This window comes from Ferruginibacter sp. SUN106 (genome assembly GCF_050611765.1).
Lineage (GTDB): Bacteria > Bacteroidota > Bacteroidia > Chitinophagales > Chitinophagaceae > Ferruginibacter.
This window is the reverse complement of the sequence record NZ_JBODJC010000004.1, coordinates 230,343-288,013: the sequence shown is the minus strand read 5'-3', so window position 1 is coordinate 288,013 and position 57,671 is coordinate 230,343. Positions and strand designations below refer to the sequence as shown.

Here is a 57,671-nt window from a genome sequence, read left to right as displayed (position 1 = left end):
ATGATTTTGGCGGAACATCAGCAGACTATGATGCTATCACTAATCCGTCAGGCATTGCCAATGGACTTTACCGTATAAAACAATACGGTAAAAATTCTCAACTATTTATTGAAGACGCAGGTTATCTCCGGTTCAGAGAAATAGCTTTGTATTATACGCTTAAAAATACAGCGCATCATTTTGCTGATGCAATAAAAATCGGGGCATCATTAAATAATTTTTTTACTATCACAAAGTATAAAAGCTATGATCCTGAAGTATCCAATTTCGGGACAGGTTTTTCTACCGGGGTAGACCTGGCTCCATACCCAGCCGAAAAGCGGGCATTCGTTCATGTTACAGTAGAATTTTAATTAACACCGGATAAAAATTTTTACTATGCGTATACTATTCCTGCTGCTGGTAACAATATTTTGTTTCAGCAATTGCAAAAAAGATTTCGGCAGCTTAAATAATCCAACTGAAAATGATTTTTTAAAAAATGCATCTAAAGAACAATTAAACAATCTTGTGGCAGGAACTGAAAGCGGAATGCGGATAAAGATAGCGCTATACTTAGATGACGTAAGTGTAATCGGAAGGGAGGTCTATCGGTTCTCTCCTTCCGAACCTGCTTACACCACAAATTTGTTAGGAATGGGCAGTTCAACTTTAAGCAATGCAGGATTTTATATTACTGCAATATGGGCAGCCAATTACAGGGTCGTTAAGAATTGTAATTTGCTGGAACAGGCCTGTGCCAATACTTCATTGATATCTGATGCTGAAAAAGCAGGTTACAGCGGATTTGCAAAAACAATAAAAGCTTATTCACTTTTACTCAATCTTAATTTAACTTATTCAAATGGCATTAGAGTGGATGTTGCTGACCCGGGCAAGTTGGGACCGATAGTTGGCTATGATACTGCATTAAACGAAATCACAAAACTACTGGATGCAGCCCGGAGCGACCTGGCTCGTGCGGCAATAATATTTCCTTTATCCAATGGGTATACAAAATTCAATGACGCCGGCGGACTGATAAAATTCAACCGTGCCATTGCAGCAAGGGTTGCTCTTTATTCAAAAAAATGGACCATTGCACTGGAAGATCTGCATGATTCTTTTTTAGACCTCGCCGGAAGTTTCAGTACAGGTATATATTCTTCATTTGGATCAGGTTCAGGCGATATATTAAATCCGGTTTTTACACCGCAGGATCAAAATGGAGAGATACGTGTAGCACATCCTTCCTATGCTGCTGGTATTGAAGCCGGCGATGACAGGATTTCCAAAGCTACTTTACGAAGTACTGCTGCTTCGCTTAACGGGCTTTCCGGCAACAGGGATGTATGGGTTTATACTTCTTCTGTTGCTTCAATACCAATCATCAGAAATGAAGAATTAATATTGATCTATGCTGAAGCAAGTATACAAAACAATGATCTGCTTAATGGTTTAAAAGCATTGAATATTATCCGCTACGGACATGGCCTTCCCGGTTATGCCGGGGCATTTACCCAACCTGCACTGATAACCGAAATGCTTAAGCAGCGTAACTATTCTTTATACTTTGAAGGGCATCGCTGGATAGATATGCGCCGATACAATCTTTTATCCCTGCTGCCAATAGACAGAATTGATGATGATGCCTGGTTAAAATTTCCTTTGCCTTTAAGCGAATTTTAATTTACCAGTTCATTTTTATTTAAATTTTTTAGCAGCATGTATGTACTGAAAAAGCATGCTGCTTTTTTATACCTGTACTTTACCTGCAAATAATAATATCAATCACAGTAATTCATATAAACCTGTTAGCAGGATTACACAAAAGTGTTTTTTGGGATACACGAAAGGGTAAGTAAAAGAATTCGGAAGACAAGTATCTTTGAGTAGAAGTTGGAAATAAAATACAATTGGCCCTGTTTTAAATTCAATATCCATCTTATCCCTAAAAACTGAATTCTATGAAAAAGCATTGTTTTTATTCCCAACTTCCTTTACTCACAAAATATAAAAAGCACTTCCGGTAAATGTAAAAGCTTATATTCTGCCGGACCTATGAAAATCCAGTTTTACATTTTTCATTTTCTTCTGCCGGCACTTTGTGCCGGTTTTATATTGGCTCAATAACTAATAAAGTAGTTTAAGCAGCCGGATTATTTAAAACCAACCGGCTGAACGGTTCTTGAAAAGAAGCGTCTTTTGACAGGAAGAAATTTTTACCGGATTTCATAGTATAAATTTCGTAATTTAGCTACCTGTTTTAATATGAGTACAGCGAAGTTTTACTTCGCTTTTTTTGTATGCTGAAATTTGATTTCGGCCTTTACTAAAATGAAATTTCGCTGTACAATACTTTTATCTATATTGTAAAAAATTAACCGATGGCGAATAATATAAAATGTCCGAATTGCGGGCATGACTTTGACGTAGAAAATGTAATTGCTGCTGACCTGGAACAAAAATATAAACAGCAATACCAAAAAGAATTACAGAAATCTTTAAGCAGCATAGAAGAAGACAAGAAAAAATTGCTGGAAAACCAGCAGCGTTTTGAAGAAACCAAAAAAAGGGAGAATGAAATATTTGCCCAGAAGATGCAGCAGGAAAGGTTGAAAATAGAAAATGACCTTAAAGAACAGATCACAAAAAGTACCGCTGCTGATTTCGAGAATCAGCTCAGGATGCTGGAGAATAATAATAAAGACAATGAAGTAAAATTAAAAGAGGCCAGGAAAAAAGAGCTGGAATTTTTACAAAAAGAACAAGAGCTGAAAAACAAAGAAGCTGAAATGGAAATTACGCTGCAAAAAAAATTACAGCAGGAAAGAGAAAGTTTATCAGAACAAATACGCACACAGGAAGTTGAAAAAAATGCGCTAAAGGAAACTGAATTGCAAATGAAGCTGAAATCCTTAGAAATTCAACTGGAAGAACAAAAGAAATTAGCTGATGAAATGAAACGTAGAGCCGAACAAGGCAGTATGCAGCGACAAGGAGAAGTACAGGAATTATTGCTGGAAGATATTTTAAAAGAAAACTTTCCTTTTGATGTAATTGAAGAAGTAGGCAAAGGGGTGGAAGGGGCTGATTGCATTCAACTGGTTCGTAATAATAGCGGTGTGGTTTGCGGCAGGATCATTTACGAGAGCAAACGCACCAAGGCCTGGAGCAATGGATGGATAGACAAATTAAAAGCAGATAAACGTACCAGCGGCAGTGATGTGGCGATTTTAGTATCGCAGGTCTTTCCGAAGGATATGGAAAAATTTGGTGAAAAAGATGGTATATGGATATGCAATTTTAGTGAGGTAAGCAGCGTGGCGTATTTACTAAGAGAAGGCATCATTAAAGTGTTTAATGCTAATAAAGCGCAGGAAAACAAAGGTGATAAAATGCAGATGTTGTATGATTATTTAACCGGCAACGAATTCCGTGGGCAAATGGAAGCGATTGTAGAAGGTTTTGTATCTATGAAAAATTCTATTACAAAAGAGCGGATACAAATGGAAAAGATGTGGAAAGAAAGAGAAAAACAATTGGAAAAAGTTTTACTCAGCACCAGTGGTTTGTACGGCAGTGTAAAAGGAATTGCAGGGGCATCGGTAAATGATATTCCTTTATTGGAAGGTGGTGACAATATTACTGAAGATTAATATGAGCGACAGGTTAAAATTTATAATTCCGTTGGTTTTATTTGCCATCACCATTGCTTTTGCATTTGACAACAGGATGGATGAAGTAGTATGGCCATTTTTTTCCATGATCGCTTTTATTTTGTATTTTATTGTTTTTAAAAAAGGCAGCGAAGATGAAGAAGATAGCGGCAATAATTTACCTGCACAATCTACGATTGCTAAAATACCTTATTCCACTTATTATGGAGAGGAATTAAATTTTTCTGATGAAGAGCTGGCAGCAATTCTCACTAAACGATTTTCTTATTATACCAATCTTTCCCCTGCACTGCAAACCCGGTTTATTGAAAGGTTGCAAAATTTTATTGCCGCTAAAATCTTTAAGATACATGATAGCAATTGCTTTAAGGAAATGCCGGTACTCATCAGCGCTGCAGCCATCCAGCTTACTTTTGGCCTGGAAAAATACCTGCTGCCTAATTTTGATTTCATTCATGTATATCCGGAGGAGTTTATGAGGGTGCAGGATAGCATTTGTTTTTTAGAAGGCAATGTATCCGGCCATGCTGTAAATCTATCGTGGAAACATTTTTTACAAGGCTATGCAGATGCTGCAGATGGACAAAATGTTGGCCTGCACGAACTGGCGCATGCCCTATATTACCAAACCTTTATCGTAGGAGAAAATATTGACCATACTTTCAGGGATAGTTTCGATCACTTCAATAGTTATGGCAATAAAGTTTTTGAGCAGGAATTAAAACCGGGTAATGACCTGTATTCTGATTATGCTTTAAAAAACTTCCAGGAGTTTTGGGCAGAGAGTGCTGAAATATTTTTTGAAAAACCGGCAGCTATGAAAGAAAGCTATCCTCAATTGTATGATACCATAAAGACTTTGCTCAACCAGGATCCATACAATAAAACTTCTTTTTAAACTACTGCGTAGTTTTTGGTTTGCCACAGATTACACAAATTTTCACAGATAAAAAACGTTCTTAGTTATTATTGATGCAAGCCGTATCACATCTCTTTGCAAAGTAAAGGCCGGTTTTCGGTTCTGCTATTCTGTGTAATCTGTGCAATCTGTGGCTACTACATTCACGAAGTGAATAAAAAACATTTAGTGGTCGCTTAGCACCCAGGTTAAAAAATTGCCGTTAAAAAAAAGGTAGTGTACCCGCAACGGGATTTCATTTTGAAATAAACAATACACTATACCTGCTTCTAAATTGCCGGTATACTTTTCAATGCGGATATCTTCTCTGAAATCAGTGCCGCCGGTACCCTGCCATTTATAAATACTTTCTTTTACACTCCAGAATAAAGTAGCTGTTTTTTGTATCGCACCCCGGGGCATTAAAAAGCATTCTTCATCTGTTAAAAACTTATGAAGAATGCGCTCTATCTTATCATTCACCAATTCTATATCTACTCCTACCCTTTTTTCTTTGCTGATTAACACGGCAGCATAATCCCTGCAATGCGATATGGAAAAATGATAGGCTTCATTTTCTAAAAACGGTTTACGGGTATCGGCAATTTTAATCAACTCCAAAGGAAAATCAGTATACAATTCCTTCAGCAAAAACCTTCCGGCAAGATGCTGCAGCCGCTTATGCGGATGCGTAATAGTTTTTTGCAAAGGGATGTCAGCAAAAAATAGTTCTGCTTCTGTAATATGCCACACCCCTATTTTGGTTACAGCGTTAATATTTTGTTGATAAACCAAGGGCATAATGCAGTTTTAGATGTTAGATTGCAGATTTTAGATTGAATATTTGCGGAAGGAATAATTCCTCCACAAATTAATCAATAAACCAATTAACTAATTAACATGATTCTGAGCGACACAAGAATTTTAGAGGAAATTGAAAAAGGCACTATTAAAATTGTTCCTTACGACAGAGATCAGCTGGGCAGCAACAGTTATGATGTGCATTTAGGGAAAGACCTGGCCCGTTATACCGACAGAGAATTAGATGCAAAAAAACACAATACCATCGAGCATTTTGAAATACCGGATGAAGGTTTTGTTTTGCAACCGCATGAATTTTACTTAGGCGTTACAGAAGAATACACTGAAACACATGCTCATGTCCCTTTCCTGGAAGGTAAATCATCTACCGGCCGCCTGGGTATCGACATACATGCCACCGCCGGCAAAGGCGATGTTGGCTTTTGCGGCAACTGGACCTTGGAAATTTCTGTAAAACAACCTGTACGTGTGTATAAAGGAATGCCCATCGGACAACTGATCTATTTTCCCGTAGATGGTGAAATTGAAGTAAAATACAATCAGAAGAAAAATGCTAAATACAGCGGACAAATAAATAAACCTGTAGAAAGTATGATGTGGAAGAATAAATTTTAATTGATGTCAATCAAAAAAATTATACCTGCATGCATCCTCTTAGTTGTATTGTTTTCCTGTAAACATGCCGACCTTAAGTATGTACAATCTAATTTATGGCAATGGGATTCTGGCTATAAAATTGGTGATGGTGATTTTGTTGAATTTGATACCAGCAATTATTACAGGTTATCACATGATACGATTTTCAGAGAGGGGATTCCAAAATGTACAGTTATCTGGACTGATGCAAAAGATTATGAGATGAAAGTGAAATCCTTTAGCGGGCAAACGGGGCTTTACATCAATACTGAAGCGTTTACAAAGTGATTTCCCGCTTTTATTTAATTCAGCTTCCAGATAGCATAATTTAATACCGATGCAAAACTTACCCAACAGATATAAGGTACCATCAACCATGCTGCTGTGGAAGATATTTTTCCAAACCAAAGTATCGTTGCTACTATCATCACCCACATCGCAATAATTTCTGCAAAAGCCCAACCAGGCTGTTGCAGTTTAAAAAATATCAGCGACCAGAAAAAATTAAGTGCTAATTGTACAGCAAATAAAATAATTGCCATTTGTTTTACTGCTCTGATCGTTTCGGTTTTCCAAACCAGGTATAAAGCAATACCCATCAAAATGTAAAGTACCGTCCAAACCGGCGCAAAAATCCAGTTAGGTGGATTAAACCAGGGTTTATTAGCAGCAGCATACCAACCTTCTACACCCGAAGCAGTAAAATAACCCGATATACCTCCCACCAAAAGTGGAATCAGAATTGAAATAATTAATTTCATATAATTGTAACATCTCAACTAAAAAAAAGTTTAACGCCTCAGGCATTCACCACTCACCACTCACGCCTATATCTTTCCGAATTTTTTATAATACGCAATTAAAAAACTGGTTACTTCATCATAGCTCAATACCCCCTGGGGTTGTTGATTGCTTTCCAAATATTTTCCGTACATCCACCTGATCACCGGCTCAACAGGATTTTTGTGCATGCGGTTAAAAGTCCGCCATTCCAAAAGGTCGTTTTTTATTTCAGGTAATAATTGCTGTGAATAATTTTTAGCACTGGCAGTATCACTGTTTCTTAAGTTGCGGTTACTGTAAATAAACAAATCGAGATAAACGGAATACTGAAACAAAGTATCTTTTGATGCACTTGCAGCAAGGTAGCCCACAAAATTAGCTTCCATTTCTTTGGCATAACCTAACTGGTGCGCCACTTCGTGGCAGGCGGTAAAGGGCTGTAAAAATTTTGGCACGGTAGTATTTACCTGTGCCTCTCCTGTAAAAGGATTATAGTATCCCGTAAAACCAACATAATTCCCCAACCATCCCCACATTGATGATTTCAGTGACTGGTGATCGTACTTTAAAAAAGGATACAGGCTGTCAATGCTCTCGTAATTCTGCTGCACTTTAGCAAATAATTGTTGAGAAGAAGGATAAACGGCTTTGCTGTTGACCAGGCTCTGCCTGGCAGCATTTACCTTGTTTATCAACAGTGCATTCATATTTTTCAGGTCCTCTAAACTATATTTCTCCATCTTCAACCCTAATTGATAGGCAATGCCTTTTCGGTTGTAATTAATGCCCCAAAAACCATTAAAAACTATATATAGTAACAAAAAAATAGTGAAGGTCTTTAAAATTCCGCCGATAAAACCATCCCGGGTGGCCCGTCTTTTCACCAAGGTCCTGGTCAGTTTTATTAATTTCCAGGTGATCCAGATCACTGCAGCCCCGTACAATAAATCGCCAATACTGAAAGGCAGCCATCCAAATAAAAAACGAAGCACCCCTACAATAACTGTATAAAAACCAACGGAATAGCCGTTTTCTACCCTTACAGCATTAGCCGAATACAGCTTTATTACTATAACCCAAACCATTAAAAATGCTATAATTGCCAGTCTCTTTTTATATTTCATACCAGCCTTAAAATTACTAAAATCATGGCTAAAAGACTATCCACAATAAATCTGCAATCCACAATCAAAAATCCAAAATTTTCCCCTACCTTTGCCGTCCTTTAAACTATCCGTAATGGCTAATAAACGGGGATTTGAGATAGCTTTTGTGGGATTGAAGCCCGGCGTTCATGAGTTTACTTACGAGGTAGATGATAAGTTCTTTGTTGAAAAAGGTGCTACAGATTTTACCAACTGCAACGCCAGTATCAAACTTAGTTTAGACAAGAAGAGTAGCTTTATGTTGCTGAAGTTTGAGATTGGTGGTAAGGCAGATGTTACCTGCGACCGTTGCGGAAATCCATTACCAATGGATATCTGGGATGAGTTTAACATGCTGGTAAAACTGGTGGAAAACCCCGATGAGATGAATGACCAGGAAGAAGATCCTGATGTGTTTTACATCTCCCGTACGGAAAGCCACATCAATGTAACCAACTGGATCTATGAATTTGTACTGCTTAGTTTTCCAATACAAAAAACCTGCAGCGATGATGAAATGGGTGGCCCGCTTTGCAATAAAGAAGTGTTAGAAAAACTGAGGATGATGGAAGTAAAAGCGCAGGAAGCCAACAGCAACCAGATATGGAAAGGGTTGGAACAGTTTAAGGTAAAAAAGAAAAGTAAGAAGTAGAAAACGTATATAAAGTAGATAATAATTTATAATTAATAATTTAATAATTACCAATCATGCCAAATCCAAAAAGGCGCCATAGTCAGCAACGCAGTGCAAAAAGAAGAACGCATTACAAAGCGGTAGAAACTACTTTAAGTGTTGATAAAACAACCGGCGAAACACATGTACGCCACCGTGCACATGTAAGTGAAGGAAAATTGTTCTACAAAGGAAAGTTAGTAGCAGAAAAAGCGCCGCTTAAAGCCTAATTATATTTTCAACTTTGCATTCTAAACTCTAAATTCGTTTACGGATCTGGAGTTTAGAATTTTTATTTATAGGACTGTAGTATCGTCCTGAGCTTGCTGAATGAAGCTGGCTTAACATAAAAGCAATTGAAATGAATATAGGACTTGATATGATGGGTGGTGACTTTGCCCCCCTGGAAGCAGTAAAAGGTGCTGCTGAATTTTTAGCCACCGGCAACGCCAATATTCACCTCACCTTAATTGGCGACGAAGCACAAATTAAAAACCATATTGCAGACCATCCTCTTGCTGCTGCACAATACTCTATCGTTGCTACCACGCAGGTGATAGAAATGAACGAACACCCCACCAAAGCTTTAAAAGAAAAAAAGGATTCTTCTATTGCCGTAGGCTTTTATTTGCTGGCAACCGGAAAAATAGATGCTTTTATCAGCGCAGGTAATACCGGCGCTATGATGGTAGGTTCCTTATTCAGCATTAAAGCTATTGAAGGTGTACTACGCCCAACTATTGGTGCATACATGCCGAGAGAAGACGGTACTTTAGGTTTATTGGTAGATGTAGGCCTTAATGCCGATTGCAAACCGGAAAACCTGAATCAGTTTGCTGTATTGGGTTCTTTATACGCCCAGTACATTTTAAATTTCGAAAACCCTAAAGTAGGCCTTGTAAATCTAGGTGAAGAAGAAGGTAAAGGCAATTTGCTGGCGCAAGCTGCTTATCCCTTATTAAAAGAAAATAAACAACTCAATTTTATAGGTAATATTGAAGGCCGTGATATTTTAATGACCAAAGCCGATGTGTTGGTTTGCGAAGGTTTTACAGGTAACGTGGTATTAAAATTAGCCGAAAGCATTTACGATATTGTAAAGCGCCGCAATATTCACGACGAACATTTTGAGCGTTTTAATTTTGAGCAATATGGCGGCGTTCCCGTTTTAGGTGTAGCCAAGCCCGTTATCATTGGCCATGGCATCTCTCACGCTACAGCTTTTAAAAATATGATCCGCATTGCACAACGTATGATTGAAACAGACTTACTGGAAAAAATGAAAGGAAGTTTTGTTACTGATGCATAATATTTTTTTCTTTGCTTTTTGCACTATTAAATCCTGTAACAACCAGTTTTAAATTCTCTTCATGCAATCTACAATTACTACTGCAAGGCTTACGTTAAATCTGCTTACGGTGGATGACTATGAATTTATTGAAGCCATTGTAAATACCAAAGGCTGGATTGAATTTATAGGCGATAGAAACGTACATTCAAAAGAAGATGCTATTGCCTACATACAAAAAGTAAATGCCACAAAAAACTTAACCTATTGGGTGGCAAAAGTTACGGCTACCAACACTCCTATTGGTATCATATCATTTATCAAACGTACTTATCTGGAACATTTTGATATTGGGTTTGCTTTTTTACCGGAATTTAATGGCCAGGGTTATGCCTACGAAGCAGCAAAAGAAGTATTATCAATTGCAGAAAAAAATCCGGCTTATTATCCTGTACTGGCAACAACAATACCGCACAATGTAAGATCTATCCAATTGCTTACTAAATTGGGTTTGCATTTTGAAAAAGAAATACAAGTGGAACAAGATAAACTTCTGGTGTACAGCAATGCCATTGCGCCGGTTTAAACCAGCAAAAAATACCCCTGATTTATTAAACCTACTATAAGTCATAATCATGAATACAGTGCTCAGCAGGATCATACTTTTTGCCAGTGATGTTGAACAACTGAAACTATTTTATCAACAACACTTTGCATTTACCATAGTAGAAGAAATACCCAATGAATGGGTAGTTTTAAATGCAGGGCAAATTGAAATTGCATTCCACAGGATAGGAGAAGCTTATCGTAACAATAGTGATCAAGCTTTCAAAATAGAAAGCAATACCAAATTGGTATTTAAAATAGTTGATGATATTGAACAACTTCGTTCTGCACTTATAGAAAGTGGCGTGCCTATGACTACAATTAAATCTTATCCTGGTTTTGATCACCTGCTTTGCGATGGCGAAGATCCCGAAGGCAACGTATTTCAATTGATGGCAGCTAAAAGGTAATGCTATCCCTCCTGCAAAACTTATTCTAAGTGTAAATAGAATTATTTTTCCCGTTTCATAAAATTCGCCAGTTCTCAAGCCTGCTGTTCTTTCCGTTTTTAAAACTTTCGTTCCGTTTTTTGGAAAAAACCCGAGTCTCAAAAAACAACAGATATTCATTATCAACCGGTTATTCCTTTGGCATAATAATCGTAAATAGTGAAGCTCAAGCATAAGAATACAAATAGAAATCCAATTCCTATTGAAAGACTATTAATTATGATTACCAAAAAAAAATCAATATCCGGCATCACTCCAGCCCTTTTAGCTCACAAGAGAAATTGTGGAAGAAGCCAGGGCAATGTGTTTATAAATGTTAAACTTTCATCCGTTATAAAATTAACCAGTATTAAAAAAATTATATTTAATTCAATACCTGTATTTGAAACAAAAAATATTTTTACAAGAGGGGGATTACTGCTGCTGAAAAGTGGCAGTTTTTTATTTCTATTATTCTGCTTTCTGTTTTTAACTGATGGAGATTTTATTTGCCGGTCATTATTGTATAAAATATTGGCCCCAATAATTAAACAATACAATTTTCAATTTTTTTTGCCCTGTTTTTTGTTCTATCTTGCAGGCATCGTTTTTCTGAAACAACCGCCTAACCCTTTCACAACATTTAATGAAATTAAAATACCTGTTTTAAAAGCAGGCAGATAAAATTATATTATTCAATCAGGGCAATGCCTTGTAAAACCAGTTTATACCATTCCTAAAATCTAACAAACCAAAAAATGTCCAGAAAGAAAATTGTCTTGTTCAGTATCGTGAGTTTATTTTCATCGTTAATTTCATTTAGCCAATGTGGTACAGATCCTGTAAGCGGAACAGTTACCATCGCTGCAGCCAACCAGATTGTCAATAGTTATTTTGCCGGCACCGGCAACCCTGCGCAGGGATCTATCACAATGACTGTAGGTGCAATTGATGCCAGAGGCAATGCCACAACTATTGGCGCCGGCGATCTGGTATTGATCATACAAATGCAGGGCGCAGACATTGATGCTACTAATACCGATGCTTATGGCAACGGTGTAAGTGGCGGTTCGGCCAGTGGCTATTTGGCCAGTAACTTATATGCCGGCAGGTACGAATACAATACGGTAGTTTCTTTTGCGGCTAACGTTATCACTTTCTCTTACGGATTAGCAAATAATTATTACACTCAAAACTTTACTGCAGGTAATGCTATCCGAAGGTACCAGGTTATCAGAGTACCCAGGTATTTTAATTTCACCATTAATGCGGCTTCATCGGTTACAGCACCAGCATGGGATGGAAGTACCGGTGGCGTTGTGGCAATAGATGCAGCCAATACGTTTACCAATAACGGGTCAGTTATCGCTACAGCTCTTGGTTTCAGAGGTGGTGGTGGAAAACAACTGACTGGCGCAACAGCAGGCAATACCAATGGTGCCACTGCCCTCACAAGCACTGATTACCGGTGGAATTCTCCTGTAACAACTGCAGCAAACGGAACGGGTGGTGCAAAAGGAGAAGGCATTGCAGGAACAGCAGGGTACGTACTACCTCAAAATGCTACAACTACTGTAAGTAATGCTGTAGAAGGATATATTAATGGCTCATTTGGAAGAAGTGCCGGCGGAAACGGTGGCGGTGGCGGTAATGATGGGGATGTTGCAGGTAACAGCAACAACGCCGGAGGTGCTGGCGGAGGCAATGGTGGTTCAGGTGGAAGAGGTGGTAATTCATGGTCTACTAATATTGCTGTAGGAGGAGAGCCCGGCGCACTGTTTGCGCAAACTTCTATTTCACTAATAGTAATGGGCGGCGGTGGCGGCGCCGGTACAGCCAACAATAGTTCTGCAGCCAACGAATACCAAAGCAGTGGTGGTTGTGGTGGTGGTATACTTTTATTACGTGCTAAATTATATGCCGGCAACGGAAGTTTTGTAGCTGATGGTGGTGCCGCACCTGGCGTTGTGGGTGTTGGTGGTACTACCAATACCGATGCTGCCGGCGGTGGTGGCGCAGGTGGAACCATCATTGCTGTAACAAGAACAACCGGCGTTACAGGATTGGCTTTAATTACTGCGTCTGCAAAAGGCGGTAAAGGTGGAGATATGACCAATTATTATAACCATGGCCCGGGTGGTGGTGGTGGTGGTGGTATTATTTACAGTAATGGCAGTTTTGCCTCTACCAATATTACAGCGGGTGCAAATGGATTAACCCGCAGTACCTCTAATGTAGGGCCAATTGATAATATTTATGGTTCCGCCCCTGGAACAGTTGGTTTTTCTACGCTGTTGCCTTCAGCTCCTGTTATAAGAAACTATGCTAACGGTGCTTCTCCCTGCGGTGTATTGCCTATTAAGATCCAGAGCTTTTACGGTGTAAACAAAGCAGGTGTCGCAAATCTATTCTGGCAGGTAGACATGGCTGTTAATTTTGCTAAATTTGAGATTGAATATAGTACGGATGGCACTTCATTTACTTATGCAGGAAAAGTAGACTACAGCAGCAGCAAAACATCGTATACTTTTTTACACCCGCTGCAAAATGCTTCTGTTGTGTATTACAGGTTGAAGATGATAAACGAAAGCGGTTCTTATACTTACAGTGATGTGATAAAGATCAGGACAACTACCGATGCCGCAGCAGTTCTATTCCCTAATCCTGCCGGCACAAAAACCACCTTACAGTTTGCAGGAAATATAACCATAACTGCAACGCTTACCGTTTTTGATCAAAGTGGAAAAAAGGTTGCCGAAACTCCTGTACTTGTTCACAATGGTAATAATTTTATTCCTGTTGATTGCAGTAGATTTGCTGCTGGTGGTTATCTTGTAAAAGTAACCGATATCAATGGAACTGTTGTAGCTAAGGAAAGATTAATAGTTGCTTCAGCTGAATAAGCAAAGTCAATATTTTTATATGTACTGTAATGCCCCCGACATAACCGTCGGGGGCATTTTTAATTTGTAATAAATAAAAAATTAAAAATCTTACATGTTGTAATTTTAAAAAGCATTTTCAACTTTCGTACTTTTAATTATGTTTATTTTAAATGAAGCTATTATTTTTCCTGATGTGGAGTTGGCCGATGAAGAAGGCCTGCTTGCCATTGGCGGAGACTTAAGCACAGAACGATTGCTGCTGGCTTATAAAAAGGGCATCTTTCCCTGGTACAATGAAGATGAGCCTATTTGCTGGTGGTGCCCTGATCCCAGGTTTGTTTTATTTCCGCAGGAATTGAAAGTAAGCAAAAGCATGCAAACAGTTTTAAATAACGGCAGTTTTAGGTTTACCATTAATAAAGCTTTTGATAAAGTAATTGCCAATTGTAAAAGTGTAACAAGAAAAGGCCAGGATGGTACCTGGATACAACCTGAAGTAATTGAAGCCTACACAAAATTACATCAGTCAGGTTTTGCAGTAAGTGCAGAAGCATGGGCAGCCGGTGAACTTGCAGGTGGATTGTATGGCGTTTTACTTGGCAACGTTTTCTTTGGAGAAAGTATGTTCAGCAAAAAGAGTAATGCCAGCAAATTTGCCTTTATCAATTTTGTAAGGTATTTGCAAAAGCAAAATATTAAATTGATTGATTGCCAGATCTACACATCGCACCTGGAAAGCCTTGGTGCAAAGATGATCGACAGACAATTATTTTCAGAAATTTTAGCGAAGGAAATATAGCCACGGATTAAACAGATTTTTACAGATTATGATTTTGTTTGTAAAAATTTGTGTAGCCCGTGGCAAAAAATTATTTTCCGAATTTTTGTTTTAATGCTGCCAATGCATCATTCAGTGGCATTTCGGCAACAGATTTCTGCTGAGGCTTTTGCTGCGCTTGTTGTCCGTTAAAATTAGGCCTTTGACTTTGATTTCTTGCAGGTGCTTCCATGGTTTGCTTGATAGATAAAGCAATTCTTTTTCTTGCAATATCCACTTCCAGGATCTTTACATTTACTTTCTGATTCAGCTTTAATGCTTCATTAGGATCTGTAATGTAAGTATGAGAAATTTCAGACACATGCACTAAGCCATCTTGTTTAACACCAATATCTATGAAAGCACCAAAGCGGGTGATATTTGTTACAACTCCCGGCACTTCCATTCCAATCTTAACATCATCAATGCTGTAGATATTCGCAAATTCAAATTGCTGTACTTCACTGCGTGGATCAAGTCCGGGCTTTTTTAATTCATTTAAAATATCTTTTATTGTTAATTCTCCAATTTGCTCTGTAGCGTATTTTTTTGCTTCTACTGTTTTCAATAAATCTTCTTTACCAATGATGGCATTTACTGCAACGCCCAGATCTTTAGCAATACTTTCAACCACAGTATAAGCTTCAGGATGTACTGCACTGGCATCCAGCAAATCTTCGCCATCTTTAATGCGTAAAAAACCTGCACATTGTTCAAATGCTTTGCCACCTAATCTCGGCACTTTTAATAATTGTTTGCGATTGCTGAATTTACCAATTTCATTTCTGTACTTCACAATATTATCTGCCAACGTACTTCCAATACCACTCACATAACTCAGCAAATGTTTGCTGGCTGTATTTAAATTAACACCCACATTATTTACACAACTGATAACAGTAGCATCCAGTCTTTCTTTTAAACGGAATTGATTTACATCATGCTGATACTGACCAACGCCAATACTTTTAGGATCCAACTTTACTAACTCCGCCAACGGATCCATCAATCTTCTGCCAATACTTACTGCACCACGTACGGTAATATCTTCATTGGGAAATTCTTCCCTTGCAATTTCTGATGCGGAATAAATAGAGGCCCCATCTTCATTCACTAAAAACACAGGGAGATTTAAATTCAGTCGTTTTATAAATTGTTCTGTTTCTCTACCCGCTGTTCCGTCACCAATAGCAAATACTTCAATACCGTACTGTTGTACTAAATGCTTAATTTTTATTTCCTCTGCGGCTACACGGTTGTTCTCGTGCGGAAAGATGAGATCAGTTTTTTGTAACTCCCCCTTTTCATCCAGGCAAACTACTTTACAACCGGTTCTGTAACCCGGATCTATGGCTAAAATTCTTTTACTGCCCAATGGAGAACTTAATAATAACTGGCGTAAATTTTCTGCAAACACATTGATCGCTTCTTCATCAGCTTTTGTTTTTAATGCGGTACGGAATTCAGTTTCTAAGCTTGGTTGTAGTAATCTTCTGTAAGCATCTTTTATTGCTTTGCGTACCTGGTCGCTGCAGGTGCTCATACCTTTGATGTACAGGCCTTCAATCATCTCGAGTGCATTTTCTTCCAGTGGAGAAATTTCTATTCTTAAAAAACCTTCTAAAAATCCACGCAATACTGCCAGCGTTCTGTGCGAAGGAATTTTACTGATCAATTCACTGAACTCAAAATAATCCTTATACTTAATACCTTCGGTTTCTTTATCAGTTACCACTTTGCTTTGCATGGTGGCCCCAGTTTCAAAAAGTTTACGCAGCTTAGCTCTTACCAGGGCATCTTCATTTACTGTTTCAGCAATAATATCCCTGGCCCCCTGTAATGCAGCATCAGTATCTGCAATTTTTTCATTGATAAATTTTGTTGCTTCTGCAATAAGGTCAATATCTTTTTGTTCTAATAATAAAATAGCTAAAGGCTCTAAGCCGTTCTCTCTTGCAGCTTGCGCTTTGGTTTTGCGTTTAGGTTTAAAGGGCAGGTAAATATCTTCCAGCTCAGCAACAGTGGTTGCTTTATTTAATTTTGCCTGTATCGCTTCCGTCATTTTTTCCTGCTCAGTAATAGCCTTTTCAATAAAAGCTTTACGTTCAGTAAATTCTTTTAAAAATTTTGCTTCTTCCTGTATCTGCTGAATCTGTACTTCATCCAACGCACCGGTTCTGTCTTTCCGATATCGTGCAATAAAGGGAATAGTAGCGCCTTCTTCCAGCAATGAAAGAACGGCTTCTACCTGTTGTATCTTGAAATTAAATTTTTGCGCTATTGGCTGAACAAATTCTGACATTATTTAAATTATTTTATTGTTATACTTTTTAATTTTAAATTATCCTTCTGATCTGTCGTTCCGGTCGGTGGTGCCACCGGCCGGGGTGGGGAATTATTTTACTTGTTATACTTTTTAATTTATATTATCATTTTGATTTACCATTCTGGCCGGTGAAGACACCGACCAGGGTTATTTTTTCTGCTATCAACTATTAACAATGAACTATCAACTATTTTTTGGGTTGCGAAAATAATGTTGTGCATTGAAACAAAAAATTGGAATACTGGCGGCAATTAATTAAAGCAATATTTTTTTATGAGGATTAGCTTCTGCAAACGAATAAATACTGTTACGGATATAGTCATTATCGGCATAAGGGTTTAAATAATTTTTTAATTCTCCTGATGATTTCGGCTTTAATTTTTTGGGGATATAGCCCATACCCCAAAAGCTTCCTCTTTCAATCAAAAGGCATAATTTTTCTTCGGCTTTAATACCCTCATCCATCACAACAAACGTAGGCAATTGCTCATTTAATGCTTCTAATGCCCGGTTTATTTTGCCATTGTAAATTGAAGGTGGTTCTAAAAATTCATAATCCGTTTGCGTAAAAGGAGTCTTATCCAAAAAACAAAGTTTGGCATCCAGTTCAAATTCTTCTACCATTTTTTTCAGCAACACTAAACCTTCATGCAATAAATTAAAAACGTATAATGATTGTATATTTTTTTTCTTTTTATCAATGGCTAAACGCATATAGCCTCTTGCATCTTCAAATAAATACAAGGCATATTTTTGCAGGGGTTGTTTCTGGCTTCTGTTATACAATGGCCATATTCTTTTTATCTCTGTACTTTCTAAAACCAGCGCTTCCAGTTCGGTTGCACATTCACGGTAAGTTACTTTATGAATATTACGTAAAAAATTCTGTCGTTTTCTATCAGGATCATTATGCGTAAAATGGCTGCTTACCCTTTTTTTTATATTGATGGCCTTGCCAACATAAACGATCTTGTCTTTATTGTTATGAAAATAATATACACCGGGTTTTGCCGGCAGCTGATCAATCTCCTTCTTATCCAAATGCAATGGCAGCCATTGGTCTTTGGAAGATTTCTTCAACATTTCATTGATGAAAACTTCCCCATTGTTGGCCAGGTAATATTCAAATAGTGTAACGGTAGCTTTGGCATCACCCCCTGCCCTATGCCTGTTTTCGATACTGATATTTAATGAACGGCAAAGATTGCCTAAGCTATAAGAAGGTAACCCGGGAAAAATTTTTCTTCCTAAACGAACGGTACATAATTTTTTTGCCGTTAAATCATAACCCGAATTTTTAAGCTGGTGTTTTACAAAACTGTAATCGAAATTTACACTGTGTGCCACGAAAATATGTTCATTCAACAGATCAAAAAGTACATCCGCAATGTCATCAAATGCAGGTGCATCCTGTACCATATCATCATCAATTCCTGTTAAAGCGGTAATATATCTTGGAATGCTTTGTTGTGGATTGATCAATGTTTCAAAATGTTTTACCACTTTGGTACCATCATGTATAAACACAGAAATTTCGGTAATGCCGCTTGCTGCTGCATAACCGCCGGTGGTTTCTATATCTACAATGGCGTACATTATGATTGCTCGTTTTTTGGTTGGTCGTTGTTCGTAAGAGAAAGCAATTTACTAATTATTTTAGTTAACCTCAAAAGAAGTTTGGCCACAGATTCAGAATGCATTAGAGTCAGGACGGCTCTCAGCCGTCAGACCCTTTTTTGAATCGATAGAGCATTATCTAAGGTGTCTGACGGCTGAGAGCCGTCCTGACACCAGGGGAACACGCCGCAAGGCATGTGCTTACAACAAGGTTTCTAAGTAATGTGTTTTAATATTGAAGAGTTTTTTTAAGCCGGCTACTTTTTCCAGGCTTTCCTGTTTTGCAGTTTCAGTTTTATTTGTTTTTGTAGCAACGATCAGCACATTCTTGGGTGTATGTTCAGTAGCAATAAATTCAAATACTTTTGTTTTATAGCCATGTGCTTCTAAAATTAAAGCACGGATACTATCCGTTACAATCTCGGCCTGGCGCTCCAGTAAAATACCATGCCTGGTAATACTCTTCAGTTCATTTTCCGGGGCCATTTGTTTGCGAATTTGTTTATGGCAACAAGGTGCACAAATGATTACTTCGGCATTGGCTTGTATGCCTTTAAAAATAGCATCATCCGTTGCAGTATCGCAGGCATGCAAAGCAATCAGCATGTTTATTGCTGGTACTTCAGCATCCTGTATCGTTCCTTTTTCAAATTTCAGATTTGAATAGTGAATGTTTTTTGCTATCTGGTTACACTTGTTCACCAGGTCGTCTCTCATTTCAATACCAACTATTGTTGCATCCTTTTTTAAAGTATTGATCAGGTAATCGTACAAAGCAAAAGTTAAATAGCCTTTGCCACTGCCCATATCAGCCACAGTAATATTTTTTTCAAACTGAATATCTTTTATAATGCCTTCGATGATTTCTACATACCGGTTGATCTGTTTAAACTTATCCTGCATATCTTTTTTCACCTGGCCTTCTGCAGTGGTAATACCTAATTGATGCAGGTAAACAGCGGTGGTGGAATTTACCACACGAACTTTTTGCTTGTCATGCTGCTGCGTTGTTGCAGTTATTGATAAAGTGGCCGGTTTAGTAATGATCTTTGTTATATCATTTTTATCTATCGCTAAATGAAGATCATTTACCGCAGTAAAAAGATCAGCATTATAAAAATCTGTCTGCAGCATTTTTTCTATTAAGATCAGGCTTTCCTTCAGGTCGTAATTCTTAAAAATATCCTGCGTGGGATTGCGGTAAGTGAAAGATAATTTTTCTGTATTTTTAATCCGCACCGGTTTAATGAATACATTTTTTAAATCAGCAGATTTGTCTCTTTTATTACCTAAAGTAATTTTAACCAGTTGCTGCTGATTAAAGCTTTCAGAGATTTTTTGCAGGAAGGATGACAACTGATTTGACATGATTTTAATTTTTAACCGCCGCAAAGGTAAACCAAACATCAGGAATGAAGGTTTTCCCTTATTTTTATGATAAGAAACTATTGTTGTTATATGAAAATTGACAAATTCCCTTTTACTATTGTTGACTGGACAAATTTTGAAATAATGGAACGTGACGGTGTTACCGGTAAAGCCACTTCCAAAATTTTTCATATGGGGCATATCAGGGTGCGGATGGTAGATTATTCTGCCAACTACCTGTCTGACCATTGGTGCCACAAAGGCCATGTTATTTACTGCATTGATGGAGAGATGGAAACTAAATTAGAAGATGGCAGGGTGTTCAAATTCTCTAAAGGCATGACCTATCATGTAGGTGATGATTGCGAAGCCCATCGTTCTTCTTCAGTAAATGGTTGCAAACTGCTGATTGTAGATTAGTGTTACCCAATAATTAGTGGCTTTCAATTTCTGTGGCATATTAGTTGCCACGAATGACACTAATTTTCACTAATGTGTATTTTATTCGTGCCAATTGGTGTAATTAGTGGCACACAAAAACTGCGCAGTAGTTTCAATGAGAAGATTCTTTAGTCTCAGTTTTATCTTCATTGAATTTGGAGATACCATCTTTATGCAACAACATTTTTATCAGTTGTATTATGGCAGTCAATGCAAAAATGCCGCCGATAACCCAGTTTAAATATTGCTGGCTGTTGGCAATACGTTGTACCAACCATTTACCGCCGAAGATAAAAACGCAATTACCTAAAAGGGTTCCGATACCAATACCGATTATATAACTGTTATACTGGCTGGGCTTAGGCTCTAATATTTTTTTTGTGAACAACACAGTGCTCCATCCAAACCAAAAAGGTATTTGAACGGGGTTGATAGCACACATAAACATACCTAATAAAAAACGATGCATATTATTTTTCAGCAACACATTTTTTGTATCTCCCCCACCTTTAGCGGCTGCAATAAAACTTCCAATGGCCAGTGCAACAATGATGGCCAGAGTTACCCATTCCATTGCCTTCATTAATTTTTCCTGCTTACGCACCCAATCAATGCCTACCAGTGAAAGCCTTACATACACCATTTCCACCAATAAAGAACCAAACGAAAAATACATCGCATCTTTAATACTTTCCTGTATACCTATCTGCATAGCGGCCACATTAAGCGTACCCAAAGGCAGAGAGCCAAGAAAGCTTATGACCAAACCCCAGGAAAATATTTTGAGTAATTTCTTCATTAAAAACTTCGGATTTATTAATATCGAACGTATCTCTATTTTTACAACCGTATATCCACAATTCACCATTGACAATTCCCGACTCACTATCCAATCCGTTCATCAACTTCCTTCATCTCCTTAATATGCTTGTTGGTATCGCTTAAAAATTTACGCCCTTTTTGCAAAGGCCAGGGTTTTATTCCCTGTTGCCTGTTGTACCTGCTAATCTGATACAAAGCTTTCCAGTGTTTTAAAATTTCTTTGTACGCCCCCATAAGTGTATAACCCGTATCGTAAAAATGGTTGGGCTCTGCACCGCAACCATTGTATTCGAGTATTGTAAAATTTTTGCCATTCTTCAGGTCTTCCACGCTGGCGCACATAATATCGTAACGGCCATAAAAAAAATCGTTGATACCATGACTTATCTTATCAAAGATGCTGACTAATTTTTCATCAATATGATCTTTAAGGTCAACAAAATGAGCTCCACGGTTATGGTTAGCCGCATAGCTCAGCATATACCTTTCTCCTGCAGGAATAATTGTATTCCAATTTTCTTTATGCTTACTATGTAACTCGCCTGTTCTTTTTTTACCTTTCGGATGTTCCAGTATCAATTCTTCCAGTGTATGTTTTCCGTCTCCGGTTACCTGTAATGGAATTTTATGCAAAAAGCCGGTTACGATTCCTTTTTCATCTTTTGGATGACGGATATAAAACACACTTACTTCTACCGGGTAATATACCAGTTGCTGTACAATATATTCAAAAGGCATGATGGAATGATAATGCAGGAATTCTTCTTTCGTATCTAATTTTCTAAAGAGAATGCCTTGCCCGCCTACCTCGGGTTTTACAATAAACGGGTACGTAATCTGATGCTGTTGTAATAAAGCCTCAATAGAAGGAATGTCCTGGCCAGGCAATACATTAAAAGTGGTTGGATAGAGTGCTTTAGGCAACAACTCATACATTTCTTTTTTGGGTTCCCCTTCCATACCGCCAAAAGTTAATTTGGGATTGCTGGGTGTAAAAAACCAAACCGCACGGGATTTAAAAATGTACCAGAGCCAAACCGGTGTAATGGGTGCGTATATTAACTTGAAAGGCCAGGCCTCCCAATTAGTTATTTTTTTAAATATTTTTTTCATCATTAATTAGGCGAAGTTATCTAAAATCGCTTAGCCGAATTCCATAAAAATAATTAGATTTGATAAAACAATCATATATGGTAAAAAAAATCCGGTTACTTGGTATAATTTGTATCCTTTGTATAACTGTTACCTATGGTGCTCCAACATTTTCAGCAGTTTCTGCTGGTATGGGTAATATTACGGCTCCATTAACTACAGAAGATCTGTTATCCCTTTCTCCTAAAAATTTTGAAAAGCTTACCGGTCAGCATTTATCTTTTAAAGAAAAAATTGCTTTTAAAATTATGCAATGGAAATTGCAGAAACAGCTGAAGGCGCTTGAAAAAGAAGATGGAGATATATCAAAAGCAGAAAAGCATAGCAAAAATGCTTTGTTTTGTGGTATTGCTACCTGGGGCTTATTACTTTTAGGATTAGCGATCCCGGTTGCTGGCATCTTATCTATTCCTTTTGCAATATCAGCAATTATTTATGGAGCCGTGTCATTAAATAAAACCTCCGACAATACGAGGTCTATTTTAGGAATTGTTTTAGGAGGGTTATATCTTGTGTTGTTTGCATTAGCTTTGCTGGTGTTAATATCTATACTAAATTAATAAGTTTATGCAGGTTCCAACAATGGCCGAAATGATGGCTAATGGAGAAAGCCCCGAAATTTTATTTTGGGTGGGTTGTGCCGGAAGTTTTGACCAGCGGGCACAGAAGATAACCAAAGCATTTGTGACCATACTGGATAAAGTGGGTACTAAATACGCCATTTTGGGTAAAGAAGAAATGTGTACCGGCGACCCTGCACGAAGAAGCGGTAATGAATTCATGTTCCAGATGATGGCTTACCAGAACATACAAATTCTGAATGGTTATGGTATTAAGAAAATTGTGACCGCTTGTCCGCATTGTTTTAATACGTTGAAAAATGAATACCCCGAATTAGGGGGTACTTACGAAGTGATCCATCATGCTACTTTTATTCAGCAGCTGATTGATGAAGGCAAAATTAAAATGACTGATGGCGGAACATTCAAAGGAAAAAAGATCACTTACCATGATAGTTGTTATTTAGGGCGTGCCAATAATATTTATGAAGCACCACGTAAAGTTTTAGAAGCATTGGATGCCGAACTGGTGGAAATGAAACGCTGCAAAAGTAATGGCTTATGCTGCGGCGCCGGTGGCGCACAAATGTTTAAAGAAGAAGAAAAAGGAACTATAAGAATTAACCAGGAAAGAACCAATGAAGCATTAGCAACTGGCGCAAAAGTAATTGCAGCAGCCTGCCCGTTTTGCAATACCATGCTTACTGATGGTGTAAAGAGTAATGAAAAAGAAGAGGAAGTGCAGGTACTGGATATTGCAGAGTTGATAGCTTTGTCAATGAATAATTAATAATGAAATAATTAAGAATGAATACTGATATCAGGGAACATATTCCCGAAGACTTTGATGATAATTCCAAAGTATGGATATACCAAAGCAGCCGCTTGTTTTTAATGAGTGAGGCTTTTGAAATGGAAGACATGCTGAACAATTTTGTAGCCACCTGGAAAAGCCATGGCGATACCGTAAAAGGATTTGCCAATTTATTTTTCGGGCAGTTTATTGTACTGGTGGCTGATGAAACACAGAGTGGTGTTAGCGGTTGCAGTACTGATAGTTCTGTGCATTTGATAAAAGACATCGAGAAAAAATTCAACGTCGATCTTTTTAACAGGCAAAACCTGGCTTTTATTATTAAAGATAAAGTACAGCTGCTGCCATTATCGCAATTGAATTATGCTGCAGAAAATAATTTTATTGATGGCGATACTTTGTATTTTAATAATACTGTGCTTACTAAAAAAGAATTGCTTGAGAAATGGATTGTACCGGTTAAGGAAAGTTGGTTAAGCAAGAAAGTTGGTTTTAATCAACAGCTACATAAATAAGTATTGCAATCATAATAACTCACACAGTTGACGGATTTTGAAATAATATCACACCTCATCCGTTTTGGACTTTCATTTCGCAGAATGAATTTACAGACAGTTATTAAATGGGCAGACAGGCAAATAAATGAGGGTACAAATGAAAACTTGTTTTTTGAACTTTCAACAGTAAAGTCAATAAATAAAACAATTGAATTGCTTTCTGAAAAAATTATTTGGGATTTCAATAAAGGAGAACTCAGGATACTTATCTTAAGTTACTATAATGAACTCCTAAGAAGGAATCCAAACAAATGGACTGAAATTGAGGCTGAATTATCAGCATATTTTCAACTATTGAATTACGGTGATAGTAATAACAAACTTGAAGATTTTCTTTATTATCTTTCAGATGACCTTAGTCTACGAAACAGTAATCTTACAGAAGTCCTGCTTATGCCAAACTATTTGATAGAAAACCTGGATAAATATGATGGTTATAATAAGCTGCAAACTCTACTTGCTGAACAGCAATTAAGTGGGTTTGAAATAAAAGAATATATTTAACAAGGTTAAAAAACTATTCTACATCTTAACCCCTGCTTTTTTTAATAGATCTGGCTTATTAATTTTCTTCACCTTCTTACTAAACAAATAACTCACCGCAATCCTGAAATTTTTTGTTTTAGTAGTACTGTAACTTTCTAAATTAAAATTACCGGCATAGGTGAAAAATTTATTCTGCTGCTGGCGAAAAGGATCGATCATACTTACAGACAATATCATTTTCTTTTTAAAGAATTTTTGCTGCACACCAATATTCATACTCAATGTGCTTCTTACCGTTCCCTGCGGATTGGCAAAGCGGTTGAACGTAACGCTGGCATTGCTGTTTAATAAATCATTAAACTGGTAACTGCCATTAAATGTGGAGAATACTGAACCTCCGTTGTGGTAACGGTTTACTGTTCTGTCGTGTATGCTGTAAACATTGTAAGTATAGCCCAGGCTTATATTTACTTTTGCTTTTTTGTTGATGGTGTAACCACCCCAGGTATTGGCTTCATATTCTTTTCTGCCGCTGAGGTTTTGCCAGGTGGTGGTGGTTTTCCCATCTGGCTGCAATGTTCGTATGGAACTGTAAATATCCTTCAATTCATTATAACCAACAGATACATTGGCGTAATACAATTTGTTCCATTTGCCAATGATAAAATCAAAATTATCTGCAAAATAAGGTTGCAGGTAAGGGTTACCAAAACGGGTGTTATAAGGATCGCTGTAATCTACACTCGGGTTCAGTTGATTCAATCCCGGCCGCTGAATACTTCTTTTATAACTGGCTGTAATGTTCACATCATTCTCCCATTTTTTAATAATGGTTACAAATGGCAAAGGGCTCCAGTAATTGTTAGCATAATTGCTGGTATCATTTACAAGGTTAAATTTAGTGGTGGTTTGTTCTACCTGTGCACCGGCTGTAACATTAAAATCAGGTACAATAGTGTAGCGCAAAGCTGCCCTGTAAAAAAATACGTTTTGATGAAACTCAATATCGTTGCTCAGCAATTCATTCTTAATAAAAATATTATCGGGCTTTTTTAGAAAGGCAGTGTTTAAAATATTGTGGTTATTAGCTCTTATTAATCCATTGCCCAGGTTAAGAAAAAATTTATTGTTCTTTAAAAGCCTGTCGTAGTTTAAACGGATACTAACGGTGCTGTTTTTTATTTTCGTATCCTGTTGCTGGCTGCTATCGGTACCGGTAAAACTATAATCAGGATTTAAATATTGCTGGTAATAATCTCTTTCATTATCATTACTACCAAAATTTACACCGGTAATTATTTTAAACACTGTGGTGGGTAATTTTCCTTTTGCAGTATATGTAGCATTAAAGCTGGGGGAAGAACTGGTGCTGTTAGTACTGATGGCCCTGTTGCTGAGTTTATAAATTAAATTACCACTATTGATATTAGCGTATTGATTATTGCTATTGCTTTCTGTATTACTGCTGTTGTAATAAGTAGTAAAATTAAAAGCATGGTGTTTGTTCATATCATAGTCCAGGCTCAATCTTGCATTAGGCCTTAAGGCATCATTACTGTTATTACCAATGGTATTAAAATAATTAATGGAATCTGTATAAATATTTTGCCTGTTGCTGTAACTGCTGCCTTCAAAAGCATTATAGCCAAAGCCTGCGCTTGCATTCAATGCAATTTTATTTTTACGGTAGCTGAAACTTCCGTTAATACCATTTTCCCCTCTTGTACCATAACTTACACCAATGCGGCCGCTCTTACCTACACGGCCTTTTTTAGTTACAATATTTATCACCCCTCCTCTTTCGTTAGCGTATTGCGGTGGCGGCGTGGTCATCACTTCTATTTTGTCTATCATGCTACCGGGCATACTTTCTAAAAGGTCCTGCAATTGTTTACCATTTAATTCCACCGGTTTATCATCAATCAATATTTTTACATCCTTGCCACGCATTTGCACTTTACCATCATTATCTACATTTACCAGCGGTGCCTGTTTTAATAATTCGGTGGTGGATGAGCCGGCACTTAATGCAGACTCGCCTACATTAAAAATTATTTTGCCGTCTTTATTTTCAATAATTGGTTTTTCTGCATACACTATTACCTCATCCATATCGGTTGATCTGCGATGAAGTTTTATTTCGTTCAGGTCAAAATCAAAACGTTCGGCACGGATATAAATACTGTCCAGCCTTACATTATTGTAACCAACCATACTCAGTTGCACCCTGTAATAACCAAAAGCAAGCTGATCAAATAAAAAGGAACCATCCTTTGCAGTAATAAAAGTTTTTACCGCTCCTGTATCTGCAATCTTTGTAAGAGTAACGGTGGCTGAAGCTACGGCTTTAGCATTTTCATTATCCTGCACACTGCCCACAATAATACCCGGGTTACCTTTTGGCTTGCTGGTATCCTTTTGTGCATTGCCGGTAAAAAAAAGGAAAAGAAAAGTGGCAGAAAAAACAAATTTCAAGTACAATATGGTTTTGTTAAACAAATTTATTGCATTCTGTTTATGGCTGCCGGGCTTTTGTTACCAGCGGTTTTATAATTATTTTCCTGAATTAGAAAGCCTGTTTCTGCCATCCTGTCATAATCTTCAGAGATTTCTCTATCTTTGCAGTCCTAAAAAAGTGCAGTAAAAATGCTGGAAACATTGACACATAAAGAACACGACGAAACGAGGCAGGGCGAAGCGTATGCACCTTTTGCTAATGAGATCAACCTGTTTAAAAAACATTTTTATATAGAAAGTTATGGCTGTGCCATGAATTTTGCCGACAGCGAAGTGGTAGCTTCCATTTTGCAAGGCAAAGGTTTTGGCGCTACCAAAAATGTGGAAGAAGCAGATCTTATCTTCATCAATACCTGCAGCATCAGGGATAAAGCCGAACAAACGGTTAGAAAAAGATTAACTGAATTCCGCAAATTTAAAAAGACCAATCCCGGATTATTAGTAGGTGTATTAGGCTGTATGGCTGAAAGATTGAAAGCACAGTTTTTAGAAGAAGAAAAACTGGTGGACATGGTAGTAGGCCCCGATGCTTACCGCACTTTACCCGGATTGATTGAAGAAGCCGAGACCGGGCAAAAAGCCGTAAATGTTTTATTAAGCCGTGATGAAACCTATGCTGATATTTCCCCCATTCGTTTAAACAGCAATGGCGTGAATGCTTTTGTAAGCATTATGAGAGGCTGCAATAACATGTGCAGTTTTTGCGTGGTACCTTTTACAAGAGGCAGGGAAAGAAGCCGTGATGCCGCAAGCATTGTGAATGAATGTAAAGATTTGTTTGAACAAGGTTACAGAGAAGTAACCTTACTGGGACAAAATGTAGATAGTTATCACTGGATAGATGAACAAAAAAATGAGACTGTTACTTTTGCCATGTTAATGGAAAAAGTAGCATTGATATCTCCGTTATTACGTGTTCGTTTTTCTACTTCTCATCCAAAAGATATTACTGATGATGTATTGTTCACCATTGCTAAATACGAAAACATCTGCAATTATATTCACCTGCCGGTGCAAAGTGGCAGCAGCCGTGTATTGCAACTGATGAACAGAACGTATAGCCGTGAATGGTATATTGCAAAAGTAAACCGTATTAAAGAATTGATACCCGATTGCGGATTAAGTACCGATATGATCACCGGCTTTTGTACCGAAACAGAAGAAGACCACCAGGAATCGTTAAGCCTGATGCGCTATTGCCAATACGACTTAGCGTACATGTATTTTTACAGCGAGCGCCCCGGCACGTTAGCCGCAAGAAGATTCAAAGATGATATTCCTGAAGACGTGAAGAAAAGAAGGCTGCAGGAAATGATCGACCTGCACCGCATTCAGTCTTTACACAGCATGCAAAGAGATGTGGGCAAAACATTTAAAGTTTTAATTGAAGGCACCAGTAAGAAAGATGAGAATGAATTACAGGGAAGAACTGATCATAATAAAGTGGTGATATTTCCTAAGGGAAATTTAAGTAAAGGAGAATATGTTTTTGTAAAAATTATTTCCTGCACAGCAGGTACATTATTTGGCCAACCGATAACAACATGAAACTACCGGTAAAATATATCATTCTTGGATTTGCATTTATTGCTGGCATTGCAGCTTTTAGTGTAAACAATATAGCACCCGGCATTGCATCGGCAGGTGCTTTTATCGGCTATGCCTTAATTGAAATCCAGGATCTTAAAATTATTAATCAAGAAGACAACGAAGGGTAATGGATCTACAAAGTATAAAAAATCGTTTCGGCATTATTGGTAATGCTCCGGCATTAAATCATGCTTTGAATATTGCAACGCAGGTTGCCAATACCGATCTTTCTGTTTTAATTAACGGAGAAAGTGGTGTGGGTAAAGAAGTGTTCTCTCAAATTATTCATGCATTATCTGCAAGAAAGCACAATCCTTTTATTGCTGTTAACTGCGGTGCTATTCCCGAAGGCACTATTGACAGTGAATTATTCGGTCATGAAAAAGGAAGTTTTACCGGTGCCTTAGATAGCCGCAAAGGTTATTTTGAAACGGTGAATGGCGGTACGATCTTCCTGGATGAAATTGGTGAAATGCCACTGGGCACACAGGCACGTTTATTACGTGTACTGGAAGCAGGTGAATATATACGTGTAGGGTCAAGTAAAGTGCAGAAAACAGATGTACGTGTAATTGCAGCCACCAATAAAGAGCTGATAGAATTTACACAAACCGGAAGGTTCAGGGAAGATCTGTATTATCGGTTAAATACTGTTCCTATCAGGGTGCCTTCTTTAAGAGACAGGAAAGAAGATATTCCTTTACTCTTCAGAAAATTTTCGGCCGACTTTGCTGATAAATACAAAGCACCACCGGTGCAATTAGATGAAGAGGCAAAAAATGTGTTAATTAACTATACCTGGCCCGGTAATGTGAGGGAATTGAAGAATATTGCAGAACAAATTTCTGTGCTAAGCCAGAATAAAAATATTAATGCAGCACAATTAAGAGGCTTTTTACCTGAACATAATTATTCAAGGTTACCCGTTCTTTCAGGTGGTGCAGGTGTGGTGAGCCAAACGGAATTTGCCAATGAAAGAGAGATCTTATACAAGCTCTTCTTCGATATGAAGAAAGATGTAAATGAATTGAAGAAAATGTTTTTTGATCTTTTACAAAATCCTAACATTGCCGGCAATCACCATGCGCCGGTATTTGCAGATGAATTAAAAGAGTACAGCAGCAATAATGGTAATACATTACCTGCAGTAGCATCACAGTCTGTTATTTTGCATCATGGCAATACTGATGATATCCACCACCACGAAGATGTGGAAGAATCATTAAGCATTATGGATAAAGAAAAAGAACTTATTATAAAAGCCTTGAAAAAACATAAGGGCAAACGTAAAGATGCTTCGCTGGATTTAGGTATTAGTGAAAGAACGCTTTACAGAAAACTGAAGGAGTATGATATTGAAGAATAAGATAGTTAAAAGCTGCAGGTTGAAAGCTGAAAGTTGGAAACTGGTTATTACCTGTTTCTTAATACTTATAACCTGCTCCTACTCTACCTGCAAATACGGTTTTAAAAATATGGCACCAATTCCCCTGAATGTAAAAACCTTCCGGGTGAATTATCTTACCAACAGGGCACAGTATGTAAATCCGCAGTTAAGCCCGCAGTTAACAGAAAAATTAAAGCAAAAGATCATTGGTAATACACGGTTGCGGCAAACCAATGGCGATGATGCCCATTACGATATCAGCGGCAGCGTAACACAATATTATACCAGCACCACAGGTATCAGTGGCAACAGTGCCACCACTAACCGTTTAAATATTTCTTTTCACCTCATTTTTAAAAACACCCTGGATGAAAAGAAAAATTTTGAAGCGGATATAAGTACATACGTGGATTTTCCTGCGTCACAAAGCCTTTCGCAGGCTGAGTCGGCTAACAGCAGTAAAATAGTAGGAAATATTGTAGATGAAATCTTTAATAAGATATTTGCCAACTGGTAAAAAAACTATTTGCTGTTTGTGCTTTGTGTTTTAGCTTTGAATTATGCAGCATTCTCCATTACTGAACCTGATTACTAAACAAAACCTGGGCGGTTTACCTGAAGAAGAATTTCTAAAGCATGTAACCAGGCACCATCCTTATTTTACACCAGCGCAATTTTATTTATTGCAACAACTGAAAGAATCCGATGCTGCTTACCCCTTGCAAACCACAAAAACTGCGGTACTTTTTAATAATCCTTTTTGGTTGCAGTTTCAATTACAACAGCCTGCCGATATAATAGTGGCTACTCCTGAAATAATAACCACTATATTGCCTGAAGAGAATACGGACAATGATGATGATAAAGCAGTGATTACCCAACCACATCCGGCAGTAGAAGAACCAGTGCCCGCAGCAACCTTTGAGCCTGCAGCTACAGCAGCCGAAACTGAAAAACTGCCCCTGACTGATGAGCAATTGATGCTGGCAGAAAATGCTGATAATAACGATGATGATGCTGTTATGGAAGAAATAACCCCTATAAAAATTACGATCCCCAACCTGGAGGCTGGCAAGTTTGATGACAATACCCCGGCTTTTGAACCCATGCACCTGGTAGATTATTTTGCTTCGCAGGGTATTAAATTAAGCGATGAAGTACAAACAGCCGATAAACTGGGCAAACAACTGAAAAGCTTTACTGAATGGCTGAAAACCATGAAGAAAATACATGTACCTGATACAGAAGCCAATGCAGGCATCAGCGATATTGCGGTGCAGGCATTAGCGGCCAAAAGCAATAAGGAAGGAGAAATTGTTACAGAAGCCATGGCCGAAGTACTGCTGCAACAAGGCAAGGCGGGCAAGGCAATTGAAGTATATCAAAAATTAAGTTTGCTCAATCCCTCTAAAAGCGCTTTCTTTGCAGCCAAAATTGAACAATTAAAAGGAACCTGACATGTTAGTTTTATTCGGAATTTTAGTGATTATTGCTTCTGTAGTATTAGGTATGATCGTATTGATCCAGAACCCTAAAGGTGGTGGTTTATCAGCCAGCCTGGGCGGTTTCAGCAACCAATTAATGGGTGTAAAACAAACTACTGATGTATTGGAAAAAGGTACCTGGCTATTTGCAGCCATCGTAGGTATTCTTTGTATTGTTTCGCCGTATTTTATTAATAAAGCAGGTGCTTCTGGTGGTGACAGCATATTAAATAATATGAATACAGCACCGGCAAAGCAAGTTGCGCCTCCTGCTAATACTGTACCATTACCAAATGCAGCACAGGATACAAACAAAAAGTAATTAATAATTTTACAAAATATTTAATGACCCCGATGGTAACACCGGGGTTTTTTATTTTACTTTGGAGGAGAAGTTACAGGTTGTTTTTGTTACGCATTAATTTTGTAAGCGGAGACATTGAGATCGCAAACAATCAAATAACTAAAACAACCCGTAACCCGTAACAAAAAAAACTCCCCGTAACCACCTGAAAAACGTAAACATAAAAATGAAAAAGAAAACAATCCTCTACATCCTTGCCCTGTTGCTGATTGGCGGTGGCTTTATCACCTGGAAAATTTTTGGCCCTACAGTGGCTGCTCCTGAAAAAAAATATTTTTATGTGGCCACCGGCGCTACTTATGATGCCGTAAAAAACGGACTACAGGAAGCTAAGATAATCAGCAGCGGATTTTGGTTTGACCAGGTAGCCGGTAAATTAAATTACCCCACAAAAGTAAAAGCAGGCCGTTACGAAATAAAAGCTGGCATGAGTATTTTTAACCTGGTGCGTATGCTACGCTCAGGCAATCAAAGCCCGGTAAACCTGGTGATCAATAAGCTAAGGACTAAAGAAGACCTGGCACAAAAAATTGCAGCCAATTTTGAATGTGATTCGCTTAGTGTAATTTCCTTTTTATACAATGCAGATTCTTTAAAAAAATATAACCTTGACAGCAATACAGTAATGACTGCGGTAATACCCAATACTTACAGCATGCTATGGAATACCTCCGCCTCAAAAATATTCAGGAAATTATACAGCGACCAGGAGAAATTCTGGAATGATGAAAGAACAAAGAAGGCCACCGCATTACACATGACACCGCAGCAAGTGTATACCATGGCCAGCATTGTAGAAGAGGAGACTAACAAGGAAGAGGACAAAGGAAAGATTGCCAGTGTATATATCAACCGTATCAATAACGGTACTAAACTGGAAGCTGACCCTACGGTAAAATTTGCTATGAGGGATTTTGGTTTAAAAAGAATATTACACGTACACCTTGCCTATCCTTCCCCCTATAATACCTATCAGCAAACAGGGCTGCCACCCGGCCCCATTTGTACGCCATCATCAAAAACTATTGATGCAGTTTTAAATGCACCGCAAACTAATTACATTTTTTTTGTTGCCAAGCCCGATTTTAACGGGTACTCCAATTTTGCCTCTACTTATACAGAGCATTTGGTATTTGCAAAAGCCTATCAGCATGCATTGGATAGTTTGATAAAGGCCAAAGCGGAGAGACAGAATTTATAAACTATACGCATTTTTTCCATATTGGATTTGCGAATGGCGAATGTTTTGCGGTTGCAGCTTCCGGAATGCATTCTACATCCATAAATTCGCTATTTTTATATTGATGTAAGAAAAGAAAGACCGATACAATAAAATTCATTACTTCTTAACTTATTAAAAAAAACAAAACGCTGCCTGTTGCAAAAACATTCGCACATTCGCCATTAATCCATTTTAATGACTAAGCTGGAACGTATACTCTTAACCCAAACACCACTTGCTTTTGCATTGCGTAAAAGCAAACACTGGTATTTACCAGGTTTTGAAGGCGTGCCATTGTACGATGTACTACGTTTTTTTTATAAGCAAATTAAAACAGTCGGACTTACTGAAAGAGCTTCGGCAGTGGCTTATAATTTTATCATGGCTGTACCTCCATCGTTCTTGTTTTTATTTACACTAATCCCTAACCTTCCGTTTATTTCTAAAAGGAGTTTAAAGATTCAGCTGCATGCTTTGGTAACTGATATTGTGCCGGCACAGGGCTACAACAACAACATCATTAAATTCATCGATTCTTTTATTGATGGTAATAAAATAGGGTTGCTGTCATTTGGTTTAATACTGGCCTTGTTCTTTGCTTCCAATGCCATGATGGGTTTAATGCGTTCTTTCAACAAAAATTATATCGGCTTCGAAAAAAGAAAAGGTCTGCACACCCGTTGGGTAGCGATTCGCTTAACTACTTTAATTTTTGGATTAGTGCTGGGCTGCCTTATTTTACTCATCACACAAGGCGCAGTATTAAAATGGTTTGGTGTAAAAAGTAATTTCTGGAAAGATTTTATTTACTATGTGCGTTGGATATTTATTATTGGCCTGGTATTTTATTCCATTGCTTTTATTTACAAGTACGCACCTGCAGTACAAAAGCGCTGGAAGCTCACTTCTCCGGGCACTATACTGGCCACTTTTTTAAGCTTACTGGCAACCATTGGGTTTTCTACTTTCGTGAATAATTTTGGCCGCTATAATGCACTGTATGGTTCCATAGGTACCATCATTATGCTGATGGCGCTTATCTTCATCAACTCCCTGGTATTGTTGATTGGTTTTGAATTAAATGTAAGTATCAAATCTTTACGCCTGATTGCCGAACAGCGTGAAGCTGAAGAAAAGGCCAGGGCAGCCGCAGTAAAACAAATTACATAAGCGGTTTTTATTTCCCTCTTGTTTGCATTAACTTTAGTAAAACCTTTTTTTATGAAAAAGATATTTTTCTCCTTGCTTGCGGTTGTTGCATTTACAGCGATGGCATTTACAATAAGTAACATACTACCCATTGGCAGTGTTATGCCAAAAGCTGATGTTAAACTAAAAGACATTTCGGGTAAAGAGGTAACGATAAAAGAAGTGAAAAAAGAAAATGGCGTGTTGGTAATGTTCAGTTGCAATACCTGCCCGTATGTGATAAAAAACCAGCAGCGTACTGTTGAAGTGGCTAACTATGCCGAAAAAAATAATGTGGGCATCATTATTTTAAACAGCAATGAAGCACAGCGCAATGATGATGACAGTTATGAAGCCATGAAAGCCTATGCAAAAGAACAAGGCTACAAATGGCATTATGCTGTAGATAAAAATAACGAACTGGCCGATGCTTTTGGCGCCAATCGTACACCTGAATGTTTCTTATTTGATAAAGACCTCAAATTGGTTTACCATGGCGCTATTGATGATAATCCTACTGATGCTGATAATGTAAAACGTCATCACTTAAAAGAAGCCATTAATGAAATGGTAGCCGGTAAAGAAGTGAGTTATAAAGAAAGCAGAAGTGTGGGTTGTGGTATTAAGAGGAAAGGATAATTAAATTTTCGCCGTTTTTTTACAATACTGTGATTCCTCTATACCAGAGATCATTCAGATTAATCTGGTACAGGGGATTTTTTATACCAGCTATTCAATGCAGTAAGCTTGATAAAATTAAGCTGTTTTTTTTCTGCTATGTTTGCAGTAGCATAGATTAAAAACAGATTAAAATACCTGCTCTACTAATATTCTTTTTCATTGTCGCTGTTAATATTCTTACAAACTTTATTGCCATATCTCTTACGGAATTGTTTTTGTGATAAATTCAATAAACACTTCTGTATGAAACACATTTACCCCTTAGTACTTTTAAGTACACTCCTGATTATTTTTTCTTCCTGCGCCAAGTTAAATCCTGAAAGAAAAATTGTTGGCACCTGGAAACTGGATGATGTTGTAAAAAAGAAATTCCTTAGCGGCGATCATCTTTCTACAGGTTACGAAGGCGGTTTATTCCGCTTTGAAAATAACGGTAATGCCACTTACACCGATACCGTTACGCTAACGGGTTTCTGGGATATGCGTTATGAAGACCGTAGCTATTATGATGGCAATGGTGATTACCATAATAACAATAACCTGGTATTGCGTATTAAGCTGGTTAATTTTGCCACCAACCGCATTATAGATTGGGTATTTGACGATACCCAATTTAAAAGAAGCAGCGACAGGATGGATGGCTTTATGTACTATGCATTTTCTACCTATCAATATTCTTTCAGAAGGCAATAATTTTTTGTTGTTCAAATTCAGTCATAGCATGTATCTTCAGTAAAAGATAATTTGTATGAAAAAATTTGAATACAAAATGATAACCGTATCCAGGGAGCACATGAAAAAAGATAGTTTTCAAACAGAAATGCTGGACAAGTTTAATGAACTGGGCAATGAAGGCTGGGAGATAATCAGCGCCGAAGGCCTGAACGGAAGTTCTATACTTTGGAAAGTTGCTGAAACAACAGAATTAATTTTTATTTTTAAAAGAGAAAAATAGAAACCCTATGCCATAGCATAGGGTTTTGAATAATTTTAAATTATACGATAAGATCACAGCTTCGTCAAGAAACTTTTCAGCTCCTCCACCCCTGCACCAATCAACGTACTTTTCTTTTCTTTCGTTAGTTCTTCTTTAATACTCTCCGGCACTTCAACTGTTTGCCCTATCACCGGTTCAACCACATCATAGAATTTTACCGGATGTGCTGTTTCTAAAAAAATACCTTTATCATTAGCGTTCAGCTGCAGATAATCTTCCAACGCCCTGTAAGCTACTGCGCCGTGCGGATCGCACAAATAATTATGTTCGTTATAAACAGCAAGTAAAGTTTCCCTTGTTACTGCATCCGTTACACTACAGCTACTTACTTTGGCAGTAAGACTACTAAACTGCTGTTGAAAAATTTCCATGATACGTACAAAATTACTGGGGTCACCAACATCCATAGCGTTACTTATGGTAGCAACCGCTTTTTTAGGCTGATAGTTTTGTGTAGCAAAATATTGCGGCACTATATCGTTGGCATTGGTGGCGGCAATAAAATGTTTTACAGGCAAGCCTGATGCGTTGGCCAACAATCCTGCACAAATATTTCCGAAGTTGCCACTGGGCACACAAACAACTGGTGGATTGTTTTTTTCTATCCATTGTTTGTAAGCAAAGAAATAATAAAACTGCTGCGGTAACCACCGGGCAACATTGATTGAATTAGCAGAGGTGAGAAATAATTTTTTATTTAATTCTTCATCTAAAAAAGCAGCTTTCACCATTTGCTGGCAATCGTCAAAATTGCCATCCACTTCCAGAGCATGAATATTATTACCGAGTGTGGTAAGTTGTTTTTCCTGCACACTGCTTACTTTGCCTGAAGGATATAATATCACCACATCAACGCCTTCCACATTATAAAATCCATTAGCAACTGCACCTCCTGTATCGCCGCTGGTGGCTACTAACACCGTTACTTTTTTATCCCCACCCTTTACAAAATGCCCCAGGCAACGGCTCATAAACCTTGCACCAATATCTTTAAACGCTAATGTAGGGCCATGATATAATTCCAACGAAAAGATATCTTCAGTAACTTTTACCAATGGAATTGGAAAGTTTACTGTTTCCTTTACGATAGTATACAGATCACTTTCATGAATAGCATTACCCACATAAGGCCTGATCACTTCAAAAGCAATGTCTTCATTACTGATGTTTTCTATACCGGTAATTAATTCTTTTTTCACCTGCGGAATAGTTTCAGGGAAATATAATCCTTTATCCGGCGCCTGCCCATTAATGGTAGCGTCTTTAAAATTTACACCAGGTGATTTTTTATTTAAACTGTAAAAATTCATTTTAAATTAGTTAACTGGTTTATTGGTTAATTAGTTTACTGGTTATCTGGTTTAGAAGTTTAGGGTTTAGAGTTTAGAGGCTTAGTTATTCGTCTCAAATTACATATTCACCATTGACGACTCACCATTCACGCCTCACTACTTACAACCTTCACCCCCTCCGTATTCACTGTGGTAACATGCGTATGATAATCCACCCCTATTTTATCGTAAATATTTTTCATGATCTGCTCTACATTTTTTGCAGTGTGTTCTTCTTTACTCAACATAAAGACAGAAGGGCCACTACCACTAATACCACCGCCCAAAGCGCCGGCTTCTTTACATTGTTGTTTCACTTCATCAAAACCGGGAATTAAAATACTGCGGATAGGTTCAATGATCACATCTTCCAAACTACGACTGATAAGCTCATAATCATTTTGTAAAAAGCCAGCCACTAATCCTGCAATATTGCCCCATTGTTTTATGGCATCTTTTAATTGTACTTCTTTACGTAATATTTGTCTTGCATCAGATGTTTTTACTTCTATCTGCGGATGTACGACGGTTACATACATCGGCGGCGCAGATAAAGGAATAATATCCAAAGGAAAAATAGATCGTATCAATGTTACACCACCATAAATACAAGGTGTTATATTATCAGCATGCTTTACTCCACTGGCCACTTTTTCACCATTCATGGCAAAGCGCACCAGGTCTTGTTTAGTGAAATGATTATTGAGTAAATGATTTGCTCCCACTACTGCACCTGCAGAGCTGGCAGCGCTGGAACCCAATCCACTACCGGGTTTGATGATCTTATTAATGGTAAGATCAAAACCAATTGACGCATCGCCGTATTCTTCCATTAATGCCAGCAATGCTGCACCTGCTACATTTTTTGCAGGTTCTTCGGGCAGGTTGTAGGCATCAATATGTTTTATTCTTAAGCCGGGTTCTTTACTCAGCGTCAACTCCATTTCATCCTGTGGATGATTGAGTGCCAGGCCGAGAATATCAAAACCGCAAACAAGATTTGCAATTGTTGCAGGAGCTAAAATTTTGACGGTGTTCATTTACCAGATTATTTAACAGTACTAATTACTTGTAGCATTACTTTGTTTGCAGGGTTGGCCACGCTTAAGGAGTGACTCAACCCGGCTGCTTAATTATGTGTTGCCCTGATGATATCTGCAAATACACCACTTGCGGTTACTTCAGCACCGGCGCCGGCGCCTTTCACTACCATGGGTTGCTGCGGATAACGATTAGTGTAAAATAAAACAATATTATCCTTTCCGTACAAATGGTAAAAATCATGTTCAGGATTTATATGCTGAAGCCCCACAGCAGCTTTTCCATTTTCGTAAGATGCTACAAATTTTAATTTATTTCCTTTGGCTGCCGCTTCTTCATAAATGGCTTTAAAATGCGCTTCTTCTTTTTCCATTGCTGCATAAAAATTGTCTACAGAACCCTGCATACAACTTTCGGGCATAAAGGAATTGTTAGCAATATCATCCATTTCAATTGTTTCACCACTTTCCCTGGCTAAGATCATGATCTTACGCATCACATCTTTACCACTCAGATCTAAACGTGGGTCAGGCTCAGTATATCCTTCGTCCTGCGCCTGCTTAACAACAGAGGCAAATGATTTTTTGCCATCGTAATTATTAAACACAAAATTTAATGTACCGCTGAGTACCGCCTGCATTTTATTTATCTTATCGCCGCTGCTGATAAGATCGTTTAATGTACCTATGATGGGCAGGCCTGCGCCTACATTTGTTTCAAACAAAAACTTAGCGTTGTATTCCCTGGCGCTTTCTTTTAATTGCTGGTAATAAGTATACGATGAAGAACAGGCTACTTTATTACAGGCTACCACAGCAATACTTTTCTGCAATAATTTATTGTAGCAGGTAGCTACCACATCGCTTGCGGTAACATCTACAAAAATAGTGTTGCGTAAATTTTTGGCGATAATTGTATCAATGTATCCTTCAATAGTATTAGCTGGTGCTTCTGCTAATAATGCCTGCCAGTTATTTAAATCAATGCCTTCATCATTTAGTAAAGCTTTTTTACTATTGGCCAATCCTACAATTTTTACATTCAGGCGATTGCTGTTCTTTAAAAAATCTAATTGCTGATTTAACTGCGCTAATAATTTACTACCTACATTTCCTGCTCCTGCAATAAAAACATTCACTTGCTTGTAAGTAGTTTCAAAAAATGCTTCGTGTAAAACGTTCACTGCTTTGGTAACATCACTTAATGCAATTACAGCAGAAATATTTCTTTCAGAAGAACCTTGTGCAATAGCACGGATGTTAACACCATTTTTTCCCATGGCGCTAAACATTTTTCCTGCAATACCGGTATGGCTTTTCATGTTGTCGCCTACCACAGCCACAATAGCCAGATCGTTTTCAACAAACAGCGGTTCTACTTTTTTAGTTTCTATCTCATAGGCAAAAGCCGCATCCACAGCCTGTTTGGCTATTGCTGCATTTGCTGCATCAACAGCTACACAAATAGAATGTTCAGAAGAACTTTGTGTAATTAAAATTACATTGATCTTGTAATTAGCCAATGCTTCAAATAATCTTTTACTAAAACCGGGAATGCCTACCATCCCACTTCCTTCCAAACTCAGCAATGAAATTTTATTGATGCTGGAAATACCACGGATGGCACTACCATTGGTCATCGATTCATTTTGAATTACAGTGCCTTCATCTTCCGGGGCAAAAGTGTTTTTGATCCATACCGGAATATTTTTACTCATCACCGGCTGAATAGTGGGCGGATAAATTACTTTAGCACCAAAATGTGATAACTCCATCGCTTCCTGGTAAGAAATTTTAGGGATTAATTTTATGTTGGTCACAATTCTTGGATCTGCAGTCATCATCCCCGAAACATCAGTCCATATTTCCAACACTTTTGCATCCACTGCACCTGCAATGATAGCTGCGGTGTAATCAGAACCGCCTCTTCCTAAAGTTGTGGTGGTACCATTGGTATCTGCCGAAATAAAACCCGGCAAAAGATATAATGGAGAACTGGCTGCAGTAAAATAATTGTTTATAGCAATATTCGTTTTCGTAAAATCAACCAACGCAGCACCAAAATTGCTATCAGTTTGTATCAGTTCCCTGGAATCTTTCCACGCTACATCTAAACCTGCAACTTTTAATTTGGCTGCGATGATATGAGAAGAAAGCAATTCGCCATAGCTTACAATTTTGTCTTTGGTGCGTTCTGATAATTCGCCTAATAAAAAAATACCATTGCAGATATCTTCTATCTCGTTACACATTTTTTTTACCGCACTTAATACACTGCTTTGCTGCGTAACCGGTATTAGTTCTTTTACAGTATTTAAATGGCGCAATTCTATTTCCTGTAAAATGGTTTTGTACAATTCGTTACCTGCTGCGGCAAGGTGGGCACATTGCAGCAACAGGTCTGTAATACCGCCCAGTGCCGAAACTACGACTGCCGCTTTTCCGTTACCGGCTTTGCCTTTTACAATTTCCACTACCTTATTGATATTTTCTGCGGATGCTACCGAACTGCCTCCGAATTTTATTACCTGCATTGTTTATTTTTTAATGATATAGAATAGTTTTCTTTTAGAAAACAGCTTAAGCCCAAGTGATGATATGAAAATGTGCAACCCTTAAAGGGTTGTAATAGTAAAAATTGTAGTACCACAAATAGTAAGCACTATCTTTGAGAGGGGAGCAATATGAGAATTATTGTATTTCATCTGAATAGAACGCAAAGATATAAAAAATGATTGGATATTATCAAAAAATATTTCATCTTTGTTAACCGATTGCTGCCATTTTCATCATTTTTTTGAATATTTAACATAGAATAGTATGGATCACCACAGTTCCCGGGGTTTGCAGCAGTTTAATAACAACGTAGGCATTAAATTTCAGTTGTACAACAGCCTTTTTTCGTCGCTTCCTTTTCACCGCATTGAAAAGACAGGTATTTATTTATCGGTACTGCTGAGTAATTGCGAAGAAGGGTTTAAAAAGAAAATGAACCCCACCGATATTATTGATGATTTTTTTGAAAAACATACCACATTTAAAACAGAAAAGGAAAAACTGGACATGCTGTTCAGGATCATCCAGTTTGTAGAACGACAGGTGGTTTTATTTGATGCATTGGAAGATGCTGCATTTACTGACGTAAAAGATATGGCGGGAGCAGGCACTTTAAAACAATTAGAACTGGAAGTAATAAAAAACAATAAAGAGAAAGAACTGGAAAAAAAATTAAAAGATTTTTCTGTTCAGCTGGTACTAACGGCGCACCCTACCCAATTTTATCCGGGTACAGTTTTGGGCATCATTAACGACCTTAGTAAAGCATTATCAGAAAATGATGCGGCCAAGATCAATATCTATTTACAACAATTGGGCAAAACGCCTTTTTTACAAAAGCAAAGGCCTACTCCTTTTGATGAAGCCATCAGCTTAATATGGTATTTAGAAAATGTATTTTACCAGGCCGCAGGCAGGATAACATCTTTTTTAAAAAACCAGTTTAATGATGCGCTGCCAAAAAACAAATCGATCATCAACATGGGTTTTTGGCCAGGCGGCGACAGGGATGGCAACCCGTTTGTAACTGCAGAAATTACATTAAAAGTTGCTCATGCTTTAAGAGGCAGTATTATTAAATGCTATTATCTGGATATAAGAAGAATCAAGCGCAGGCTGACTTTCAAGGGTATTGATGTTATTTTGAACGGCCTAGAAAAACAACTGTACGATAATATTTTTATTCCCGGTTATCAAACCGAACTGAGTAAGGAATATATTTTAGATGAACTGAACAAAATTAAAGAGATCATCATTTACCAGCACAACGGCTTATTCCTTCACCTGGTAAATAACCTCATTAATAAAGTAAATGTTTTTGGTTTACACTTTGCATCGCTGGATATCAGGCAGGAAAGTACCGTACACAATACCGTGCTGGAAGCAATACATGGTGAGGCCTACAGCAAATTAAGTACTGCAGAAAAAATAAGCTTCTGTGTAAATGCTCCTGAGGTAATTGCAGAAAAAAATTATACCGATGCATTGGTACAGGATACAGTGACCAATCTTTATGGCATTAAAAAAGTACAACAACTAAATGGCGAAGCCGGATGTAACCGTTATATCATCAGCCAATGTAACAGCGCTTTAAATGTACTGGAAGTGTATGGCTTGTTTTTAAGCTGCGGCTGGAAGGCAGCAGCTTTAACTGTTGATATTGTTCCTTTATTTGAAACCATTGATGACCTGCAGCATGCTTCAGCTATCATGAATGAATTATACAGCAATGCTGAATACAGAAAATATTTAAAACTGAGAAATAACCGTCAGACGATTATGCTGGGGTTTAGTGATGGTACAAAGGACGGCGGTTACTTAATGGCCAACTTCAGTATTTATAAAGCTAAGGAAGCGCTTACCAAAATCTCTAAAGAATATCATATTGATGTGGTGTTTTTTGATGGCCGTGGCGGGCCACCGGCAAGAGGTGGTGGTAAAACGCACCAGTTTTATGCCAGTATGGGAAAGAATATCAGCAATAAAGAAATTCAGCTGACTATACAGGGACAAACCGTAAGTTCTAATTTTGGAACTATTGATTCTGCACAGTATAATATTGAGCAATTGATTCACGCAGGTATCAGCAATGATCTTTTCAGCAGCAAGGAAATTACATTACAACATGCCGAAGAAGACCTGCTGCTGCAATTAGCTGGTAAAAGCTTTGAAGCCTATGTAGAATTAAAAAACCATCCCGATTTTTTAGATTATTTATCGCATGTTAGTCCTGTAAAATTTTATAGTGAAACCAATATTGCCAGCAGGCCGAGTAAAAGAAACAGCGGCAGCAAACTAACTTTAAAAGACCTGCGTGCCATTCCTTACGTAGGCGCATGGGCGCAGTTAAAACAAAATGTAACGGGTTATTATGGCGTAGGCTCGGCATTGGCTGCTATGGAAAAGGCGGGTAAATTTTCACAGGTTAAAGAGCTGTACAGCAACTCTCTTTTCTTTAGAACATTGATGGATAATTGTGAGATGGCGATGAAGAAATGTTATTTTCCGTTAACCGAGTATTTAAGCAACGATAATAAGTACGGCGAAATATGGAATAAAATTTACCAGGAATATGAGCTCACTAAAAAATATGTATTGCAATTAAGTGGCAGCAATGAATTAATGAGTACTTATCCTGTTGATAGTTTATCTATCGCTATGAGGGAAAAAATTGTATTACCATTATTGACCATTCAGCAATATGCCATTAATAAAATGAGGGAGATGGATGAGCAACTGGTAAATTCTCCTGTGAAGGAAATTTATGAAAAGTTAGTGATCCGTTCTTCATTCGGTATTATTAATGCAGGAAGAAATTCGGCATAAAATAAAAAGGGCCCCTATAGAAATAGGAGCCCTTTTTAACGATTGCCTGCCATATAAAAAAAATATTACCACACTTCCTGTGTGGCAATTATTTCGATTTTATTTTTTGTTCCCCCGCTCTTCCGCCTCCACAGTGTAAGGCAATAAAAAAGAGGTTGAAATAAATCAACCTCTTAAGTCTATTTAATCTTGTATTTCTTTTTAGGAAGCTTTTACTGGAACTGATTTTTTTGCACCTTTAAATGCAGGAGCAACAATCAATACTATCAATAATGCTACGGATAATACTACGTTCATTGTTATAGGTTTTATTAATTAATAATTACCTGTACCAATGCACAAGAAATAAGCCAAGCGCTTTATTTTTTTCTAAACATGCCAAATCTCTTTTATATTATATTAATAAATATGCATTTCATCCCATCTCAATACTATCACTTCAAAAGATTTGTAAAAAACCTGTTTGCTTTATTTGGTTTTGTTAAAAAAATCCGACTTCATGTAAAGCATTAAGATTTGAAAAAACTAGAAAAAAATTACAATTTAAATATTATAATTTTCTTAAATAATGCCAAATTGTCGTTTTCAAATTCCTGAGTAGTAAAAGAAAAAAGCAGTAAAAAATTCTGGCTGCCATTTCTGCCAAAATAAAATGTCAGGTGATAACAGGCTTACTGAATTTATTAAAACAGAAATTACCCTGGATAATAGGGTAATTTCTGTTTTTCTATTTTGAATTTAAGCCTTTATTTATAAAACGTATTTCATATTGTCAAAGAGCAATCGGTTAACTTTGGATAACAGCAATTTTGAGAGTGCGTGAAATATTTGCAGGACCAGTTTAACTGCAATAACAAAAAATATACAGTATATAATTCCTCCAACAAACAAAGAGAACAGAAGAGATACCCGTATCATAAATTATTATTTTGCATTTACTAATCTTTATGCCGGCAGTTTAATCTACATAGGCCGCCACCCCATGTTCAAATACATCCAATCCACCTTCATTGGTTTCTGCTTCTTTTTCAACACGTAATTTCCATGGAGCAGGTAGTTTTTGAATAAGCCACATCATTACCAGGGCAATAAGGAATGTACCCGCTGCAATTGCAAGGTTGCCTACTACTTGTTTTACAAATAGATCAGTTCCGCCACCATAGAAAAGGCCTTTTAAAGGTGCTGAATCATCGGCCCCCGTTGGGCCAGTTACACCATATTTGCCACAGGCAAATAAACCTAGTGCCCATGTTCCCCAGATACCGCACATACCATGTACAGGAACAGCACCGATAGGATCATCAATTCTTAAATATTCCAATAACAGTGTAGATAGATAAACAACAATACCAGCGCCTGCTCCTATTAATACGGCACCCAATGTGGATACCCAATAGCACGGGCAGGTAATGGCAACCAAACCGCCCAGCAAACCATTAACGGTAAATCCTAGATCGAATTTCCCTTTGGTATCGCCAAACCATAAAGCTAAATACATAGCTACCATACCACCCGAACAGGCAGCCAATGTGGTATTAGTTGCCACACGGCCAATACCTTGCATATCAACTGCCGAAAGTGTACTGCCCGGGTTAAAACCGTACCAGCCAAACCATAATATAAATGCACCTACAGCGCCTAATGTTAAATTATGAGCCGGGGGCATACCTCCGCCATCACGTTTGAACACACGACCTAAACGTGGCCCTAACACGATTGCACCAGCTAAAGAAGCCATACCTCCAATTGTATGCACAACGGTAGAACCTGCAAAATCCCAGAAACCATAGACAGCTAAAAAGCCACCCGGCCCCCATGCCCAATGCCCGATGATTGGATAAATGAATCCGGTGATACCAATTGAATAAAGAATATCGCCACGGAAACTTGTGCGCCCGATCATAGCACCAGAAACGATGGTAGAACAGGTATCAGCAAATGCATACTGAAATATCCAATGCGCAATTACAGGAATACCCGTAGTTAAATATGTAGCAGGAGCTCCTTCTAAAAAGAACCAATGGTAACCGATAAATTTATTGCCTTCGCTGAACATGAACGCATACCCGATAGCCCAGAATAACAAGCCACAGAGGCAGGTATCAAAAATACATTCCATTAAAACGTTCACGGTTTCCCTTTTACGGGCAAAGCCTGCTTCTAACATTACAAAGCCTGCCTGCATACCAAATACTAAAAATGCAGCCACTAGTGTCCAGATGGTATTGGCTGTATTCATCAGCATGGTTTCATGCGGTGTATAAGTATCCTGTGCAGAGGCAGTAGTGCCCAATAAATTAGGCAGCATTACTTTTATTAGAAAAACTAAGATTAATACACCAATAATTTTCCCCGTAAACAAGGCTAAAGCCATTCTGCCTTTTTCCTTACGGGTAAGCTTTATCATTGGAGCTGAAACATTCTGATTTCCGCGGATAAAAATTTTGTTGAGGTTCATGTTTTATAATTTAAAATGTAAAAAAAAATTGTGTTTGGTGGTTTTTTCTTTTTACAAAAAATAAATTCTAAAACTTGTATACTGCAGCTACCAAAGCAGTGGCAGTAGATTTGGTACCAGACCCATTACTCTTTAGGAAAATATTACTTTGTGCAGATTCAAATCTTAATTCAGGAATAATTGTAAGGGGACCTACTTTACAGTTTACGGAAAGGGTATTAGCGAAAATGCTTTTAGTACCATAATAAATAGTTTTGCTATCGCTGATAATTTCACTTCTTAATGTAATACCTGTTTTAGCAGAAGGATCAAAGTTCAGATATAATGCATTACCGATCCAGCTGCCACTGCTTCCGCTAACCGGTTTTCTTGATTGTACAGTTCCATTATAACCAATATTAAATTTGCTACTAACGGTACCGAGTACCACTAAATCAATTTGATTCAGTGATTTTAATCCACTTGGATTATTACCGGCATCAGAACCACCAAATCCAGAGTAGTTAAGGTAGAATTTTAATTTGCCGTTTTTTGTACCGCCACTAAACTGAGCAATTAAATTCTTTACACTGGTTGTAGCAGTTGTTTGATCGGTATAGTTTGTTACACCAATCATAAATGCAACCGGTCCTGCAGTAATATCTGCTTTTAATCCGGTATGAAAAAATGGCCCGTTGGTAAACATATAACTCATACTGTAGTTTCTGTTTAACGGAGCATCTAACAATTCGTATCCTACGTGAGTGGCAAATTTACCAGCAGTAAATTTTACTTTTGAAGACGGGGCATAAGTAATATAAGCCTGTTTAATTGCGGCTAATGATAAAAAACCATTTTTATCAGATCCGGTTCCAACATTATCGTTGCCATCGTTATAAGAAAACTCCTCTGCCCTGCGGCCAAAACCTAAATCAACAGTGGCACCCACCTTGCCAGACATAGCCGTTGCATCGGCTCTTAAAGAAGCCATGCCTAATTCAAAAGAACTCTGCGAATTGGTAAAGCTGGTGTAGTTGTTGGTTTTTCCTGCAAAATTGTAACGGTAGTAACCGTCAACTGAGCCTGAAAAAGCAAGGGTTTTTGTAGAATCCTGGGCACTTAGGGCATTAAATGCCAGGACAGCGATTGCTGCCAAAGAAATTTTTCTTAACATTGTAATTGATTTTAATTATTAAATAAGAGGTACAACCAATGAACTTTGTCCAGAAGCTCATATTATGGTTGTACCTTTTTTTATTCCGTTCTTATTAATCTTCTGCAAGAGTCTCTTTAATACCACCATCGGTTTGCACCAATAATGTACCCTGCGTATAATTTTCGTTGTGTTGAGAAGCATCCAGGCCAAGTAATTCTTCTTCCTGGCTAACACGTATTGGTAAAATGAAATTGATAAATTTAAATATTAAGAACGATACTGTAAAGCTATATGCCACTACAATTGCCAGGCCTTTAAGTTGTGTAAGGAAGAACGTAGTACCTCCATATAATAACCCATCAGCACCTGCTGAGTTTACAGATTTAGTTGCAAAAACACCTGTAAGGATCATACCTACCATACCACCAAGACCATGACATGGAAACACATCTAACGTATCATCCAATTTTGATTTTGATTTGTAATACACTGCAACATTAGAAATAATGGCGGCTACAAAACCAATAAAAATACTTTGAGGAATTGCAACAAAACCTGCAGCAGGAGTAATAGCCACAAGGCCAACTACCGCACCAATACAAAACCCCAATACTGATGGTTTTTTCCCTTTTAATACATCAAAGAACATCCAGCTTAAACCAGCAGCAGCAGCAGCAGTATTGGTAGTAGCAAATGCTGAAACCGATAAAGTAGTTGCACCTAATGCAGAACCTGCATTAAAACCAAACCAACCAAACCACAGTAAACCTGTTCCTATCAATACATAAGGAATATTAGCAGGTGGAATTTCTTTCTGATCGATATGAGATTGTCTTCTTTTTAACACCAAAGCACCTGCTAAAGCCGCACAACCAGCAGATATATGTACCACTGTACCACCTGCAAAATCAAGAACACCCCATTTAAATAAAAAGCCTTCAGGGTTCCATGTCCAGTGCGCCAAAGGTGCATAAACTAATAAGCTGAACAATACTATAAACAGAATGTAAGCTGTAAATTTTATACGCTCTGCTACGGCACCAACCACTAAACCTGGTGTAATAACCGCAAACATTAATTGAAATAATGCAAATAATAAAAGAGGGATTGTTAGAGGAGCTGTTGCGCCGGGAAGAATTGGGGCACCGGATGCAACACCTTTAAAGAAAAGATGTGTCATTGGATTACCAATAAAACCGCCGATGGTTGGGCCAAAACAAAGGCTGTAACCAACTACTACCCAAAGTACACTAACCACACCAGCAGCTACAACACTTTTAATCATAGTGCTGATCACATTTTTTCTATGCACCATACCGCCATAGAAAAATGCTAAACCAGGAGTCATTAAGAAAACAAGCGCTGTTGCAACTATTATCCAGGCAACATCCGCACCGTTAAATTTACCATCATCAAAGTTGGGTAAAGACGGAATAAAGATTGCTCCTACGGCAACAATTGCCAGGATAAAGAAGGGAGCTAATTTTGCTAAACTCAGATTTTTCATGCTTGTTTTGCTTTTATATTATTAAATAATAAATGTGTTATGCTTTAAACAAATATATAGATAATTGTTACAAATATCATATTTTTTCAAGTTTTTTTTTAAACAATTAGAAAAAAATCAATTGCAAACGTTCTCAATTCATATTATTTGATAGATTTTATCAAAAAAGTATAAGATATTTTATTTTATAATGTGTTTTTTATGCTAAAAAAAACCTTTGCCGGAAAAGGCAAAGGAAATATTGTTTAGATAATATAAACGCAGTTTTATTTTAAAAAGCTATCTTTTGTTTCCAGTAATGAAGTGCCCATCAAAAATTCATCCACTTTCCTGGCACATTCTCTGCCCTCGCTTATAGCCCAAACCACTAAAGATTGTCCGCGGCGCATATCTCCGGCAGTAAATATTTTAGGAATATTGGTTTGATAAGCGGCCTCAGTTGCTTTTACATTTCCTCTTTCGTCCAGTTCAATTTCCAGCTGCTGTACCAGCCCTTCATATTGCGGATGTAAAAATCCCATGGCTAAAAATGCCAGTTCGCAAGGGATCTCTCTTTCGCTATCAGTTCTTTCTACAAATTTTGCCGGCCTGCCATCTTCAGTTATCTGCCATTCCAGGTTAACAATCTTCAATGCCTTTAAATTGCCGTTGCCGTCGCCTATAAACTCTTTTGTAGCGATGGCCCAGTTTCTGTCGGCTCCTTCTTCATGAGAAGAAGAAGTTTTTAAGGTCATCGGATATGTTGGCCATGGCATAAATGCTGTTCTGCTTTCGGGCGGCTTAGGCAATAACTCAAATTGAGTAACCGATTTTGCTTTTTGGCGATTGGAAGTTCCCACGCAATCACTCCCGGTATCTCCTCCCCCAATTACCACTACATTTTTGTTGCCGGCTAAAATATCTTCTACACCAACTTCCCTGCCTGATACTCTTTTATTTTGTTGTTTTAAAAAATCCATGGCGAAATGAACGCCTTTCAATTCTCTGCCCGGTATCTTTAAATCTCTTGGAATAGTAGAACCTCCTGCTAATACAATTACATTAAACTCTCTCAACAACTCATTAATATTTACATCAACACCCACATTGGCATTGCAACGAAATACCACACCTTCTTCTTCCATTAATTTTATTCTCCTGTCGATCACCCATTTTTCCAATTTAAAATCAGGAATACCATAGCGCAATAAACCACCCGGTGCATCATCTCTTTCAAATACCATTACATAGTGGCCGGCATAGTTCAGTTGTGCTGCAGCAGCCAAACCAGAAGGACCGCTACCTATCACTGCAATTTTTTTACCGGTGCGTACAATTGACTTTTTGGGTTGCACAAAACCTTTATCAAAAGCAATTTCAATAATATGCTTTTCAATTTCTTCAATAGTAATAGCAGGTTGATTGATACCTAACACACATGCTGATTCGCATGGTGCAGGACAAATTCTCCCGGTAAACTCAGGGAAATTATTGGTAGAAGAAAGAATATCATAGGCTTCTTTCCATTCTTTACGATACACGGCATCGTTAAATTCCGGAATGATATTACCCAGCGGGCAACCATTATGACAGAAGGGTACACCACAATTCATGCATCGTCCCGATTGTTCATTCAACTTTTCATCTGTATACCGCTGAATGAATTCGTTGTAATCAGTTAACCTTTCTTCCACTTTTCTTTTTGTTGGAAGCTCTCTCGTAAATTCCAAGAAACCTGTTGGTTTTCCCATTGTAATATTTGTTGTTTGTTGTTAGTTGTTTATTTTTTGGTAAGACGACTTTAAGAAACCAGTTTCCCTATTTTTATACGGTTTGATCAGTTCCCTGATAGCCAATCATACACTTCAATCTTCGTAAGCGTGGCTCTCCATGCTTTTTACCGCCGGGTGAGCCACTCTTTAAGGAGTGACCCACCCTTGCATATTATTTACCCACCTGCTCTTTTACCTTTCTTCCTGCCAAAGCTTTTTTATAATCAGCCGGAAACACTTTTACAAAATTTTTCAGCTGATTCTCTAAATCATTCAACACAAATTTTGCTACAGTACTTTGTGTATAGTCGTAATGCCTTTGTATCATTGCCTGCAGGAATGGTACATCTTCTTCTGCTACCGGATCAAGATCTACCATTTCTTTATTGCATAAATTTTCAAACTGGTGTTGCACATCGTATATATATGCAATACCGCCACTCATGCCTGCTGCAAAGTTTCTTCCGGTTGCACCAAGGATAATAACATTACCTCCCGTCATGTATTCGCAACCGTGATCTCCCACTCCTTCCACCACTACATTAGCACCACTGTTACGTACACCAAAGCGTTCTCCTGCTTTACCTCTTATAAAAGCTTCGCCATCGGTAGCGCCATAAAAAGCCACATTGCCAATAATGCTGTTTTCTTCAGGCACAAAACCGGCATCTTTTGACGGATACACAATTAATTTAGCTCCACTCAATCCTTTGCCAAAATAATCATTGGCATCACCTTCCAGCTCCAGCGTAACACCTTTGGTATTGAATGCGCCAAAGCTTTGTCCCGCTGTACCGTTAAATTTAAAGTGTATGGTTTCTTCAGGTAACCCGGCCGCTTTATAAATCTTAGTGATCTCGTTAGATAAAATGGTACCGGCTGTTCTATCCGTATTTTTTATATCGAATGCAGCAGTAACTTTTTCTTGCTTTTCCAAAGCAGGTTTTGCAGCTTCTAACAATTTCCAATCCAATACTTTTTCTAATTCATGATCCTGCTGCTCCATGTTATATAAACCGGTGTATGCAGAAGCTGGTTCTTTATACAAAATGGCAGACAGGTCGAGATTATTATATTTCCAGTGCTGGATATTTTCTTTTTGCTCCAAACATTCTGCCTGGCCCACCATTTCGTTAATGGTTCTGAAACCGAGTTCCGCCATGATCTCTCTTAATTCCTGTGTTAAGAATTTAAAGAAGTTCACTACGTGATCTGCATTACCGGTAAAACGTTTTCTTAATTCAGGGTCCTGTGTAGCCACACCAACCGGGCAGGTGTTTAAATGACATTTACGCATCATGATACAACCTTCAACAACTAATGCTGCAGTTGCTACTCCCCATTCTTCTGCACCCAATAAAGTTGCAATAGCAATATCTCTTGCAGTCTTCATTTGTCCATCAGCCTGCAACACTACACGGCTGCGTAATTTATTTTTTACCAGGGTTTGATGTGATTCTGCCAAACCTAGCTCCCACGGTAACCCTGCATGTTTAATAGAACTTATCGGAGAGGCACCGGTACCGCCATCAAAACCAGAAATTAAAACCACATCTGCCTTTGCTTTGGCAACACCTGCAGCAATTGTGCCAACGCCTGCTTTACTTACCAGTTTTACATTGATCCTTGCGGCACGGTTAGCATTTTTAAGATCGAAAATCAATTGTGCCAGGTCTTCAATAGAATAAATATCATGGTGCGGTGGCGGAGAAATTAATCCCACACCTGGTGTAGCATGACGCACTTTACCAATCCAGTCATCTACTTTATGCCCGGGTAACTGTCCACCTTCACCTGGCTTTGCGCCTTGTGCCATTTTAATTTGTAATTCATCCGCTTCAGTTAAGTACAAACTGGTTACACCAAATCTTGCTGATGCTACTTGCTTGATTGCAGAACGCATAGAATCTCCGTTGGCCAGTTTATCATAACGCCTGTCATCTTCTCCACCCTCGCCGGTATTGCTTTTACCGCCAAGGCGGTTCATGGCAACAGCCAACGTGGTATGCGCTTCCCAACTGATGGAACCAAAGCTCATGGCGCCGGTTGCAAAACGTTTGTAAATATTTTCAGCAGGTTCTACTTCATCAATTGAAATAGAAGGCCTGTTCTTTTTAAATTGAAACAAACTCCTTAGCGTAGCCGCTTTTTCACTCTGGTCGTTTACATGCTTCGTATATTTTTTAAACGTAGCATAGTCATTCATCTTCGTTGAATATTGCAACAGGTGAATGGTAGTTGGATTAAATAAATGAAATTCCCCTTTACGTTTCCATTGGTAAATTCCCCCTACCGGCAATCTATCAACAGGAATATTCTTTTTGCTAAAGGCTTGCAGATGTTTCGCCAGCGCTTCTTTTGCAATGCCATCTAATGTAACACCATCAATACGGCTTACGGCACCCGTGAAATATTTATCTACCACATCTCTGTGCAAACCTAATATTTCAAAAATCTGTGCCCCCTGGTAGGATTGCAATGTAGAGATACCCATTTTAGAGAACACTTTCAATAAACCATCACAAACTGCTTTGATATAATTTTTACGCAGGTCTCTCCATTCCAGGTCAGTTTTAATAACACCACTGACTTTCATGTTCCTGATCGCCGCCATTGCTAAGTAAGGATTGATTGCTGTAGCACCAAAACCCAGCAAACATGCAAAGTGATGTACTTCCCAAACATCACCTGCTTCTACCACAATACCAACTTGTCCACGTAAACCTTTACGGATCAAATGATGATGGACTGCGGCTGTGGCTAACAGTGATGGTATAGCAACGTGATCGCTATCAACAGCACGGTCGCACAAAATCAAAACTTCAAAACCATCATGCACGGCATCTTCCGCATAGCGGCACAATCTTTCCAAACCTCTTTGTAAAGAGCCTGGTTTTTCATCAGCACGGAAATACGTCTGCAAAGTTTTTGCCTGGAAAATCCCGGTATCAATACTTCTTAGTTTCTCTAATTCGGTACTGGTTAATATCGGCTGCTTTAATGCTACGGTATGGCAATGCTCAGGGCTTTCATCTAGTAAATTACCATTGTTACCCACAAATGTTGCCAGGCTCATTACCAATCTTTCTCTTATCGGATCGATCGGCGGATTAGTAACCTGTGCAAATAATTGTTTGAAATAAGAACTTAAATGTTGCGGCTGATCACTCAATACAGCTAATGGCACATCAGTACCCATTGAGCCAATAGGTTCTTTACCATCCAAAGCCATTGGCTTTAAAATAGTATCAATATCTTCTGTAGAATAACCAAATGCTTTTTGATATTTTAAAATAGAAGCATCAGATAAATGCGTAAAAGAAACTCTTGGTTCTTCAATTTCTTCTAAACGTATTTTATATTGATTCAGGTAATCGCCATAAGGTTTCTGGCTGCAGATTTTTTGTTTCAATTCATCATCGCTGATGATCCTTCCCTGCTCCATATCCACCACAAACATTTTACCTGGTTGCAGCCTTCCTTTTTCTTTAATTAATTTCTGATCAACAGGCAATGCCCCGGTTTCGCTGGCCATGATAACCCTGTCATCGGTAGTAACACAATATCTTGAAGGACGTAAACCATTTCTATCTAATGTTGCGCCAATTATTTTTCCATCAGTAAATGAAATAGATGCCGGTCCGTCCCATGGTTCCATGATTGATGCATAGAATTCATAGAAAGATTTTTTTACCGGATCCATATCTTCATTACCATCCCATGCCTCTGGAATCAGCATCATCATTACATGTGGTAAGCTTCTGCCGCATAATAATAATAACTCGATCATATTATCTAAGCAAGCAGAATCGGATTGCTGGCTGGTTACAACCGGCAATAACATTTCCATTTCTTCTTTACTGAAAAAAGTAGAAGTAAATTCATGTTCGCCTGCTTTCAACCAGTTAATATTCCCTTGTAAAGTATTGATCTCTCCATTATGTGCAATGTAGCGGAATGGTTGCGCTAATTTCCAGGAAGGAAAAGTATTGGTTGCAAAACGTGAATGCACCAAACCAAAAGCACTTACCACTCTTTTATTACTCAGATCAGGAAAATAATTTCTTACCTGCGTACTGGTCAATTGCCCTTTGTAAACAATGGTTTTGTAAGACAAAGAAGCAATGTAAAAACCAATAGCATCTTTTCTTACTGTACTATTAATAGTGTGCGTTGCATAATTACGCAACACAAAAAGTTTGCGTTCAAATTCATCAGCATTTTTCACATTATCCGGACAGGCAATAAATACGTGTTCCATTTCAGGTTCTACGCTTAAAGCTGTAGGGCCAATGTTTTCTGTATTTACAGGCACTTTTCTATAAGCAAGAATTTCCATGCCCAATTTTTCAGCGGCCCTGTTAAATACTGCACGGCATTCTTCACGCAATCTTATTTCTCTTGGAAAAAACATTACGCCTACCCCGTACTTACCAAATGGAGGTAGATGAACGCCTAATTTAATGCATTCATCAAAAAAGAATTCATGTGGCATTTGTAACATAATACCTGCACCATCGCCTGAATTATTTTCGCAACCACATGCACCACGATGTTCCATGTTTTCCAACACCGTTAATGCGTCAGCAATATGCTGGTGCGATTTGTTGCCTTTTATATTGGCAACAAAACCTATACCGCAGGCATCATGCTCGTATCGTTCATCATACAAGCCTTTGTTGGCATTAACCGATGTAGCATTGTTTAACATTGCTGTCTTTTTTTGTTCGTTCATTTTTGTTAAGCAGTTTTATTGTTAGCCAAACTTCTATAGCAAGCAATCGTTACTCTTCGCTTGGATGGGCCACCCCAATAAGGGTGGCTCACCCAGTTTTGTTATCTCCGGGTGAGCCACTCTTTAAGGAGTGACCACCCTATTTTCTTATTGCCGGGTGAGCCACTCTTAAGGAGTGACCCACCCTTGCATTATACTAAATATCCAAATGCATTATCACCGCTTTTCAACTCGGTATAATTGATATGGTATTGATTTAAATTTTTCAACAACAAATCATAATCTTCCCTGGTCTTTAATTCAATGCCTACTAATGCAGGGCCGGTTTCTTTATTATGCTTCTGCATGTATTCAAAACGGGTGATATCATCATTCTCTCCCAACACATGATTTACAAATTCTTTTAAAGCACCGGGCCGTTGTGCAAAACGTACCAGGAAGTAATGTTTTAATCCTTCGTATTGCAGGCTGCGTTCTTTTATTTCCTGCATACGGTCAATATCATTGTTACTGCCGCTTACAATACATACTACATTCTTACCCTTTATTTCTGCTGCATAATCATCTAAAGCTGCAATGCTTAATGCACCTGCAGGTTCTGCAACAATCGCATCTTCATTGTATAATTTTAAAATTGTGGTACATACTTTTCCTTCAGGTACTAAATGCATATCATCCAATACATCTTTGCAAATAGAAAAAGTAATTTCACCCACACGTTTTACAGCAGCGCCATCAACAAATCTTTCTATATTATCCAGCGTAACAGGATGCCCTGCTTTCAATGCTTCAAACATACTGGGAGCACCTTCCGGCTCCACACCAATAATTTTTGTTTTAGGTGAGAAGGTTTTAAAATAAGTTCCCACACCTGCACTTAAACCACCGCCACCAACGGGCATAAATAAAAAATCAACATCCGATTGGTCTTCTAAGATTTCCACACCAACGGTTCCCTGTCCTTCAATAATTTTATAATCATCAAATGGCGGAATAAAAGTCATGCCATTTTCTTCGGTATATTTTTTTGCAGCAATCGCACAATCATCAAATGTATCTCCTACTAATTTTACGGTAAGCTTATCTTCGCCAAACATTTTTGTCTGGGTAATTTTTTGATTGGGTGTTATCACCGGCATAAACACTACGCCATTAGTATTTAACTTTTTGCAACTGTACGCAAACCCTTGCGCATGGTTGCCTGCACTGGCGCATACCACACCACGTTGTAATTGATCGGGAGATAAGCTACTCATCATATTGTAAGCGCCACGTAATTTGTATGAACGTACCACCTGCAGATCTTCCCTCTTTAAAAAAATATTACATTGATATTTTTTTGAAAGATTCAGATTAAAGGTTAATGGCGTTCTGTTCACCACGCTTTTTAAACGTTGTGCAGCGTCTGCAAAATTCAATATCGTGTTCACTGTTGTATCCATGGTGTTAAGCATTAGTGCTTATAGATTTCATAGCTGTCATCGCTTCTCTTAATTGAGTACCGATCTTTTCTACAGGGTGAGAACGTAAAATTTTATTTACCGCAATTAAAGTTTTATTATCCACGCTACCATCCTTGCCTGTATTGTAGTTTTTGCCAATTACATCGGTATCTATCTTACTCATAAAATCAGCCAGCAATGGTTTACAGGCATGATCAAATAAGTAACAACCATATTCAGCTGTATCAGAAATCACCCTGTTCATTTCAAATAATTTTTTACGGGCAATGGTATTAGCGATCAATGGCGTTTCGTGTAAAGATTCATAGTAAGCCGATTCTTCTTTGATACCTGCTTCCACCATTGTTTCAAAAGCTAATTCCACACCGGCACGTATCATGGCAACAAATAATAAACAGTTGTCAAAATATTCCTGCTCACCAATCTTCACATCACCTGCAGGTGTTTTTTCAAAAGCAGTTTCCCCGGTTGCAGCACGCCATGCCAATAAATTTTTATCGCCGGCAGCCCAGTCTTCCATCATTGTTTTGCTGAACTCACCGCTCATGATATCGTCCTGGTGTTTTTGAAACAACGGACGCATGATAGTTTTCAATTCTTCGGATAATTCAAAGGCTTTTATTTTTGCAGGGTTAGATAACCTGTCCATCATGGCA

At 38.1% G+C, this 57,671-nt stretch carries 49 protein-coding genes (2 of these 49 cut by a window edge); 30 read left to right on the top strand and 19 right to left on the bottom strand.

What is annotated here, in order from left to right:
* The 4 genes from ACQ334_RS17350 to ACQ334_RS17335 form a co-directional block, all read left to right on the top strand.
* On the top strand, positions 1–353 hold the end of the coding sequence (locus tag ACQ334_RS17350; protein WP_430989518.1) for a SusC/RagA family TonB-linked outer membrane protein. 2,596 nt of this gene lie to the left of the window's left edge; 353 of the gene's 2,949 nt are visible here — the last part of the coding sequence; its start codon lies off the left edge, out of view; the stop codon is at positions 351–353.
* 25 nt (positions 354–378) lie between these two features.
* Positions 379–1,668, top strand: coding sequence for a RagB/SusD family nutrient uptake outer membrane protein (locus tag ACQ334_RS17345; protein WP_430989517.1), 1,290 nt, complete (start codon positions 379–381; stop codon positions 1,666–1,668).
* Positions 1,669–2,366: 698 nt separating this feature from the next.
* Positions 2,367–3,638 carry a DUF2130 domain-containing protein gene (locus ACQ334_RS17340; protein WP_430989516.1) on the top strand — a complete coding sequence of 424 codons (1,272 nt, stop codon included), beginning with the start codon at positions 2,367–2,369 and terminating at the stop codon, positions 3,636–3,638.
* Position 3,639: 1 nt separating this feature from the next.
* Entirely contained in the window at positions 3,640–4,557 is a 918-nt protein-coding gene (locus tag ACQ334_RS17335) for a zinc-dependent peptidase (RefSeq protein ID WP_430989515.1), read from the top strand.
* A gap of 186 nt (positions 4,558–4,743) precedes the next feature.
* Here the strand turns inward: ACQ334_RS17335 and ACQ334_RS17330 are convergent, their stop codons facing one another.
* Positions 4,744–5,358, bottom strand: coding sequence for a 4'-phosphopantetheinyl transferase family protein (locus tag ACQ334_RS17330; protein WP_430989514.1), 615 nt, complete (start codon positions 5,356–5,358; stop codon positions 4,744–4,746).
* A 99-nt stretch (positions 5,359–5,457) separates the two neighbouring features.
* Here ACQ334_RS17330 and dcd point away from each other — a divergent pair, with 99 nt between their 5' ends.
* Positions 5,458–5,994, top strand: coding sequence for a dCTP deaminase (gene dcd, locus ACQ334_RS17325; RefSeq protein WP_430989513.1), 537 nt, complete (start codon positions 5,458–5,460; stop codon positions 5,992–5,994).
* A gap of 3 nt (positions 5,995–5,997) precedes the next feature.
* Positions 5,998–6,303: a hypothetical protein gene (locus ACQ334_RS17320; protein ID WP_430989512.1), complete on the top strand. Its 306-nt coding sequence runs from the start codon at positions 5,998–6,000 to the stop codon at positions 6,301–6,303.
* Between the two features lie 14 nt (positions 6,304–6,317).
* Here ACQ334_RS17320 and ACQ334_RS17315 read toward each other — a convergent pair whose 3' ends face one another.
* Positions 6,318–6,776: a TspO/MBR family protein gene (locus tag ACQ334_RS17315; protein ID WP_430989511.1), complete on the bottom strand. Its 459-nt coding sequence runs from the start codon at positions 6,774–6,776 to the stop codon at positions 6,318–6,320.
* Positions 6,777–6,842: 66 nt separating this feature from the next.
* Positions 6,843–7,922 (bottom strand): DUF3810 domain-containing protein, encoded by a 1,080-nt coding sequence (locus tag ACQ334_RS17310; protein ID WP_430989510.1) that lies wholly within the window; start codon positions 7,920–7,922, stop codon positions 6,843–6,845.
* Between the two features lie 115 nt (positions 7,923–8,037).
* On the opposite strand from ACQ334_RS17310, the gene ACQ334_RS17305 reads away from it, so the two are divergent.
* The 7 genes from ACQ334_RS17305 to aat all read left to right on the top strand — a co-directional run bounded on the left by ACQ334_RS17305 (position 8,038) and on the right by aat (position 14,622).
* Complete coding sequence (locus ACQ334_RS17305; RefSeq protein WP_430989509.1) at positions 8,038–8,595, top strand: YceD family protein; 558 nt, start codon at positions 8,038–8,040, stop codon at positions 8,593–8,595.
* Positions 8,596–8,651: 56 nt separating this feature from the next.
* Positions 8,652–8,846, top strand: coding sequence for a 50S ribosomal protein L32 (gene rpmF / locus ACQ334_RS17300; RefSeq protein WP_430989508.1), 195 nt, complete (start codon positions 8,652–8,654; stop codon positions 8,844–8,846).
* A gap of 131 nt (positions 8,847–8,977) precedes the next feature.
* Positions 8,978–9,925, top strand: a complete 948-nt coding sequence (gene plsX, locus ACQ334_RS17295; RefSeq protein ID WP_430989507.1) for a phosphate acyltransferase PlsX — start codon at positions 8,978–8,980, stop codon at positions 9,923–9,925.
* 61 nt (positions 9,926–9,986) lie between these two features.
* The gene (locus ACQ334_RS17290) at positions 9,987–10,490 is read left to right on the top strand and encodes a GNAT family N-acetyltransferase (RefSeq protein ID WP_430989506.1); all 504 of its coding nucleotides are present in this window, start codon (positions 9,987–9,989) and stop codon (positions 10,488–10,490) included.
* A gap of 49 nt (positions 10,491–10,539) precedes the next feature.
* Positions 10,540–10,920 (top strand): VOC family protein, encoded by a 381-nt coding sequence (locus tag ACQ334_RS17285; protein WP_430989505.1) that lies wholly within the window; start codon positions 10,540–10,542, stop codon positions 10,918–10,920.
* 776 nt (positions 10,921–11,696) lie between these two features.
* The gene (locus ACQ334_RS17280) at positions 11,697–13,841 is read left to right on the top strand and encodes a T9SS type A sorting domain-containing protein (protein ID WP_430989504.1); all 2,145 of its coding nucleotides are present in this window, start codon (positions 11,697–11,699) and stop codon (positions 13,839–13,841) included.
* A 139-nt stretch (positions 13,842–13,980) separates the two neighbouring features.
* Complete coding sequence (gene aat / locus ACQ334_RS17275) at positions 13,981–14,622, top strand: leucyl/phenylalanyl-tRNA--protein transferase (protein WP_430989503.1); 642 nt, start codon at positions 13,981–13,983, stop codon at positions 14,620–14,622.
* A 70-nt stretch (positions 14,623–14,692) separates the two neighbouring features.
* Here aat and ACQ334_RS17270 read toward each other — a convergent pair whose 3' ends face one another.
* From ACQ334_RS17270 to ACQ334_RS17260, 3 genes are all read right to left on the bottom strand, one after another.
* Positions 14,693–16,942 carry a Tex family protein gene (locus tag ACQ334_RS17270; protein WP_430989502.1) on the bottom strand — a complete coding sequence of 750 codons (2,250 nt, stop codon included), beginning with the start codon at positions 16,940–16,942 and terminating at the stop codon, positions 14,693–14,695.
* Positions 16,943–17,221: 279 nt separating this feature from the next.
* Positions 17,222–18,562, bottom strand: a complete 1,341-nt coding sequence (locus tag ACQ334_RS17265; protein WP_430989501.1) for an exonuclease domain-containing protein — start codon at positions 18,560–18,562, stop codon at positions 17,222–17,224.
* 222 nt (positions 18,563–18,784) lie between these two features.
* Positions 18,785–19,951 carry a class I SAM-dependent methyltransferase gene (locus ACQ334_RS17260; RefSeq protein ID WP_430989500.1) on the bottom strand — a complete coding sequence of 389 codons (1,167 nt, stop codon included), beginning with the start codon at positions 19,949–19,951 and terminating at the stop codon, positions 18,785–18,787.
* Positions 19,952–20,041: 90 nt separating this feature from the next.
* On the opposite strand from ACQ334_RS17260, the gene ACQ334_RS17255 reads away from it, so the two are divergent.
* Positions 20,042–20,371: a DHCW motif cupin fold protein gene (locus tag ACQ334_RS17255; RefSeq protein WP_430989499.1), complete on the top strand. Its 330-nt coding sequence runs from the start codon at positions 20,042–20,044 to the stop codon at positions 20,369–20,371.
* Positions 20,372–20,504: 133 nt separating this feature from the next.
* Here the strand turns inward: ACQ334_RS17255 and ACQ334_RS17250 are convergent, their stop codons facing one another.
* Together ACQ334_RS17250 and ACQ334_RS17245 are read right to left on the bottom strand one after the other, a co-directional pair.
* Positions 20,505–21,191, bottom strand: a complete 687-nt coding sequence (locus tag ACQ334_RS17250; RefSeq protein ID WP_430989498.1) for a LysE family translocator — start codon at positions 21,189–21,191, stop codon at positions 20,505–20,507.
* A gap of 86 nt (positions 21,192–21,277) precedes the next feature.
* Positions 21,278–22,330, bottom strand: coding sequence for a hypothetical protein (locus ACQ334_RS17245; RefSeq protein WP_430989497.1), 1,053 nt, complete (start codon positions 22,328–22,330; stop codon positions 21,278–21,280).
* Positions 22,331–22,404: 74 nt separating this feature from the next.
* Here ACQ334_RS17245 and ACQ334_RS17240 point away from each other — a divergent pair, with 74 nt between their 5' ends.
* The 4 genes from ACQ334_RS17240 (at position 22,405) to ACQ334_RS17225 (ending at position 24,801) form a co-directional block, all read left to right on the top strand.
* A complete protein-coding gene (locus tag ACQ334_RS17240) occupies positions 22,405–22,926 on the top strand; it encodes a hypothetical protein (protein WP_430989496.1) in 522 nt (173 codons plus the stop codon).
* A 7-nt stretch (positions 22,927–22,933) separates the two neighbouring features.
* Positions 22,934–23,716, top strand: a complete 783-nt coding sequence (locus ACQ334_RS17235; RefSeq protein WP_430989495.1) for a (Fe-S)-binding protein — start codon at positions 22,934–22,936, stop codon at positions 23,714–23,716.
* A 17-nt stretch (positions 23,717–23,733) separates the two neighbouring features.
* Complete coding sequence (locus tag ACQ334_RS17230; protein ID WP_430989494.1) at positions 23,734–24,255, top strand: hypothetical protein; 522 nt, start codon at positions 23,734–23,736, stop codon at positions 24,253–24,255.
* Between the two features lie 84 nt (positions 24,256–24,339).
* Positions 24,340–24,801 carry a hypothetical protein gene (locus ACQ334_RS17225; RefSeq protein ID WP_430989493.1) on the top strand — a complete coding sequence of 154 codons (462 nt, stop codon included), beginning with the start codon at positions 24,340–24,342 and terminating at the stop codon, positions 24,799–24,801.
* A gap of 18 nt (positions 24,802–24,819) precedes the next feature.
* Here the strand turns inward: ACQ334_RS17225 and ACQ334_RS17220 are convergent, their stop codons facing one another.
* Positions 24,820–27,258 carry an outer membrane beta-barrel protein gene (locus tag ACQ334_RS17220; RefSeq protein ID WP_430989492.1) on the bottom strand — a complete coding sequence of 813 codons (2,439 nt, stop codon included), beginning with the start codon at positions 27,256–27,258 and terminating at the stop codon, positions 24,820–24,822.
* 171 nt (positions 27,259–27,429) lie between these two features.
* On the opposite strand from ACQ334_RS17220, the gene miaB reads away from it, so the two are divergent.
* The 11 genes from miaB to ACQ334_RS17165 all read left to right on the top strand — a co-directional run bounded on the left by miaB (position 27,430) and on the right by ACQ334_RS17165 (position 36,171).
* Positions 27,430–28,848: a tRNA (N6-isopentenyl adenosine(37)-C2)-methylthiotransferase MiaB gene (gene miaB / locus ACQ334_RS17215; RefSeq protein ID WP_430989491.1), complete on the top strand. Its 1,419-nt coding sequence runs from the start codon at positions 27,430–27,432 to the stop codon at positions 28,846–28,848.
* Positions 28,845–29,018 (top strand): hypothetical protein, encoded by a 174-nt coding sequence (locus ACQ334_RS17210; RefSeq protein ID WP_430989490.1) that lies wholly within the window; start codon positions 28,845–28,847, stop codon positions 29,016–29,018. Before miaB ends, ACQ334_RS17210 begins: the two co-directional genes overlap by 4 nt.
* Positions 29,018–30,256 carry a sigma-54 interaction domain-containing protein gene (locus ACQ334_RS17205; RefSeq protein ID WP_430989489.1) on the top strand — a complete coding sequence of 413 codons (1,239 nt, stop codon included), beginning with the start codon at positions 29,018–29,020 and terminating at the stop codon, positions 30,254–30,256. Before ACQ334_RS17210 ends, ACQ334_RS17205 begins: the two co-directional genes overlap by 1 nt.
* 109 nt (positions 30,257–30,365) lie before the next feature.
* Positions 30,366–30,794 (top strand): LPS assembly lipoprotein LptE, encoded by a 429-nt coding sequence (gene lptE / locus ACQ334_RS17200; protein ID WP_430989488.1) that lies wholly within the window; start codon positions 30,366–30,368, stop codon positions 30,792–30,794.
* Positions 30,795–30,837: 43 nt separating this feature from the next.
* Positions 30,838–31,734 (top strand): hypothetical protein, encoded by an 897-nt coding sequence (locus ACQ334_RS17195; RefSeq protein ID WP_430989487.1) that lies wholly within the window; start codon positions 30,838–30,840, stop codon positions 31,732–31,734.
* 1 nt (position 31,735) lies between these two features.
* Positions 31,736–32,083, top strand: coding sequence for a preprotein translocase subunit SecG (gene secG / locus ACQ334_RS17190; protein ID WP_430989486.1), 348 nt, complete (start codon positions 31,736–31,738; stop codon positions 32,081–32,083).
* Between the two features lie 208 nt (positions 32,084–32,291).
* Positions 32,292–33,326, top strand: a complete 1,035-nt coding sequence (mltG, locus tag ACQ334_RS17185) for an endolytic transglycosylase MltG (RefSeq protein ID WP_430989485.1) — start codon at positions 32,292–32,294, stop codon at positions 33,324–33,326.
* Between the two features lie 216 nt (positions 33,327–33,542).
* Positions 33,543–34,517, top strand: coding sequence for a YihY/virulence factor BrkB family protein (locus tag ACQ334_RS17180; protein WP_430989484.1), 975 nt, complete (start codon positions 33,543–33,545; stop codon positions 34,515–34,517).
* 51 nt (positions 34,518–34,568) lie between these two features.
* On the top strand, positions 34,569–35,174 hold the full coding sequence (locus ACQ334_RS17175; RefSeq protein ID WP_430989483.1) for a thioredoxin family protein: 606 nt from the start codon (positions 34,569–34,571) through the stop codon (positions 35,172–35,174).
* Between the two features lie 285 nt (positions 35,175–35,459).
* Entirely contained in the window at positions 35,460–35,909 is a 450-nt protein-coding gene (locus ACQ334_RS17170) for a hypothetical protein (RefSeq protein ID WP_430989482.1), read from the top strand.
* A gap of 55 nt (positions 35,910–35,964) precedes the next feature.
* The gene (locus ACQ334_RS17165; RefSeq protein ID WP_430989481.1) at positions 35,965–36,171 is read left to right on the top strand and encodes a DUF4177 domain-containing protein; all 207 of its coding nucleotides are present in this window, start codon (positions 35,965–35,967) and stop codon (positions 36,169–36,171) included.
* A 53-nt stretch (positions 36,172–36,224) separates the two neighbouring features.
* Here ACQ334_RS17165 and thrC read toward each other — a convergent pair whose 3' ends face one another.
* The 3 genes from thrC to thrA form a co-directional block, all read right to left on the bottom strand.
* A complete protein-coding gene (thrC, locus tag ACQ334_RS17160) occupies positions 36,225–37,523 on the bottom strand; it encodes a threonine synthase (protein ID WP_430989480.1) in 1,299 nt (432 codons plus the stop codon).
* Positions 37,524–37,651: 128 nt separating this feature from the next.
* Positions 37,652–38,584 (bottom strand): homoserine kinase, encoded by a 933-nt coding sequence (locus tag ACQ334_RS17155; protein WP_430989479.1) that lies wholly within the window; start codon positions 38,582–38,584, stop codon positions 37,652–37,654.
* Positions 38,585–38,673: 89 nt separating this feature from the next.
* Positions 38,674–41,118 carry a bifunctional aspartate kinase/homoserine dehydrogenase I gene (gene thrA / locus ACQ334_RS17150; protein ID WP_430989478.1) on the bottom strand — a complete coding sequence of 815 codons (2,445 nt, stop codon included), beginning with the start codon at positions 41,116–41,118 and terminating at the stop codon, positions 38,674–38,676.
* A 286-nt stretch (positions 41,119–41,404) separates the two neighbouring features.
* On the opposite strand from thrA, the gene ACQ334_RS17145 reads away from it, so the two are divergent.
* The gene (locus ACQ334_RS17145; protein WP_430989477.1) at positions 41,405–43,966 is read left to right on the top strand and encodes a phosphoenolpyruvate carboxylase; all 2,562 of its coding nucleotides are present in this window, start codon (positions 41,405–41,407) and stop codon (positions 43,964–43,966) included.
* A gap of 958 nt (positions 43,967–44,924) precedes the next feature.
* On the opposite strand, the gene ACQ334_RS17140 is transcribed toward ACQ334_RS17145, so the two are convergent.
* The 7 genes from ACQ334_RS17140 to ilvC all read right to left on the bottom strand — a co-directional run.
* Positions 44,925–46,424 (bottom strand): ammonium transporter, encoded by a 1,500-nt coding sequence (locus ACQ334_RS17140; protein ID WP_430989476.1) that lies wholly within the window; start codon positions 46,422–46,424, stop codon positions 44,925–44,927.
* A gap of 67 nt (positions 46,425–46,491) precedes the next feature.
* Positions 46,492–47,577: an outer membrane beta-barrel protein gene (locus ACQ334_RS17135; RefSeq protein WP_430989475.1), complete on the bottom strand. Its 1,086-nt coding sequence runs from the start codon at positions 47,575–47,577 to the stop codon at positions 46,492–46,494.
* Positions 47,578–47,671: 94 nt separating this feature from the next.
* Entirely contained in the window at positions 47,672–49,066 is a 1,395-nt protein-coding gene (locus ACQ334_RS17130; RefSeq protein WP_430989474.1) for an ammonium transporter, read from the bottom strand.
* A gap of 266 nt (positions 49,067–49,332) precedes the next feature.
* The gene (locus tag ACQ334_RS17125; RefSeq protein WP_430989473.1) at positions 49,333–50,796 is read right to left on the bottom strand and encodes a glutamate synthase subunit beta; all 1,464 of its coding nucleotides are present in this window, start codon (positions 50,794–50,796) and stop codon (positions 49,333–49,335) included.
* Positions 50,797–50,989: 193 nt separating this feature from the next.
* The gene (gene gltB, locus ACQ334_RS17120; RefSeq protein ID WP_430989472.1) at positions 50,990–55,552 is read right to left on the bottom strand and encodes a glutamate synthase large subunit; all 4,563 of its coding nucleotides are present in this window, start codon (positions 55,550–55,552) and stop codon (positions 50,990–50,992) included.
* 191 nt (positions 55,553–55,743) lie between these two features.
* On the bottom strand, positions 55,744–56,994 hold the full coding sequence (ilvA, locus tag ACQ334_RS17115; protein WP_430989471.1) for a threonine ammonia-lyase: 1,251 nt from the start codon (positions 56,992–56,994) through the stop codon (positions 55,744–55,746).
* Between the two features lie 4 nt (positions 56,995–56,998).
* Positions 56,999–57,671 carry the final stretch of a ketol-acid reductoisomerase gene (gene ilvC, locus ACQ334_RS17110; protein WP_430989470.1) on the bottom strand. The gene runs 812 nt beyond the window's last position, so only the last 673 of its 1,485 coding nucleotides appear in the window; its start codon lies off the right edge, out of view — the gene reads right to left on this strand; its stop codon occupies positions 56,999–57,001.

Coding starts and splice junctions, on each gene's coding strand:
- ACQ334_RS17140 (WP_430989476.1), bottom strand. CDS start 46,424: ATGAACCTCAACAAAATTTTTATCCGCGGAAATCAGAATGTTTCAGCT.
- ACQ334_RS17320 (WP_430989512.1), top strand. CDS start 5,998: ATGTCAATCAAAAAAATTATACCTGCATGCATCCTCTTAGTTGTATTG.
- ACQ334_RS17170 (WP_430989482.1), top strand. CDS start 35,460: ATGAAACACATTTACCCCTTAGTACTTTTAAGTACACTCCTGATTATT.
- ACQ334_RS17270 (WP_430989502.1), bottom strand. CDS start 16,942: ATGTCAGAATTTGTTCAGCCAATAGCGCAAAAATTTAATTTCAAGATA.
- aat (WP_430989503.1), top strand. CDS start 13,981: ATGTTTATTTTAAATGAAGCTATTATTTTTCCTGATGTGGAGTTGGCC.
- rpmF (WP_430989508.1), top strand. CDS start 8,652: ATGCCAAATCCAAAAAGGCGCCATAGTCAGCAACGCAGTGCAAAAAGA.
- ACQ334_RS17260 (WP_430989500.1), bottom strand. CDS start 19,951: ATGTCAAATCAGTTGTCATCCTTCCTGCAAAAAATCTCTGAAAGCTTT.
- dcd (WP_430989513.1), top strand. CDS start 5,458: ATGATTCTGAGCGACACAAGAATTTTAGAGGAAATTGAAAAAGGCACT.
- ACQ334_RS17240 (WP_430989496.1), top strand. CDS start 22,405: ATGGTAAAAAAAATCCGGTTACTTGGTATAATTTGTATCCTTTGTATA.
- ACQ334_RS17225 (WP_430989493.1), top strand. CDS start 24,340: ATGAATTTACAGACAGTTATTAAATGGGCAGACAGGCAAATAAATGAG.
- ACQ334_RS17330 (WP_430989514.1), bottom strand. CDS start 5,358: ATGCCCTTGGTTTATCAACAAAATATTAACGCTGTAACCAAAATAGGG.
- ACQ334_RS17290 (WP_430989506.1), top strand. CDS start 9,987: ATGCAATCTACAATTACTACTGCAAGGCTTACGTTAAATCTGCTTACG.
- ACQ334_RS17235 (WP_430989495.1), top strand. CDS start 22,934: ATGCAGGTTCCAACAATGGCCGAAATGATGGCTAATGGAGAAAGCCCC.
- ACQ334_RS17175 (WP_430989483.1), top strand. CDS start 34,569: ATGAAAAAGATATTTTTCTCCTTGCTTGCGGTTGTTGCATTTACAGCG.
- ACQ334_RS17195 (WP_430989487.1), top strand. CDS start 30,838: ATGCAGCATTCTCCATTACTGAACCTGATTACTAAACAAAACCTGGGC.
- ACQ334_RS17155 (WP_430989479.1), bottom strand. CDS start 38,584: ATGAACACCGTCAAAATTTTAGCTCCTGCAACAATTGCAAATCTTGTT.
- ACQ334_RS17135 (WP_430989475.1), bottom strand. CDS start 47,577: ATGTTAAGAAAAATTTCTTTGGCAGCAATCGCTGTCCTGGCATTTAAT.
- ACQ334_RS17130 (WP_430989474.1), bottom strand. CDS start 49,066: ATGAAAAATCTGAGTTTAGCAAAATTAGCTCCCTTCTTTATCCTGGCA.
- ACQ334_RS17265 (WP_430989501.1), bottom strand. CDS start 18,562: ATGTACGCCATTGTAGATATAGAAACCACCGGCGGTTATGCAGCAGCA.
- ACQ334_RS17165 (WP_430989481.1), top strand. CDS start 35,965: ATGAAAAAATTTGAATACAAAATGATAACCGTATCCAGGGAGCACATG.
- ACQ334_RS17345 (WP_430989517.1), top strand. CDS start 379: ATGCGTATACTATTCCTGCTGCTGGTAACAATATTTTGTTTCAGCAAT.
- ACQ334_RS17145 (WP_430989477.1), top strand. CDS start 41,405: ATGGATCACCACAGTTCCCGGGGTTTGCAGCAGTTTAATAACAACGTA.
- ACQ334_RS17180 (WP_430989484.1), top strand. CDS start 33,543: ATGACTAAGCTGGAACGTATACTCTTAACCCAAACACCACTTGCTTTT.
- thrC (WP_430989480.1), bottom strand. CDS start 37,523: ATGAATTTTTACAGTTTAAATAAAAAATCACCTGGTGTAAATTTTAAA.
- ilvA (WP_430989471.1), bottom strand. CDS start 56,994: ATGGATACAACAGTGAACACGATATTGAATTTTGCAGACGCTGCACAA.
- ACQ334_RS17340 (WP_430989516.1), top strand. CDS start 2,367: ATGGCGAATAATATAAAATGTCCGAATTGCGGGCATGACTTTGACGTA.
- ACQ334_RS17255 (WP_430989499.1), top strand. CDS start 20,042: ATGAAAATTGACAAATTCCCTTTTACTATTGTTGACTGGACAAATTTT.
- ACQ334_RS17230 (WP_430989494.1), top strand. CDS start 23,734: ATGAATACTGATATCAGGGAACATATTCCCGAAGACTTTGATGATAAT.
- ACQ334_RS17285 (WP_430989505.1), top strand. CDS start 10,540: ATGAATACAGTGCTCAGCAGGATCATACTTTTTGCCAGTGATGTTGAA.
- ACQ334_RS17280 (WP_430989504.1), top strand. CDS start 11,697: ATGTCCAGAAAGAAAATTGTCTTGTTCAGTATCGTGAGTTTATTTTCA.
- ACQ334_RS17250 (WP_430989498.1), bottom strand. CDS start 21,191: ATGAAGAAATTACTCAAAATATTTTCCTGGGGTTTGGTCATAAGCTTT.
- miaB (WP_430989491.1), top strand. CDS start 27,430: ATGCTGGAAACATTGACACATAAAGAACACGACGAAACGAGGCAGGGC.
- ACQ334_RS17210 (WP_430989490.1), top strand. CDS start 28,845: ATGAAACTACCGGTAAAATATATCATTCTTGGATTTGCATTTATTGCT.
- ACQ334_RS17335 (WP_430989515.1), top strand. CDS start 3,640: ATGAGCGACAGGTTAAAATTTATAATTCCGTTGGTTTTATTTGCCATC.
- thrA (WP_430989478.1), bottom strand. CDS start 41,118: ATGCAGGTAATAAAATTCGGAGGCAGTTCGGTAGCATCCGCAGAAAAT.
- plsX (WP_430989507.1), top strand. CDS start 8,978: ATGAATATAGGACTTGATATGATGGGTGGTGACTTTGCCCCCCTGGAA.
- ACQ334_RS17125 (WP_430989473.1), bottom strand. CDS start 50,796: ATGGGAAAACCAACAGGTTTCTTGGAATTTACGAGAGAGCTTCCAACA.
- ACQ334_RS17310 (WP_430989510.1), bottom strand. CDS start 7,922: ATGAAATATAAAAAGAGACTGGCAATTATAGCATTTTTAATGGTTTGG.
- lptE (WP_430989488.1), top strand. CDS start 30,366: ATGGCACCAATTCCCCTGAATGTAAAAACCTTCCGGGTGAATTATCTT.
- secG (WP_430989486.1), top strand. CDS start 31,736: ATGTTAGTTTTATTCGGAATTTTAGTGATTATTGCTTCTGTAGTATTA.
- ACQ334_RS17205 (WP_430989489.1), top strand. CDS start 29,018: ATGGATCTACAAAGTATAAAAAATCGTTTCGGCATTATTGGTAATGCT.
- ACQ334_RS17315 (WP_430989511.1), bottom strand. CDS start 6,776: ATGAAATTAATTATTTCAATTCTGATTCCACTTTTGGTGGGAGGTATA.
- gltB (WP_430989472.1), bottom strand. CDS start 55,552: ATGAACGAACAAAAAAAGACAGCAATGTTAAACAATGCTACATCGGTT.
- mltG (WP_430989485.1), top strand. CDS start 32,292: ATGAAAAAGAAAACAATCCTCTACATCCTTGCCCTGTTGCTGATTGGC.
- ACQ334_RS17305 (WP_430989509.1), top strand. CDS start 8,038: ATGGCTAATAAACGGGGATTTGAGATAGCTTTTGTGGGATTGAAGCCC.
- ACQ334_RS17245 (WP_430989497.1), bottom strand. CDS start 22,330: ATGATGAAAAAAATATTTAAAAAAATAACTAATTGGGAGGCCTGGCCT.